Origin of the sequence: Chryseobacterium gambrini, from assembly GCF_900156825.1 — a bacterium.
Lineage (GTDB): Bacteria > Bacteroidota > Bacteroidia > Flavobacteriales > Weeksellaceae > Chryseobacterium > Chryseobacterium gambrini.
Genome location: NZ_FTOV01000002.1, coordinates 230,686 through 288,356, shown reverse-complemented (window position 1 = coordinate 288,356; position 57,671 = coordinate 230,686). Strand labels below are relative to the sequence as shown.

Below are 57,671 nucleotides of genomic sequence, written 5' to 3'. Positions count from 1 at the left end.
CTCCACTCCTTCTGCGTCTGAAATTTCAACCTTCCCCGGTTCTACTCTGAAGCTCACCGGAAGTTCAAATACAGTGTATTACAAACAGTCGGCTTCCAAACTCGAAATTACGGGGCTTGTAACCACGGATGCCACGCTTAATTTATCATCCAACAACGGAACATTTATCTCCTATCCCGCTGCTTACGGATACAGCGAGACAGATCAGGCACAGGGAACATTTACATCTACTACTGCAAACGGTCTTTGCAAAGGCACAATTACCCTTACCGCCGATGCGTGGGGAAATCTGCTTTTGGCTTCTTCTACCTTTACAAATGTTTTAAGGGTAAAATCTGTTCAGAATTTCAATCTTTACCTTCCTAACGATACCTCTTTTTTATTTCCCATAGGAACTATTGTAAACACTTCTTATTCCTATTACGGAAGCTTATATAAATTTCCGCTCCTCACCACCAATGAAACCGTGGTGAATATTCCGGTAGCAGGAATTAATAACCAGACAACGAACTCGGCACAGGCTTTAAATACTACAGTATTGGCAGCCGGAGATTGGTCTGCTCAAAAACAGAGATTGGAAATATACCCGAATCCGGCTTACGATTTGATTAATTTTAAAGGAGACACCCAAAATTACACTCAGGCAAAAATTTACAGTCTGGATGGAAAACTAATCAAAACATCAGATTTAAAATCCGGAAAAATACCGGTTTCCGAACTTCCTCCTGCATCTTACTTTATTGAGATTTCAGGAAAAGACAATAAACAGGAAACTGCAAAATTCATTAAGAAATAAAAATTTGAACATAAAAAATAAAATTTGTCCGGAAAATTTTCCGGACAAATTTTTAACGATTAAACACTGAAAATCAAACCATTGCCGAGACTTATCTCTCAATGATCAGCTTTACATCCATTATCATTCAAACAATTATAGAGAAGTTTTCTGCAAACACAGGAATTCCATCCGTTATTATTTACCATGCAACTCATATATTTTTTACAGATAAAGGTCTGAAAATATAGTATTATTTATTTTTAATCTGCTACCTTTAGAGTTAGAAATTCATTCTAGCAAATAATTATATTATCACTTTTAAATGAAGTTTTTTATTGAGGAAAAAAATTCGTAAAAAACAGGCATCTGTCAGAACAGCAAAATTGAATATTTCATTATTTAAGTTTACAGAAAAGATAAAAAAAGTATTAAATATTTTGTTTATAGATTACAAATAAAATTTTTCAGATGACAGGTAAAATCATTGGAATCGGTAACTGTATACCTTCCGAAACAGTTGATAATTTATTTTTTAACAATCATATCTTTTTAGATGATAAAGGAGTTGTCTTAAAAGATGACAATTTCTCACTTACCGAAAAATTAAAAAAAATTACCGGTATCGAGGAGAGAAGATATGCATCCAGAGATCAGGTTACCTCTGATCTTGGGTTAATTGCTGCGCAGGCTGCGATAGAAGATTCCGGTATAGATCCTGAAACGTTAGACTATATTATTTTTGCCCATAATTTTGGCGACGTCCGCTACGGAACAGTGCAGTCGGATATGGTTCCGAGTCTTGCAGCACGAGTAAAACATCTTCTGAAAATTGAAAATAATTTCTGTGTGGCTTATGATATCCTGTTTGGATGTCCGGGATGGATAGAGGGTGTCATTCAGGCAAATGCCTTCATCAGATCCGGAATAGCGAAAAGATGTCTGATCATCGGAGCAGAAACTCTGTCCAGAGTAGTTGATATTCACGACAGAGACAGCATGATCTATGCAGACGGAGCAGGAGCCGTTGTGCTGGAATATAACGATCAGGACAATTCCGGTATACAGTCTCACCTTTCAGCTTCACATACCCTGAAAGAAAAAGATTATCTATTCTTTGGTAAATCCTACAACAACGAAGCCTGTCAGGACACAAAATATATAAAAATGGAGGGCAGAAAAATCTATGAATTTGCTCTCGTACACGTTCCTGATGCTATGAAAAAGTGCCTTGACAACAGTGAATACACCATTGATCAGGTAAATAAGATCATTATTCATCAGGCGAATGAAAAAATGGACGAAGCCATTGTAGAAAGATTTTACAAATTATACGGACTAAAAATGCCCGCAGATATCATGCCTATGGTAATCCAGAAACTCGGAAACAGCAGCGTTGCGACCATCCCTTCTTTGCTTACCATGATTTTAAAAGGAGAACTGGAAAATCATAATATCCGGAAAGGTGATGTTGTTCTGTTTGCCTCAGTAGGCGCAGGAATGAATGTTAATGCGATTGTTTACAAGTTTTAAAAGAAATATCATTAATTATTCTGACGGTCGTGCTTTTTCAGCTCCCTTTCAATTTCATTAACTTCTGTAAGAGGAAGCAGATACGAGTTCTCGATATAGCTGATAAGATTTTGATGGGGTTGAGAGCCCAATTTTCTGATGAAAAGATGATTTCCCGCTTTAAGAGATTCAATAAACTGATCAGTATAAACATCTCTGCTGAAAAATGTCTTCTCAAGAACTGCCCTTTTATCGTCATTTACAATAATATCAGAAAAATCAGTGTTCATTAATACCGTCTGAAAGAAAGATTCTGCCGGAAGAAGGGTATGAAGGTAATAATCTTCAAAATCCATCACACTCTTGTTATTTGTTAAAAACACACAGGTTTCTCTGGTAAACATAAACCATTTTCCACCGATGTAAGGCACCACTCCTTTCATAAATTCTCTTCTGTAAACATAGGATGAAATTTTGTGGGTAAGCTCTGTAAAATGATTTTGTATCCGCTGAAGCGTATCTGGTCTATAAAATTTCTGGTCGTAGTAAAAAATATAATTCCTTCCTTTATTCACGGTAAGAAACTGCCGGATAATCTGCTGCGATTTCAAAGGAGAATCTTCACCGCTTAAATTGATGAAATAATCCCACTCAACACTTGCATTCAGAAGATATTCCATCGCATTCAGTTCCGTCTGGATCATACTGAATCCTCCGGAAACGATATTTACACTTTCTAAAATATACACATTGGGAAACCGTACAAGATAATTCTGTATTTCCTCTGTTAGCTCCGCCTTCGCTTTACGGTCTATATGAATAAGATAAAACTGATCTCTGGTATAAATTTTTTCAAACAGTTCTTTAAATACAGCCGGTTTGTGATGAATCATAATGAAATAAGCGATCCTTACCTGTCTTAAAGACCCGGAAACAGATTCCTTGGGTTGCGCGAGAATGGCGCCTGAGTGCTCTTGCATACGTATTGGATTAAAATTATCCGCATGATGCAAACAATTCTGTTGTGTGCGGAAGGTAAGAATAAAATTTTGATAATCAACTAATTAAATCAAAAAATATTCATTTATTTTATTGTATATTTGCCAAAGCATTAATAAAACAGGTTTCTGCCTTCGCTATTCTGTATTAGTTTAAGATCACAATTTTTCTTTCAGTTTGCCTTTTCAGCCACCCGATTATCAGAGCGATTTCAAGTAGAATTCAGACATTTTTTTATTTGAAAGATGATATGTCATTGTGTGCTGTTCACATTATTTTACGAAAATAATATCAACGCAATACAATAGAATGTTGAGATAACAGAAGTACAAACTGTTGTTTCTCAGCCATAACCTATTCAAATTCTCAAAATGAATTTGCTTACCATAACGGGAAACCGAAATTATTATGATCAGTTTTAAAAATTTAAATTTAATTAATCCTATTGTAAGAGCTGTTACAGAGGCGGGATATTCTAAACCAACCGAAATACAGGCTTCTGCAATCCCTCATATTTTAGCCGGAAATGATATTTTAGGCTGCGCACAGACGGGAACAGGAAAAACAGCCGCATTTGCGATGCCTATTCTTCAGCTATTAAAAAAATATACTCCGGAACATAACTCAATCAGAGCATTAATCCTTACTCCAACAAGAGAACTTGCGATACAGATAGAAGAAAACTTCAAAATATACAGTAAATATTTACCCCTTTCGCAACTCTCCATTTACGGAGGAGTATCTGCCGGAGCACAGCTTTCGGCCCTCAGAAAAAGAGTGGACATTCTGGTTGCAACTCCCGGAAGATTGCTGGATCTTGTGAACCAACGATATATTGATCTTTCCAAAATTGAAATATTTGTTTTAGATGAAGCAGACCGTATGCTTGATATGGGATTTGTAAATGATGTGAAAAAAGTTATTCAGATGCTTCCTAAAAAAAGACAGACTTTATTCTTTTCTGCAACCATGCCGGAAAGGATCAAAAATCTTTCGGAAACGATACTGAATAATCCTGAAAAAATAACAGTAAATCCGGTATCTTCTACAGCAAAAAGCGTTCAGCAGTCTGTATATTTCGTAGAGAAAAAAGATAAAACAGGGTTACTCATCAATATTCTGCAAGACAAAGGAAAAGAGCGTTCACTGGTTTTTACAAGAACCAAACACATCGCCAACAGACTTGTGGAGCAGCTGGAAAGTGCAGGAATCTTTGCGATGGCAATCCACGGAAACAAATCTCAGACTGCAAGACAAACGGCACTCAACGATTTTAAGAACAGCAAGATAAATGTTCTGATTGCTACCGATATTGCAGCAAGAGGAATAGATATTGATGAACTTCCTAACGTGATTAACTATGAACTTCCCAATGTCCCTGAAACCTATGTACACCGGATCGGAAGAACCGGAAGAGCGGGAGCTGAAGGAACAGCGGTTTCATTTTGTGACGATCAGGAACGTACCGATTTAAAAAACATTCAGAAACTGATAGGATTTACAATGCCTGTCGTTTCGTTTCAAAAATAAAATCTGTGAAGTCGACAGATTTATAATACCATAATTTTAATACCAATTACCATGCAACAAGGCACAGTAAAATTTTTTAACGAAGCAAAAGGCTTCGGATTTATTTCTCCTGCAGACGGGAGCAAAGACATTTTTGTACATTCTTCAGGACTAAGCACAAGAGAAATCCGTGAAAACGATAAAGTGAGTTTTGAAGTACAAAAAAGCGAGAAAGGATTAAACGCAGTTAACGTTAAGTTAGTTTAATTCAGATTACCTGATGAAAAAAAATCTCTAACATAATTTTACAAGATAATCTGTAAATTCATATAATGTTTGACCATATTAAGATTTACTTTTTATTTTTTTTATGTTCATCGACCTCTTGTGAAAACAAGAGGTTTTATTTGTGATATACTTTTGCGTGGAGATTCACAGAATTGAAATCACACATATTCAATATATGATTACCATAAATCTTTTCAAATCTGAAATTATCATCAAAAAGACATAAACCATCAACAAATCTTTAATTTTTCACACGAAAGTGTATTTTTTCATTTTTTTGCCCGTTTTTTGCTCTCTGAAAATTATCACCTACTAAATATAAGATCATGAAAAAATACTTCTTCCTTCTTTCCTCTTTTATCTTTTCAGGATTTTCTGCACAGGAAACTATTGCTCCTGAAACTCCGGCTAAAAAGGATATCATCAAAATGACAGCACCTGAAAACCCGGATAAAATGAACATTATCAAGACAAATGTTACGGCTTATGTTTTCAGAAATATCAATCTCTCTTATGAAAGAGCTTTTAACCAGTGGTTTTCTTTAAATATGGGATTCGGAACCATGCCTGAAGGGAAAGTTCCTTTCATCAATTCATTTCTGAGCGATGAAGACGAAAAAAGATTTCAGAATCTCGAAGTAAAATCGTTCAACTTTACCATCGAACCGCGATTTTATCTCGGAGCCGGTTACGGAAAAGGATTTTACGTAGCCCCTTATTACAGATATTCCAAAATTACTTCCAACACATTCGATTTTTATTATGATTATATCTTCAGCGGAACAACCTATCAGATTCCTCTGAAAGGAAACGGAAGCGCACACGGAAACAGCGGCGGCGTAATGGTGGGCGTTCAGTTTTTCCTTACGCCAAGCAAAAATTTAGTTCTGGATTTCTGGATCGCAGGAGCGCATTACGGAAAAGGACAGGGCGATTTTACCATGACGAGTGATGTGATCCTGACTCCCGATATGCAGGCTCAGCTAAAAAAAGAAATTGAAGATCTGGATATTCCTTATGTGAATTACACCGTAGAAACCAATGCAAACGGAGCCAGAGTAAATGTAGACGGACCATGGCTTGGCTTCAGAAGCGGATTATCTCTGGGATATCGATTTTAAAAATTTTTACTGCCTACTTAAAACCGTTCTTTCTGGAGAACGGTTTTATTTTTATATTAGTCTGAAATAAACACGCATGTATTCATCTCACGTTTCTGTTCACTATGCTGTTCAGTTTGTTTTAGGATACAGGTATTTCATTAAATATGATAAATTATCTGAAAGTTCTTTAAACTGTAGTGAAACGGAAGATTTTACAGACAGTTCAAACAAAAAGGCGCATTAAACTTAGCATTGATTCCAGAAAATAAAATAGCCGAGAACTTTATTGTCCGAAAATTTTCCGGCTTCAATCATAAACCATTAGTTGAGGTCATCTATTCCGGATATTCGGAATACCTTCATATTTCACCCGAAAGAATTGTTCCGATAAAAAATTACAGAAAACAATTTATCCTGAAAACTGAAAATCATCTATACGAGAAAAGTTACAACATCATTAAATATTATTATGAAAGTTCTTTAATAGAAACTAATGATCCCATGTATCAGCATTTTTATGCAAGTGCATTCTCTCATCTTACCGGCAAAACTGAGGATGATATACCTGAAATTTATCGACTGATGGATGAAAAAAACTATCATTTGATGATGGCAATGTTTAGCATCAAAGGTGTTGGAAATATGGAAATGCATAATGGATTGCAGGGAATGGAGTTTTTACCCAAAGACGAAAATTTAAGGACATATATGCTTCCTGAATGGGGAAGTCAGTTTTTGTATACAATTTTCAGATAAATTATATCTAAAATACTTTTCACAATTAAAGAAAAGAAATATCTTTCCTACATGAATTCATCACAAATCACCACCACCCAAAGAATCAAAGCAATTGTAGGCGGATCGATCGGAAATCTGGTAGAATGGTACGACTGGTATGCTTACGCTGCCTTTGCTATCTATTTTTCAAATTCTTTTTTCCCGGATTCGGATATGACCGCGCAGCTTTTAAATACAGCCGGAATTTTCGCTGTCGGTTTTCTGATGCGTCCCGTCGGAGGATGGCTTTTCGGAAGTATTGCCGACAGAGTCGGAAGAAAAAAAGCAATGACGCTTTCCGTTTTGCTGATGTCTTTCGGGTCTTTACTCATTGCTTTAACGCCCACTTATAAAACCATCGGTGTTTTAGCTCCTCTTCTTTTGCTGATCGCAAGATTGCTTCAGGGACTGAGTGTTGGCGGAGAATATGGCGTTTCGGCAACCTACCTCAGCGAAATGGCAACTTCAGACCGGAGAGGATTTTATTCCAGCTTTCAGTATGTTACTTTAATTGGCGGACAGTTAATTGCTTTGGGAATTCAGCTCATTTTACAGAAATTGCTTTTAACGGAAGTCCAACTCGAAGATTGGGGATGGAGAATTCCTTTTGTGATCGGAGCCTTGCTTTCTGTCATCGCTTTATATTTAAGGGCCAATCTTCATGAAACTGAAGCTTTTGAAAACAAAAAAGATCTGGGTGAGAAGAAAAAAGGGACTTTAAAAGAACTGCTTAAACATCCGAAAGCATTAATTACCGTTGTAGGATTAACATTGGGAGGAACATTAGCGTTCTACACCTACACAACCTATATGCAGAAATTTCTGGTGAATACCGTTCATCTTACCAAAGAAGAGTCTACGCTTATTTCTTTTATTTCTCTGTTTATTTTCGCTTGCTTACAGCCTGTTTTCGGAGCGCTGTCGGATAAGATCGGAAGAAGACCTTTATTATTGGCATTCGGAATTCTGGGAACCCTCTTCACCTATCCCCTGCTAAATGCTTTAAGCCACACTACATCCATGTGGGGCGCGTTTTTCCTGATTATGTCGGCTTTAATTATCGTGAGCGGCTACACCTCTATCAATGCCGTAGTAAAAGCCGAACTTTTCCCGTCCGAAGTAAGAGCTTTGGGAGTCGGGCTACCTTACGCTTTAACGGTTGCCGTTTTCGGAGGAACGGCAGAGTATATTGCACTTTGGTTTAAACAGGCAAATGTGGAACATTATTTCTACTGGTACATTACAGCCTGTATTTTCTTTTCCTTCGTGGTATATATCAGAATGAAGGATACCAGAAAAACCTCTACACTGGATAAGGATTAATTGATGATAAAAAAATCGCGGCTCAGGTTCCCTGAGCCGCGATTTCTATTTAATGATAAGCCTGCTTAAATTTCTCTAAAATATTGTCCAGATTATGCCTCTGAACATAAACGCTCTTCACATCTTCATACCTTGGCGATTTATAAAAAACTTCGTGGAAATCCATACTGCCGTTCCCTACTTTCACCACTTTCTGTACTTCGATATTCAACTTTCTTAATTCGTCTTTAAAAACCTGAAATTCATCTTGTATATTCTTCATCTATATTTTTGGATTTAATTAAAATTACCTCTTTACATCAAACACCCTACCAAAATAAAGGGGTCGTGTTTAAATTCTGAATAAAGTTAATAAAATATTCCTTATAAACATAAGATTCAGGCAATATTTTACTAAAATATTTACGACTATCGAATTTATTTTACAAAATGTATACATTTTTAACAGATTTAACGTTTAAATAAATAATTCAAAAACTTTATACCCACGACGCTCAAAACAGCTTTTACAGCATTCCTTTTATCACTGTTTAATTTTTTTCAGGCACAGAAATCTGAATTTAAAACTCCCGATTGTGCTTCAATTCAGTAAAATCTTCAAGATGAAAAAATCCTGATTTTATTATCCAAAAACTTCTGAAAAAATATGAATGCTGGTAAATTTCACAAAAAATGAACTTTCATTAACGTTAAAATTTTAATTTCGTGTTTTAAAAATTACTTCGTGAATCATTTACAAAGGTTGAAACGTGATACCAAAGATCTTTTACAGTTTATAAAAAAGCCAGATGACGTTCAGATTGAATTTTCTTCAAAAAGAAAATTTCGCTTCATTTCCAATCTGCTGATTATTGAGATTATTTTCTTTTTGGTTTTAGTGCTTCCTCTAAACTATCTCGCGGAAAAGGTTATCACTCTAAAACCATCCGATGCTTTTGAAAATCTAACATGGTTTCAGGCGGTCTTTTTAATGGTAATTTTTGCTCCGCTTTCAGAAGAATTTATTTTCAGATATGCCCTTCGTTACAAAAAACTTTTTTCACACCTTATCAACAGGGAAAAATGGAACAGAATTTTTCCGTTTCTGGTTTATATTTCTTCAATCATTTTCGGATTTGTACATCTGGACAATTATGTAAACGACTCGTGGAAATTCTACGCCCTTTCTCCTTTCATTGTGGCTTCTCAGTTATCGGGTGGACTTATTTTAAGCTACATTCGCGTAAGGCTGAATATTTTTCACAGTATGCTTTATCATGCGTTATGGAATCTTCTGTTCGGAATTTCTATTCCTTGCATCATGTTGCTTTTTACGTCTCCTTTTGCTGAAAAAACACAGGATTACGATATAAGAATTGAGCAGAAAGCTTTTATAAATGACAACGAACCTGTATTATCTGAAACAAAAATAGTTGATGACAGAATATACAGCATTGAAACCAGACAATATTCACTTCAGAGTTTATTGGATCATCTTTACAGAAAAGATCAGTTTACTACAGACGAAGGCTTGATGAATATTCATTTCAAATCCGAAAAAGGAATCTCCAAGGATGAATTTTTGAAAATTTTACAGAAAGAATACGAAATCAAATAAAAAAAGGTTAAAACCAATCGATTTTAACCTTCTTATATCTACAACAAATTACTTCTTAGGTTTCTTCTTCCAGTTCCACTTCAGGTCTCAACTGAGCTTTATAAAGTGTGGAGTAATATCCGTTTTTGTCCAGAAGTTCAAGATGTTTGCCTTCTTCAACAATTTTTCCGTGCTCCATCACGATAATTTTATCGGCCTTTTCAATGGTAGAAAGTCGGTGTGCAATAATGATTGACGTTCTGTTTTTTGTAATTTTTTCCGTGGCTCTCTGAATTAATTTTTCACTTTCGTGATCGATGGAAGACGTGGCTTCATCTAAAATCAGAATTTTCGGATCAGACAGATAGGCTCTTAAGAAAGAAAGCAATTGTCTCTGTCCCAGAGAAATGGACGAACCTCTCTCGCTTACCACATAATCATATCCTCCCGGAAGCTGTTCGATAAATTCATCAACCTCAATTTCTTTTGCCCCTGCTTTTATTTTATCCAGCGTAATGCTTTCATCCCCAAACGAAAGATTTTCATAAATACTTCCGTGGAACAGGAAAACATCCTGCAGAACGACTCCGATGTGGCTTCTTAAATTATAAAGCTCATAATCTTTCAGATCCACATCATCAATTAAAATATTTCCGGAATTAATATCATACAATCTTGTAATTAAACTGATGATCGTAGATTTTCCGGCTCCGGTAGCTCCTACAATGGCAACAGTTTCACCCGGATTTACTTTAAAATCAATTCCTTTTAATACTTCCTGCTTTTCGTCATACGCAAAATGTACATTTTTAAATTCAATTTTTCCGTCAAAATGATCTTTTTCCACTTTCCCGTTGTTCGGCATGGCATTGTCTTCATCCATTAATCCTAAAACTCTTTCTGCGCCTACAATTCCTCGCTGAATGTTGTTGAAACGGTCGGCAATCTGTCGTAAAGGACGGATCAGCATCGAAATATACTGGATAAATGCAATCACAACTCCCGCACTGATCGTAATATATCCTCCGTAAAAAAGGATAAACCCGATAAAAAGAGACGAAATTAATTCCACCACAGGAAAAAACAGCGAGAAGATAAAAACCGTTCTCAGCAAAGCACTTTTTAAAGTAATATTGATATCATCAAACTTTTTAAATTCAGCTTCCTGCCTGTTGAAAACCTGAATGATCGGCATTCCCGCCAGTCTTTCCTGAACGAAAGAATTCTGGTTGGAAGTCCAGTTTCTTTCATCTCCGAATGCTTTTTTCAGCCTTTTCTGGAAAAATCTTGTAATCACGACCATTAAAGGTAAAATCGCCAATGTAATATAACTGAGATGAACATTGGTACTTAACATCATAATCAATACGAAAATAATTCTCAGCACATCCCCGAAAACCATCAGAAATCCGTCGGTATACACTGTTGCAATGGTTTCCACATCACCCACAGCTCTCGTCACCAACTGCCCGATCGGAGTTTTATCGAAGAAAGACGTTTTAAAATAAATCAGCTTATTATACAACCTCTCTCTTATGTCTCGGATTACATTCTGAGAAATGAAATTGGAGAAATAAACCAGAAAAAAGTTTAAAATGGTCTCTGTGAAAACCAGACCGACCAAAAGATAAATATGCTTTAACATCAGTGCTTTATCTTTCAGCTTGGTAATGTCATTATCCACCACTTGCATGGTAAGATAAGGACGGTAAGTAGAAACTATTGCCAGAAAAATGGAAATCACTAAAGTAAGGATGAACCAAGAACGGAACTTCATTCCGATAAAGAACAGCCTCTTTACAATTCCCCAGGTATCTTGTTTTTTCATTGTACGAATTGAAGAAAAGAATTATATAAAATTCTATGCAAAAATAAGACTTTCAAATTTGTCTGCCTTTACAACTTCATTAATTCCTGATGAAAATTTCAGATTGATGTTATTTATGGTATAGATGAAAAACAATAAAAATGCTCAATTTAAAACTAAGCAGAGCAAAAAACACGGATCACCGGGGATCTCCGGCGGCAAGATTTTACAGGTTCTTATCGTCGGAAATTCCGACAGGGCAAACCAATATTCAGGAAAGCAAATGTGAATGTCCGACGAGGCAAACTACTAATGACGGCTGAAAATCATACTCCTCAAGTCCCGCGAAATGTTGTAATGCAAAGGCAAGTCTTTCGATTTCGTCCATGATTTTCGTTTTTTTTGTTTTCATTTAAACACAAATTACACCATTATTTTTTCACAAATAGCTCAAATCTATTTAAAGCAATTTTTAATTGATTAGTGAATATTCGTGGTATTATTTGTGGAATTTGTGTTTAAATATTACTCAAAATCATACCCCACATCCACCAAGTACAACCCATGCGCCGGTGCAGAAGTTCCCGCAGAGTTTCGGTGTTTGTCTTCAATAACTTTTCTTACGTCTTCAGGCTGCAATTTTCCTGAACCTACTTCTACCATTGTTCCCACAATAGCTCTCACCATATTTCTCAGAAAACGGTTCGCAGAAACGGTAAATTTCAGTTCACTTCCATTCTGTTCCCATTCTGCCTTGTACATTTTGCAGAAGTTGGTTTTATTGTCGGTATGTAATTTTGCAAAGCTGGTAAAATCCTCATATTCAAATAAAATTTTACAGGCTTCATTCATTTTTTCGACATCTAAAGGTTTTCTCCAGTGTTGCCACGCCGATTCTTCCGTGAACGGATTTTTTTCAAGCGAAATATAGTACTCGTACGTTCGGTAAGTAGCATCAAAACGCGCATGGAAATCATCTTTTACAGGAAATATTCTCTTAATGGAAATATCCGCCGGAAGAAAACTGTTCAGTCTTCTCACCAATTCCTGATCCAGAACTTTCTCCGTATCAAAATGAGCAAAAATTTTCTTCGCATGAACGCCCGTATCCGTTCTTCCCGCTCCCGTTGTCTTAATCTCTTCTCTTAAAATCGTGGAAAGTGCTTTCTCCAGTTCTTCCTGTACAGAAATAGCATTCGGCTGAATCTGGTAACCGAAATAATTCTTGCCGTTGTAGGAAAATTCTATAAAATATCTCAAGGTAAATAAAAATAACTCTACAAAAATACTTTAATTTGATGATAATCAATAACAGATTTTTTAAATAAATATCGAAAAGTAGCTCCCATATTCATCCAAATCCCTGCGAAATTTCCTATTTTTGCAAACGTATGAAAAGATGGTACCTCTATCCTTTTTCCCTCGGCTATCACATGGTAACGGGTATCCGAAACACAATGTATGATCTGGGAATTTTTAAATCTGTGAAATTCAAAACGCCGATAATCTGTGTCGGGAACCTTTCTGTGGGCGGAAGCGGAAAATCGCCGATGGTGATGTATCTTGCTCATTTCCTGTCCAAACATTACAGAACCGGCGTGCTTTCCAGAGGATACGGAAGACTTACGAAAGGATACGCTGTTACAAATTATGAAAGCAATTACAAAACTGTAGGCGATGAAGCCATGCAGTTGTTTGAACGCTTTAAAAACCGTTTCGTAATCGCAGTTTCCGAAGAAAGAGTTCCCGGAGCCAAAAAAGTAATCAGCGATATGGATCTTGATGTTCTGGTTCTGGACGATGCAATGCAGCACAGAGCGATAAAAGCAGGATTCAACATCATGATGACCGATTTTAATGATCCTTACTTCAAAGATCATCTTTTACCTGCGGGAGATTTAAGAGAATCAAGAGCCGGATCCAAAAGAGCGGATATCATCATGGTGAGCAAATGTCCCGATGAACTTACCGAGGAAACCAAACAGTATTACATTTCCAGAATAAGACCGGACCGTACACAGAAAGTATTCTTTTCATCCATCGGATACGACGAAAACGTATACGGAAGAGAAAAAATGCTTCCCGACAACAACCTGAATTATTACGACATTCTTTTAATTACAGGAATCGCCAATCCGAAACCTCTCCTCACCCATCTTGCAAAATTTTCGCAAAGGGTAAAACACTTAAAATTCAGAGATCATCATAATTTCACGGAAGCCGATATTAAAAATATTATAGCGGAATATAAAAAACTAGGGGAATATAAATTGATTTTAACCACTGAAAAAGACTATGTGCGCCTGAAAAGTTTTGATTATCTTAGAGATATTGTGTACTACTGGCCGATCAATGTAATTATTGATAAAAAGGAAGAATTCAATCAAATCATCTTAGATTATGTTAGAAAAAATTAAGCAGACCGCAGATTTCGTTAAAAACATCATTAAAGAAGCTCCCGATTTTGCCATTGTTTTAGGCTCCGGCTTAGGCAAACTGCAGGATGAAGTGGAAGCTATTCATACTTTAGAATACACTGAAATCCCCAACTTTCCGCAGACTACCGTTGCAGGACACGGCGGAAAACTGATCTACGGAATTCTGGAAGGAAAAAAAGTTCTGATGATGAGCGGTCGTTTTCATTACTACGAAGGGCATTCCATAGAAACGGTGGTCTTTCCGATCCGTGTTTTTTATCTGTTGGGAATTAAAAATCTTATTCTTTCCAATGCTTCAGGTGGAATTAATCCGGGCTATAAGATCGGTGATATTGCAATCATTCGGGATCACATCAATATGATGCCTGAACATCCGCTTCGTGGCAGAAACATCGATTCTTTCGGTCCCCGATTTGTGGATATGAGCGAACCGTACAACAGAAAAATGATCTACGTTGCACAAAATGTTGCTTCTGAACAGAATATTACCGTCCACCAAAGTGTTTATGTAGCTTTACAGGGACCCACTTTCGAAACTCCCGCAGAATACGGAATGATTAAAGCCATTGGCGGAGATCTTGTGGGAATGAGTACCGTTCCGGAAGTGATCGTTGCTAAACATATGGGAATGGATGTTTTCGGTATTTCCGTCGTGACCGATTTGGGCGGTCCCGATATTGCCCACTCCGTTTCTCACGAAGAAGTTCTGAATGCAGCCAATACAGCCATGCCGAATGTAATTGCAGTGGTAAAAGGTTTGGTGAAAAATTATTCATAAACCTAAGATTATTAACAATAAACTTGTTTAAACTAATTTCAGAATTAACCGCAAAAGGGACAAAAGATAATGTTAAAGCGAATTTCCAGAATAATCAAAGCGCTCAAAAGAATAAAAATCAAAGATTTTTAAAAACTATTGTTTTCTTTTTCATTTATAATAATCAACTTTAAATAAAAAATTTAGTAGATCTTTTGTGACTTTTGCGGTTAAATAAAGTTTAAACAGACTTAATATTTGTCGATGTTTTCAGAACGATAAAATTTGTGAATTTTTTAATTGTAAATTCAATAGAAATCTTCAATCCCATCAATTTTTATAAAGTCATCAAAAATCAGCTCAGATTGCACGGCATTGTCTAGATTTGCATACATAATTTTTTTGAACATGAAAAAACTGTTGTTACTATTAATGATGGGAATTTTCGGATTAGGCTGTTCTCAGCAGACCCCGAAAGTCCTGAAAAAGAGTTTCTCCAAACAAGCTTTGGTGCAGAAACTGGAAGATGAAGACGGAAAAATGGTTACCATTCAGCAGATTCTGGATCAGCATAAAGGTAAAGTTCTGGTTATTGATTTTTGGGCAGGATGGTGCAGAGACTGTTTAAATGCGCTTCCGAAAGCCAGAGAACTGGAAGAAAAAAATAAAAACATAGATTTTGTATTTCTTTCGTTAGACCGTTCCAAAGAAGGCTTTGAAAGAAGTCTGGAAAAATTTGAGATGAAAGACAAAGAAAACTACTGGTTCTCATCCGGCTGGAAAAACGATTTCAACAATTATATTGATCTGAACTGGATTCCGCGTTATATGGTGATCGATCAGAAGTCTGCCATTGCAAAATACTACGCTATTACTCCTGAAGATCCGGAAATTCAAGCTACCATTGATCAGCTTTTGAAATAATTAAGATTGAGGGTAAAGGATCATTGAACATGAGACATAAAACCTTAGACTTATAAATCATACAATAAAAAATACAGGAATCCATATCTTTGCGGTATGGATTCTTCTTTTCCCATGCGCAAAATAATTCACGTCGATATGGATGCATTTTATGCTTCTGTGGAGCAGCACGACAATCCTGCATTGAAAGGAAAAGCAATTGCAGTCGGAGGCGGACATCGTGGTGTCGTTTCGGCGGCAAGTTACGAAGCCAGAAAATTCGGAGTCCGGTCTGCAATGCCCAGCAAAACGGCAAAAGAAAAATGTCCGCACCTTATTTTTGTCCCTCCGCGTTTTGCGCGTTACAAAGAAATTTCTAAAAAGATCCGTGAAATATTTTACGAATACACCGATCTGGTGGAACCTCTTTCTTTGGATGAAGCCTATCTCGACGTTACAGAAAATAAAAAAGGAATGGAATCTGCCAATCAGATCGCCAAAGAGATCCGTCAGAAAATTTTTGAACAGACCGGACTTACTGCTTCCGCAGGAATTTCTGTGAATAAATTTTTAGCCAAAGTCGCTTCAGATATCAACAAACCGAACGGACAAAAAACCATTCATCCCGACAAAATCGAAGGCTTTCTGGAAGAACTTCCGGTAGAAAAATTTTATGGAGTAGGAAAAGTTACGGCTAATAAAATGTTCAGCTTAGGCATTTACAAAGGGAAAGATCTAAAGAAAAGATCCATTGAAGATTTAACAAGACTGTTCGGAAAATCCGGAGCTTATTATTACAACGTGGTTCGCGGAATTCATCATTCGGAAGTAAAACCGCACCGCATCCAGAAAAGTGTGGCAGTAGAAAGAACTTTTTTTGAAGACCTTTTTGATGAACAGCAGGTTGACGAAAAATTACAGAGCCTGAGCGAAGAACTGCAAAACAGATTGCAGAAAAATAATATTCTGGGAAGATCTTTAACTTTAAAAATTAAATACAAAGATTTCTCACTGTATACTCGAAGCATTACCAAAGAAGAATATTTTTCCTCTGCCGAACAATATTTCAATACCGGAAAAAAACTTTGGGAACTAAGACCTTTCGATAAGCCGGTGAGACTGTTGGGATTATCTCTTTCGCAGCTCAACACCGAAGAAAAAAAACAGGTTTCCGTTCAACTAAAAATCCCGTTTAAGGAATTCGAAGATCAATAATCCGTTTTTTTTCACTAAATTGTAGTAACCAAATTTTACAATTTATGAATGAAACGATGATTCAGTATTTCCATTGGTATTCTGAAGGAGACAGTAAGCTGTGGAAAGAAGCAGAACAAAATGCAAAATATTTAGCCGGACTCGGCATTACCTCAGTCTGGTTCCCGCCCGCTTACAAAGGCGCAACAGGAGGTCACTCTATTGGCTACGACGCTTACGATCTCTATGATCTCGGAGAATTTGATCAGAAAGGAACGATTCCCACCAAATACGGCACGAAAGAAGATTACCTGAAAGCGATAAAGGCGCTTAAAGAAAACAATATTAAAGTAATTGTAGATATTGTACTTGGACATAAAGGCGGAGGCGATGAACTGGAAACCTTTAAAGCATTAAAAGTAGATGAAGAAAACAGAGAAAAAATAATCTCGGATGAAATAGAAATACAGTCTTATACCAAATTTACCTTTCCCGGAAGAAATAAAAAATATTCTGAATTTGAATGGAACTTCACCTGCTTCAGCGGCGTGGATTATGCAGAAGGAATGGATTCGCAGATTTTTAAAATTAAAAATGAATACGGAACCGACTGGGAAGAAATGATCGATGATGAGAAAGGAAATTATGATTACCTGATGTACAATGATGTAGAACACAGAAATCCTTTCGTGCGCGAGGAACTGAACAACTGGGCAAAATGGTATTTTGATGAAACCGATTTCGACGGCGTGAGACTGGATGCCTTAAAGCATATTTCATTTGATTTTTATAAAGAATGGCTTACTTTGCTTCGTTCCAATACCGGAAAAAATATTTTTGCGGTTGGCGAATACTGGGCTCCCGGATATCTGAATCTCTTGCAGAAATACATCGATGTTACCGAAGGATGCATGAGTCTGTTCGACAGTTCTCTCCAAAATAATTTTCATACCGCTTCCAACGAAGGAAATTCTTACGATTTGCGGAGAATCTTTGACGAAAGCCTTACTCAGGCAGATCCGCTTCACTCGGTAAGTCTTGTGGATAATCATGACACGCAGCCTTTACAGGATCTTGAAGCTCCTGTTGAAGAATGGTTCAAACCTTTGGCGTATGCATTGATTCTGTTGAGAAAAGACGGTTATCCGTGTGTGTTTTATCCGGATCTCTACGGAGCGCATTATGTGGATAAAGATAAGGAAGGCAACGATCAGGAAATATTTTTAAATAAAGTGGACGGCATTGAGGAGCTTCTGAAAGCCAGAAAAAACAATGCTTACGGCGAACAAAGAGATTATTTTGAGGATGCCAATTGTCTCGGATGGGTTCGTGAAGGCGATGAGGAACATTCCGGATGTGCGGTAGTTTTAAGCAATAAAGATGCTTACGAAAAACCTATGGAAATGGGCGAAAGATACATCGGACAAACGTTTTATGATGCATTGGGAAGATTTGAAGATAAAATTACCATCGATGAAAACGGTTGGGGAAATTTCCCGGTTCTGGCGGGAAATGTGAGTGTCTGGCTTGCTGAATGAGTCTGAACACGAATATCACAAATGGCTTTCACAAATGACATGAATACTTTTGCAAATAGCATAATTTTAAATGAAGCTATCTAAAATTCAATTGTATTATTCATGAAAATATTTTTGACACTTGTGTTTAAAAAATGTAGAAAATTCGTAGTATTCGTGTTTAAAAATAAAACTAAACTTTTCGGATTTCAAGAATTTCCGGTCGTTCTGAATGATCGGAAATTTTTCCTGTTCTTGCAAATTCCGCCCACAATGCGCGAAGTTTTTTTCCGTTTTCCTGAATGTGCTTCCACGGAACATCTTTTAAAAGTTCTGCCGATTTCCATGCTTCCTGATTTTCGAAAATCAAAGGAAGATCTACACAGTGGGAAGCTCCGATATAATTGTTTTTCAGAACGGACTTAATTTTAAACCGGTAAATATTTCCGCCGCCAGAAGCATAATTTTCAGCAAAAATCTCTGCCGGTTTTTCATAAATGGATTCTGTTGTTTTACGAACGATTTTGTTGAGAATTTTTTCGTGGAGATACGTGTAAAGTCCTTCCTGAGCCGTTTTTACATAAAAAGCAGTTTCGTCATGACTGGAACCGATCAATACATCATATTTTTTCGCATTTTCTTTCCATTTTGGCAGACTTTCTTCTTCCGTGCATAAGGGGTCAAAACCATATTGCGTACAGAAAGGCATCGCCGTTTTTAAACCATATTTTCTGAATGACGGTAAAAATTTCACGTATTCATCCACCATTTTCAGGGGATCTTTTTCATGTTTCAGAAAATCGGTCTTCCTGAAAAATTCTAAAGACATTTTACTTCTTTTCATCCTGAAACCAAGCGGTGCGCTGTGGATAATGGCTCTTTTAAACAATCCATCAATTCCTTCGGAAATCATCAGATGCGCAATCGCATCGCCTCCGGAAGACTGCCCGAAAAGGGTAATATTTTCCGAATTTCCGCCAAAACTGTGGATATTTTTCTGAATCCACTTCAGAGATTCCATGATATCAAACAAACCTAAATTGGCAGGTCTTTCTTCGTTTCCTCCCAAAAATCCGAAAAGTCCGAGACGATATGTAATGGAAACAATAATAAGATTCTGCTCTTTTACCCAAACCGAAGGATCGGAAGTAGGCAGATCTCCACAGCCAATTTCATAGGAACCTCCGTGAATCCAGACTACCACCGGAAGTTTTTCATTTGCCTCAAAATTTTCCGGACGGGTAATTGTTAAAAACTGAGGAGATTCATCGGGTTCGAAATGCTCAACATTCGTTTTCTGGATCAATCTTTCCAGCAGCGGACTGATGTGTTGAGGACAGACCGGTGTTTTATCCGGAATTTCGTGAGTCTGAATATCTTCTACAGGAACGGGCTTTTTATATCTTTCTGATCTCGCGTACCGGATGCTTTTCGCTTTGATCACTCCATTTGTTTTTATTGCAGCAATTTTACCGATAGAAGTATGAAAAGTATGAATTCCTGTATTTTGCTGTAGCGTCATGATGAAACAAAATTTTTCTGCTTTTTAAATGTAGTAATTTTCTCAATTTAATGAAACATCAATGTCCCTGTTTTAGACAGTTTTCCACAAATAAATTCTTAAAATCACTTAAGTAAGCCAAGAAATATTGTTCTGGTTTTTGCTTCAACCAATCAGTTTAAAGATTTATATTCACTTGGAGAAACACCTACTTTGCTTTTAAAAAGCCTTGTAAAATGCTGCGGATATTTGAATCCAAGATTGTACGAAATTTCACTGATGGATTTGGCGGAATCGAAAATCTGGTCTTTTGCCACATCAATCAGTTTATTGTGGATGAATTCCTGAGCGGAAACACCCAGTTCTTTTTTAATTAAATCTCCAAAATAATTCGCTGAAAGATTAAGCTGTTCTGCAAAGTAATTTACCATAGGAAAGCCTATATTTTTAGGCTTTTCGGAGGTGAGATAATCGTTCAGAAGAGTTTCAAATTTTCCGATGACTCCCTGATTGATGTGATCTCTGGTGATAAACTGACGGTCATAAAACCGCATACAGTAATTCAGAAAAAGCTCGATATTGTTAACAATTAAAGATTTACTGTGCTTATCAATTGTCTGTTCCAGTTCATGCTTTATATTTTTAAAACATTCCAGAATAATTTCTCTTTCTTTTTCTGAAAGATGCAGTGCTTCATGAACTTCATAGGAGAAAAAATTATAGTCTTTGATATTTTTTCCGAGGTTGGTTCCTTTTAATAAATCAGGATGAAAAATAAGAGCAAAACCGGCTGGCTGAATGTAGGTACCTGCATTAGAAATTCCGTACGTCTGTCCCGGAGCAATAAAAACCAATGTTCCTTCCTGATAATCGTAGCTGTGTTTTCCGTACTGCATATCGCCACACATCACATCTTTTAAAAAGACCGTGTAAAAACCAAATTGTCTCAAATGCTGACAAATGGGATCAGATTTGGAAAAATCGATTACACTTACCAAAGGATGTAACGTCTCGTGATTCAGCATTTTATTGTATTCTGAAACCGTATTGTAGATTTCAACCTCCTTATTTTTCATGAAGTAAATTTTAATTGCCATTCAAAATTACCACTTTTAAAGAGACATTTTATTTTGTCTGTAAAATTGGTACATCTTTCTGTAATTTATATAAGATGATTTACTTTAAAAGGTTCGAATTTTGCAGCTAAGAAAATAACGAATTTCCTATTCTGAATCAAAGAATAAACTAATCAAAATAATTAATACTAAACAAAATGAGTACATTCACAGTAAAAGCTTACGGAGCAGAATCCAAGACTGCCGATTTACAGGAATTAAATATTGCAAGAAGAGAAGTAACGGCAAAAGACGTAGAAATTGAAATTCTATACTGCGGTGTTTGTCACTCCGATCTTCACACCGCAAGAAACGACTGGGGCGGATCGATGTATCCTGTAGTTCCGGGACATGAAATTGTAGGGAGAATTACAAATGTAGGAAATGAAGTTTCTAAATTTAAAGTCGGAGATCTTGCGGCAGTCGGCTGTATGGTAGATTCTTGCGGCGAGTGCGAAAGCTGCAAACACGATCTTGAGCAATATTGCCAGAATGGTTTCACAGGAACTTACAACGGGCCGGACAAACATTTGGGAGGTCATACTTTCGGCGGATATTCTCAGAAAGTAGTTGTAGATGAACATTTCGTATTAAGTGTTCCTGAAAATTTAGATTTAGCGGCTGTTGCTCCTCTTCTTTGTGCAGGAATTACAACATGGTCTCCGTTAAGACACTGGAATGTAGGTCCTGATTCTAAAGTTGCTGTTGTAGGTTTGGGAGGTTTGGGACACATGGCGATTAAACTGGCAAAAGGTTTGGGCGCTGAAGTAACATTATTCTCGCGAACTCCGGGAAAAACGGAAGATGCTAAAAAACTGGGAGCAGATCATGTGGTGATTTCTACTGAGCAGGATCAGATGGATGCTGTAAAAGGGAAATTTGATGTGATTATTGATACTGTTCCTTATGAACACGACATTAATCCTTACATGCAGACTGTTGCTTTAAACGGAACTCTGGTTATGGTAGGATTTGTAGGGGAATTCGAAAATGAAGCTCCAAGTACAAGACCGCTTATTTTCCAGCGTCGTTCGGTTGCAGGATCTTTAATCGGAGGAATTGCCGAAACTCAGGAACTTCTGGATTTCTGCGGAAAACATAATATTGTATCTGATATTGAATTAATCAAAATGCAGGATATTAATGAAGCGTATGACAGAATGCTGAAAAGCGACGTGAAATACCGTTTCGTGATTGATATGCAATCTTTGTAATTCTTTGTATATTGTTAACTAAGGCTCTCTTCGGAGGGCTTTTTTTGTTGGCGGTTTATGGTTTATGAAAATTAAGTTTTCTAATGGTTAATTTTTTACAATGTTACATTTCTTAAATGATCATATTTTCCCTCCATGTGTTTAAATGCCCATTCTGCCATGGAACTGATAACCGGAATTAAACCTTTTCCTGCCTCACTCAGTTCATAAGTAACATGGGGCGGAACAACAGGCTTTGCAGTTCTAATGATCAGTCCGTCATTTTCCAGTTGCTTTAAATGCTGAATCAGCATCTTTTCGGTTACCGCAGGAATGGCGCGTTTCAGTTCGCTGTATCTTTTGTCTCCGTTGGAAAGATGATATAAAATAATCGGTTTCCAGAATCCGCCGATTTTTTCCATGACATACGTTACGGGACAGGAATCCAGTGCGTATTTTTTATTCTGCTGAATGGTGGATGTTTCTTTTATGGCCGTCATAATAAATACATACTTTAGGGTAAGTACTTGTATAAAAGTAAGTACAAATATACCTTTGTATCAGGAAATAAAAAAATAATTATCAACAAAAAAATAAAAATTATGAAAATCATCATCACCGGTTCATTGGGAAATGTAGCAAAACCTCTTGCAGAGCAATTAATTGCAGAAGGACATGACATTACCGTTATCAGCAGCAGCGAATCTAAAAAAAGTGAAATTGAAAATCTGGGAGCCCAAGCCGCTATCGGTTCTATTACAGACCTGAACTTTTTGGTTGAAACTTTTAAAGGAAATGATGCCGCGTTTCTGATGACTCCACCCAATATGGGTTTTGAAAATCTTATTGAAAATACCACGAACGCGGGAAAAAATTATGCTGAAGCCGTTCAACAAACCGGAGTTAAAAGAATTGTAATGCTGAGCAGCATCGGAGCAGAATCTCCTGTGGAAAACGGACCGATAAAAGGTCTTCATGCTATTGAGAAATTCTATAATGAACTGGAAAATACATCCGTCACTTTTTTAAGAGCAGGATATTTCTACATTAATTTCTTTAATGATATTCCGCTGATTAAAAATGCCGGAATTCTTGGCGCGAATTATCCAGATCACACGGAAGTTCCATTGGTTCATCCCAAAGATATTGCAAAAGCTGCTGCTGAAGAACTGTTAAAAAGTGCTGAAGGTAAAAATATAAGATATATTGTAAGCGATGTTCGCAAAGCTCAGGATTTTGCAAATATTTTCGGAAATGCCATCGGAAAACCGGAACTTCCGTGGGTAGAATTTAAAGATGAAGATTCTTTACACGGAATGCTTCAGGCAGGAGTTCCGCAGGAAATGGCAGAATTGTATACAGAAATGGGAAGAGGAATCCGTACCGGAATTGTTCAGAAGGATTTTATTGAACATGGTTCTGTAGTGGAGGGAGAAATTAAATTGGAGGAGTTTGCGAAAGAGTTTGCGGATAAATTTAATGCTTAATGTTATTTTATAACTTTTTTTTGTCTTGAAACAAAAGAAACAAAAATTCAAGACTCGGAAACTTTCGCTAAAAATTAAAATTTATTCCTAAAATTCCCAAAACTTGCGCGAATTAAAGATTTGCCTTTTGATTTAATATTTGTCTCGCGCTTCAAACAGTGGGAATTTCTTAACGGATCAAATTTAAATTTTCTTAACGCTCCATTTTCATATGTCATTTAATCTTTACATTCAAATCAGTTTCGGCGAGCCTTTGGCTCGCCGAAACTTTTATCAATGGATTATTTAAATTTAATCTTTACCTCAACCTTGATTTATTCCTTTTCTTTCAAAATCCCCTTCAAAACCTTCAATTTCCCGTCAATCGGCTGATCAATTTTCAACCCTAAAATATCTGCAACCAAAGGATAAACGTTAATGTTCTGAAATTCATCGATCACCAAATTATTTTTGAATTCCGGTCCCCACGCAAAGAATGTGGCTTTCATTTCAGTAACTATCTGCGGATTATAGCCGTGCTTTCCAACCGATGATTTTTTTCCTTTTTCCAAAAATATTTTGGGAGCATTGGGAATCAATAAAATCTGTCCGATTCTTTTATACCGGTCATCTTTTGTTGAAAAATGAAGATATTTGGGGAGTTTTTTATCCAGATAGACTTCATAATCTTCTGTTTTGTTAGCTTTTAATTCTTTATAAACCCTTTTAACCTCATCTGGATTTTTAACGTAAACCCTCAATAAAGTCTGCGAATTGTAAAAATCAAATCTTTCTTTATTAAAAAGCATTGCGGGAATTTCTAACGGACTTCCTCCATCCACTTTTATCATTCCGTGATCCGAAACAAAGACAAAGTTTACATTTTGTAATCCTAAATCATGAACTTTCTGAACAAGTTCGCCAATAGCTCCATCCACCAGATGAACAGCATCTTCCGTCTCTCTGGAATCCGGACCGAAATGATGTCCGCTTGCATCAACTTCAGGAAAATACAATGAAATGAAATGTGGTCTTTTTTCCATTGGCAGCTTTAGCCATTCGATTACTTTGTCCACTTTTTCAGATGGTGAGAATTTTTCGTGGTAATGATAATAATAAGTGGGTCTGTTTCCTCCTGCATTGCTTGCAGAACCTACCCACATTAACGAAGCGGAAAGCATTCCCTGTTTTTCAGCGAGTCCCCAAAGCGGCGTTCCGCCGTACCAATTTCCGTCTTCAGCATTTTTTTTATCGCTCATGGCGTAACTTTCCTTCTTTTGGTAATCGTAGAAATAATTATCGATCAGTCCGTGATGAGAGGGATACAATCCGGTAATCAATGTCCAGTGATTGGGAAATGTAATGCTTGGATAACTGGGAATCATCGCTTTCGCCTGAATTCCTTCATTGGAATATTTTAAAAGATTTTCTGCGTTGTATTTTTTAGCATAATCATAACGAAACCCATCTGTAGAAATCATGATGACATAAGGTTTCGTCTGAGCTTCAGCCGTATTGTAACGATCAGGAGCTACAACTTCTTCTGTATCAGCATTATCTTTTTGGGCAAAAACTGTCAGTGAAAAAATTAACAGTAAGAATTGAAGGCTTTTCTTCATGATTTATATTTTCTGCAAAATTAGGATCTAGAATCCTGAAAGAAAAGATTCTCCGGTTAAAAAAAGATTAAAAGCATTTTTTAGAATGAGTGTAAATAAAGAATATTTATATTTGGTTAAAATATCAAATATTGGAATTTTTAGTGGATATTTTAGGAAATTTTGTTCGCTGGATTTTTATTTACCACTGCGATTCTGAAAGAATGAACGAGAAATACAGTTCCCATCCTAAATCTGAGGGATTAAAAAATACTTTAGCAGGAATTATATTAATCGTTTCTGTCACAATTATCATTTTATATTTTTCATAAAAAAAGACCACCTTTCAGTGGTCTCCGTTTATTCTTTGATTAACTGTTCAAAAGATGTTGAACCGTCTTTTAACGTAATTTCCAGATAATAATTTCCGGATTTCAAGTCGGAAATATTCACTTCTTTTCCATCAGCTTTTATGGTTTTTACCTTTCTTCCGGTAGATTCGAAAACATCAATATTTTTTATTTTATCGGCATCTTTGAAATTAATGGTTTCTTTTGCAGGATTTGGATAAAGAACTACTTTTTTGCTTTGTGCAGCGACTTCTCCGGTTGCTAAAACAGCTCCCATCGTAAGAGAAGCGTAGCCTCTGTTTGAAGAATGATAAGCTATTCCCGTTCCTCCTGCAGTTCTTGCATAGAAAATATTAATGGTTCCCGCAGAATTAGGAATGGCAAAGTCTCCAGTTCCTCCGGCAAGGGATCTTGTAGCCACTACTGTTCTTGTACTTCCCGAAACGGTGTTTGAAACCTGAGTCCAATCCTGCGTAGCATCTGCAGAAGGTGAGGAAAATCCTACAAATGTATAATCTCTGTTTGAAGATGAATTGTAAATAAATCCATCTGATCCGTTTGCCATTCCGCTTGATCCGAAACCGATTCCGAGCATTGAATTGCTGTCTCCGGTTAAAGTAAGCGTAGCGGTAGTTGCATTCGTGTCTAATTTCACCGTCATTGCAGCAGCCGATAAATTTACTGTACCCGACGAAAACTGCGCTCCTACAGAAATTGCAAGAGCCATTGATAATGTGAGTAAAACTTTTTTCATATTTTAATTTTTAAGTAGATTAATTATTTCTTTATTGTTCGTCTGTAAAGCATATTCGAAGGGAGTCATTCCCTGCGCATCTTTCATGGTTTTGTCGGCTTTGTATTTCAGCAATAATTCCGTCAATTCTTTATTTCCGAATTTTACTGCCCAAAATAGCGGGGTAGATCCTGTAGCATCCGCAATATTCGGATCTGCCTTTTTCTCTAAAATATAGGTTACCAGATCTTTGTTATATTTTACGGAAAGCCCCGACAATGCAGTTCCTTCACGGCTTTTATAATTTACATCTTTCACATTGTCCATCAAAAATTTGGCAACGTCTACATTCCCTCTGTAGCAAGCCAGAATTAAAGGAGAAAAACCGCTTTCATTAGTTTGGTTAATGATGTCCGGATTATGTTTCATCATGTCCTTCACTTCAGCAACTGTACCGCTTCTTGCCACATCAAAAATAGATTTTGCTTTTTCCTGAGCAGTTGCCAAAGTAAAACTGAGAAACATTCCTAACAATAAAATTAATTTTCTCATTGTTTTGTAAGAACATAATTGTATTGAACATTCACGTTTTCAGCAATCTTTTTAGATACCATTTTCGGAATGGTTACTTTATGATCTGCGGTCTTGGCAACAAATCCTCCCGACATATAAATTTTCCCGTCTTTGGCATAAATGGTTGCCGCAGAATTGTACGCCTTATCTACTCCATGAAAATTTAATTTTCCCTGAACGGTATATTTTTGTGGCGTTGCGGATAATTTGGATTTATCAAAATTCAGAATTTTTCCGGTGAAGGTTGCTTTTGGATATTTTGCGGTTTCGGCATAGCTTTCATTGAAGTGCTCTTCCATTAATTTTGTTTTGAAATGGAAGTTTTTCACGACAGAAACTGATGCAAAATCTCCTGTATCAGCATTGATTACCGCGACATTATTGTCGTCCTGTGCAAAAACATCTTCAAATAGAGGTACAGATGCTTCAAACGTTACTTTCCCTGTTTTAGCCATATACTTTTGCGCAAAAGCAAAATTGGTAAAGAATAACGCTGTAATAAGTAAAACTAGCTTTTTCATTTTAAATTTTTAGTTTTCGAGAAGCCCGTCGGCTTTCCATTTCGTGATGATAGTAATTTGTGAAGGCGATAAACTTCCGCCTTGAGGCATTTTCAGAGGGTCTCCGTTGGCGCGGCTTATTCTGTTGATGACATTATCGATATTTGCTTTCACCTGAGAATAGTTTGAAAGAGCCTGAACTCCCGGTGAATGACAACTGACACAATTGGCATCAATAATGGGCTTTACGTCTTTATTGTAAGTTACCACTTCCGCAATCGGAGTATTATCCGAGATTTCCTCATATGTTCTGCTTTCACAAGCCGTTAATACCACTGCTGATGAAATGATGTACATAAACTTTTTCATACTTTAAAATACTCTGTAAAGATTAAACCCAAAGAAAACCTGCCCTTTTTCCCATTTTCCGGCTGCATTGGTTAAATAACCGATGTCCGAATTCAGCTGGGAATTGGTGAACAAAAGCTGGAACACGTGTCCCCCGGTTTCTATATCCATTCCTAAAGAAAGCGGATTTTTATAGAAACTGTGATTGTCGAAATTCACAAAATATTCTGCATTAATGGAAACTCTTTTGGAGATTTTATAACGTCCTCCCAAACCTGCAAGAAACTGGTTTTTGTCTTCAATAGTAGGTTCGTAAAGATTTTTGTGAACGTATGACGGCGTTAACTGAAGAGAAAATTTATCGCTGAATCTTCTGGAAATTAAAGCCTGCGTAAGATAGGAAAGTCTGTCCCCAAACTGAAGATGCGGATAATTATCTTTGCTGAGATCTGTATTTACAGCCAGAACATTGTAACCTACAATGTCTACAGGAAAGTTTTCGTTCTGTTTTATGAGCTTATATTTTACTCCGCCTTCGAAAGTTTTAAGGTTGGTTTCTCTGGAAAGGCTTACTGAGATTCCGTCTGTAACGCCATAGATTACACCGAGTTTTGTAGAAGCGTCATCCAGTCCGAAGAAGTCTTTAAATCCTTTGCTTACATCGCCGAAACGGTGTGCCACAACAATATACCATTCATTCTTTGCGGGAAGTTTGGTAGATTGCCCGGTCACAATTTGTAATGCTTTAAAAGCGGGCTGGGAAACGTCGGTGTTTTTGGTCTGAATGGTATCAATATCTTTCAGCAGATCTTCCTGTGCAAAGGAAAAAACTGAAGCAAACATTGACAAAAATAAGAGAGTTTTTGTCATACACATTTATTTAAATTAGTATAACAAACTTATCGACTTATCGACTTACAATTGTGTGATAAAAGTCACCGACTGAATTGTTTTTATCAATGAAAAAGTTAAAATAATTAAATATCATTTATTAGCCTTGACTAACATTTTCATTTACAGGTATTTTTATACCTTCTTTGGTCTGAATAATTTCGCCTTCATTTTCAATTTTTTTTAGGACACGGCTTACTACTTCTCTTGAAGTTCCCAAACTGTTTGCAATTTCTCTGTGAGTTAGTTTGATGGGATTGTTTCCGGTTGCTGAAATCTGCTGTTTTACATAGTTTAAAACTCTTTTATCCAATCTGTGAAAAACCGCATCATTTACCATATTCATGACGTCTATAAATCTTTTATCATATTCAGAATAGAAAAGTCTGTTGATTTCAGGGAATTTAATGAGCCACTCATGGACAACGGATACAGGGAACAGCAATACTTCGGAATCTTCTTCCGTAACGGCATAAATGCGGCTTGTGTAATCTGTAAAAATTGAAGAAAATGTCATGAGACAGCTGTCATTAGAACGGATATAGTAATAAATCAGTTCACGACCGTCATTCAGGCTGAAAACCCTGATGGAACCTTTAATAAGAAACGGGACAAATTTATTTTTCTGTCCTTCTCTTACGATCTCGGTTTTTGCTTTAATTTCAGTAACAACAGCATGCTTATCCAGCTCTTTTAAAAAATCATTTCCTAAAAAGCCAAATTTGTTAATAATAAACTGATTATTGATCATATTCTTTATATCCTTTCTAAAAACAAATTTAAAAAAATATCAATACAATAATGAAGATAATTATTGAATTATTATGTCTTCCTCATTTATAAAAAATGCCCCAATAAAAATTGAGGCATTCATTTATTTTTTTAGAGTAAATCTTAAGCGTTTACGTTGTTTCCTCCTAATACGAAAGGTTCAACTTCTTTGATTTCTCCGAATTGCTGCTCGTAGTTAGCAATGTTTTGCTGAAGAGCAGAAAGTACTCTCTTAGCGTGAAGTGGAGCAAGAATAACTCTTGATCTTACTTTTGCTTGCTGTACTCCCGGCATTAACTGGATGAAATCTACTACAAACTCAGATGGAGAGTGGTTTACCAAAGCTAAATTAGCATAGATACCAGCTGCTACCATTTCGTTTAATTCGATGTTGATGTTTCCGTCTTGTGGATTTTGATTGTTGTCCATTGTTATAAAATATTTTTTTATTCGAAATTTTGAGGTTGTGAAAATATAAAAATAAATTCAAACCTCAAATTTCCGAATCATTATTTTTAGTTAAGATCTTCGAATTCTTTTTTAGAACCTACGATCACATTTTGGTATTCTTTAAGACCTGTACCTGCAGGAATTCTGTGTCCTACAATTACATTTTCTTTAAGACCGTTAAGATCATCTACCTTACCTGCAACTGCTGCTTCGTTAAGAACCTTAGTTGTTTCCTGGAACGATGCTGCAGACATGAAGGATTTCGTCTGAAGAGCTGCTCTTGTAATACCCTGCAATACAGGCGTTGCTGTAGCCGGTAAAGCTTCTCTTACCTGAACTAAAGCCTGATCTTCACGCTTCAGCTTAGAATTCTCATCTCTTAATTCTCTTGCAGTTATCATCTGACCCGGCTGGAATACTTTAGAATCTCCGGCATCTACTACTACTTTAAGACCGAATACTCTGTTGTTTTCTTCCAAGAAGTCATATTTATGCTCAAGAGCACCTTCAAGGAACTGAGTATCACCTCCATCAACGATAGATACTTTTGTCATCATCTGTCTTACAATGATTTCGAAGTGCTTGTCGTCGATTTTTACCCCCTGTAGACGGTAAACTTCCTGAATTTCATTTACTAAATATTCCTGAACCGCAGTTGGACCTTTGATTCTTAAGATATCGTCCGGAGTAATGGAACCGTCAGAAAGTGGCGAACCAGCTCTTACGAAGTCATTCTCCTGTACCAAAATCTGGTTGGATAATTTAACTAAATAAATTTTTCTTTCTCCAGTTTTAGCTTCAACGATCAATTCTCGGTTACCTCTCTTGATTTTTCCGTAAGAAACTACCCCATCGATTTCTGTAACCACCGCCGGGTTTGAAGGGTTTCTTGCTTCGAATAATTCGGTAACTCTCGGAAGACCTCCGGTGATATCCCCTGCTTTTGCAGATTTTCTCGGGATTTTGATTAAGACTTTACCGGCCTTAATTTTTTCACCATCGTTTACCATTAAGTGGGCTCCTACTGGTAAGTTGTACGCTTTCTGTTCAACTCCTTTAGAATCTACCACCTTCAATGTAGGTACGGCTTTCTTATTTCTGGATTCGGAAATTACTTTCTCTTCAAATCCTGTCTGTTCGTCAATCTCCAGTTGGAATGAAACCCCTTGGATGATGTCTTCATATTCTACCTTACCGGCAGTTTCTGCAATGATAACCGCGTTATACGGATCCCACTTACAGATTACATCGCCTTTCTTCACTTTATCACCTGGTTTTACAGATAATATGGAACCATAAGGTACGTTAGCTACCATTAACGGAGTTCTAGACTCGTTATCAGCAACTAATCTGAATTCTGTTGAACGGGAAACTACAACTTCAGCAGTGTTACCGTTTTCATCTTCAGAAGTAATTGTTCTTACTTCATCCATTTCAACGATACCATCTCTTCTTGCAACGATTGATGGGTTTTCTGATACGTTTCCTGCAGTACCCCCTTGGTGGAAGGTTCTCAACGTAAGCTGAGTTCCCGGTTCCCCGATGGATTGTGCTGCAATTACACCTACTGCTTCACCCATATGGATCATCTTCCCTGTTGCTAAGTTTCTACCGTAGCATTTTGCACAGATTCCTTTTTTAGCTTCACAAGTAAGTGGCGAACGAACTTCAACTGCTTCTAATCCTGCTTCTTCGATTCTCTTCGCTAACGCCTCACTGATTACCTGATCTGCTTCAGCAATTAATTCATCACTTTCAGGATCATAAATATTATGTAAAGAAACTCTTCCTAAGATTCTTTCAGAGATTCTTTCAACGATCTCATCATTTTTCTTAAGTGCAGTAACTTCTGTTCCTCTTAAAGTTCCACAGTCGTCTTCTGTAACGATAACGTCCTGTGCAACGTCTACCAATCTTCTCGTTAAGTAACCTGCATCGGCAGTCTTAAGAGCGGTATCCGCAAGACCTTTACGGGCACCGTGGGTAGAGATAAAGTATTCTAGGATGGAAAGACCTTCTTTAAAGTTGGCAAGAATCGGGTTTTCGATGATCTCCGCACCGGTAGAACCGGCTTTCTGCGGTTTCGCCATCAAACCTCTCATCCCTGATAACTGACGGATCTGTTCCTTAGAACCCCTCGCTCCGGAGTCAAGCATCATATATACAGAGTTGAAACCTCCCTGATCGGTTTTCATTCTGCCCATAATCATCTCCGTAAGGTTTGCGTTGGTTGTAGTCCAAACGTCGATTACCTGGTTATAACGTTCTGTATCTGTAATAAGACCCATGTTATAGTTGGCTCTAATTTCATCTACTGTTCCGATAGAATCTGCAATCATCTGCTTTTTCTCAACAGGAACCACAATATCTCCTAATGAGAAGGAAAGACCTCCTTTGAATGCGTTTGAATATCCTAAGTCTTTCATTGCATCCAGGAACTTCACAGTTGTAGGGAAATCTGTATCTGCAAGAATTTTACCGATAACGTTTCTCAATGATTTCTTCGTTAAAAGCTCATTGATATATCCTACCTGCTTTGGTACAATCTGGTTGAATAAGATTCTACCTACCGTAGTTTCGATTAATCTTGTTACGATTTCTCCGTTTTCTTTAACCGGAAGTCTACATCTTACTTTAGCATTTAAAGATACTCTTCCTTCCGCATAAGCGATTTCCGCTTCTTCAGGAGAATAGAATGCCAAACCTTCACCTTTTACTTTCATATCTTCTGTAGAACTCAATTCTTTGGTCATGAAATAAAGACCAAGAACCATGTCCTGAGAAGGTACTGTAATTGGAGAACCGTTTGCAGGGTTTAAGATATTTTGAGAACCTAACATCAATAACTGAGCTTCAAGGATCGCTTCAGGACCTAACGGTAAGTGTACCGCCATCTGGTCACCGTCGAAATCGGCGTTGAATGCTGTTGTTACCAACGGGTGAAGCTGGATTGCCTTACCTTCGATCATCTTAGGCTGGAAAGCCTGAATACCCAGTCTGTGAAGCGTAGGTGCTCTGTTCAGTAGAACAGGGTGACCTTTCATCACGTTTTCAAGGATATCATACACTACCGGCTCTTTTCTGTCGATGATTCTCTTAGCAGATTTTACTGTTTTTACAATTCCTCTTTCAATCAGTTTTCTGATGATGAACGGTTTGTACAATTCCGCAGCCATATCTTTAGGAATACCACACTCGTGAAGCTGTAAGTTCGGACCTACAACAATTACGGAACGCGCAGAGTAATCTACCCTTTTTCCTAATAAGTTCTGACGGAAACGCCCCTGCTTCCCTTTCAATGAATCTGAAAGTGATTTCAATGGTCTGTTTGATTCAGACTTTACGGCTGAAGATTTTCTTGTATTATCGAATAGTGAATCTACAGATTCCTGAAGCATACGCTTCTCGTTTCTCAAGATTACTTCAGGAGCTTTGATCTCCAATAATCTCTTCAAACGGTTGTTTCTGATGATTACTCTTCTGTAAAGGTCATTTAAATCGGAAGTAGCGAAACGTCCACCATCCAACGGAACCAATGGTCTTAGTTCTGGCGGAATAACCGGAAGTACACGCATGATCATCCACTCAGGCTTATTGATCATTCTTGTATTGGCACCTCTTAATGCTTCTACAACGTTCAATCTTTTTAAAGCCTCAGTTCTTCTTTGTTTTGAACCTTCGTTGTGTGCTTTGTGTCTCAGATCGAAAGACAATGCATCAAGATCGATTCTTTTTAATAATTCCTCAACCGCTTCCGCACCCATCTTAGCGATGAATTTGTTCGGATCAGAATCATCAAGATACTGGTTCTCGATCGGAAGAGTTTCCATGATATCTAGGTACTCTTCTTCAGTTAAGAACTCCATGTTTTCGAAATCAGAACCGTCTAATTTTTTAGCAATACCCTGCTGAATCACTACATATCTTTCGTAGTAGATGATCATATCCAATTTCTTGGAAGGAATTCCTAAAAGGTAACCGATTTTGTTCGGTAAAGAACGGAAATACCAGATGTGAGCAATTGGAACTACCAGATTGATATGTCCGATTCTCTCTCTACGTACTTTTTTCTCTGTAACTTCTACTCCACAACGGTCACAAACGATCCCTTTGTAACGAATTCTCTTGTATTTACCACAAGCACATTCGTAATCCTTTACAGGACCAAAGATTTTTTCACAGAACAAACCGTCTCTTTCAGGCTTATGCGTTCTGTAGTTAATGGTTTCCGGCTTAAGAACCTCCCCTCTCGATTCCTGAAGAATCGATTCCGGTGAAGCTAAACCGATGGTTATTTTATTAAATCTACTTGATTTATTTTTATTTGACATTTGTTAGATTTTAAATTTTAGATTTTAGATTTTAGATTAATTTCCGAATGTTTCCATTCAGCATTTATAATTTAAAATTTAAAATTATTCCTCTAGTCTTACGTCTAATCCAAGACCTTGTAACTCGTGAAGTAGTACATTGAAGGATTCCGGAATACCTGGTTCAGGCATCGATTCACCTTTTGCAATGGCTTCGTAAGTTTTCGCTCTACCAATTACGTCATCCGACTTCACAGTAAGGATCTCTCTCAAGATATTTGATGCTCCGAATGCTTCAAGAGCCCAAACCTCCATCTCCCCGAATCTCTGACCTCCGAACTGAGCTTTACCTCCTAATGGCTGCTGAGTAATCAATGAGTAAGGACCGATAGAACGTGCATGCATTTTATCATCAACCATGTGACCTAGTTTCAACATATAGATTACCCCCACTGTTGCAGCCTGAGTAAATCTTTCCCCGGTACCACCATCGTAAAGGTGAGTGTGACCGAATTTAGGAAGACCTGCTTTCTCAGTGTATTCAGTAATCTGGTCTAAGCTAGCTCCGTCGAAGATTGGCGTCGCGAACTTCAATCCTAATTTCTGACCAGCCCATCCAAGAACTGTTTCATAGATCTGACCGATGTTCATACGCGAAGGTACCCCAAGTGGATTCAATACGATATCTACCGGTGTTCCGTCTTCAAGGAATGGCATATCTTCTTCACGAACGATTCTCGAAACGATACCTTTGTTACCGTGACGACCCGCCATTTTATCTCCTACATTCAGTTTACGTTTCTTAGCGATGTACACTTTAGCCAACTTCATGATACCTGCAGGTAATTCGTCTCCGATTGAAATTGCAAATTTCTCACGGTTTTTAACCCCTTGAATATCGTTGTACTTGATTTTGTAATTGTGAATTAACTGTTTGATTAATTCGTTTTTATCGTTATCAACTGTCCAGTCTGAACCGCTAACGTTTACATAATCTTCGACTGAAGTTAATAATTTATGAGTGAATTTCACGCCTTTACCGATGATTTCCTCATCAAGGTCGTTTTTCACACCCTGAGAAGTTTTACCGCTTACAAGCGTGTTTAATTTTTCAATTAAAGTGTTTCTCAAATCATCAAACTTAGCCTTGTAAGTGTTTTCAATTTCTTCAAGCTTAAGTTTTTCTTCAGTTCTTTTCTTTTTATCTTTAATGTTTCTAGAGAACAATTTCTTGTCGATCACAACACCTCTTAATGAAGAATCTGCTTTTAATGAAGCATCTTTTACATCACCAGCTTTGTCACCGAAGATTGCTCTAAGAAGTTTTTCTTCAGGAGTCGGGTCAGATTCACCTTTTGGAGTAATTTTACCAATCATGATATCTCCAGGCTTCACTTCAGCACCGATTCTGATCATACCGTTCTCGTCAAGATCTTTAGTAGCTTCTTCAGAAACGTTCGGAATATCTGCTGTCAATTCTTCCATACCTAATTTGGTATCACGAACTTCCAAAGAATATTCATCTACGTGGATTGAAGTAAACCAGTCTTCACGAACTACTTTTTCGTTAATTACGATCGCATCCTCGAAGTTGTATCCTTTCCAAGGCATGAACGCAACCACTAAGTTTCTACCAAGAGCCAATTCTCCTTTTTCAGTAGCATAACCGTCGCAAAGTACCTGTCCTTTTTCCACTACATCACCTACTCTTACGTTTGGTCTCAGGGTAATGGTAGTACTTTGGTTAGTTTTTCTGAACTTAGTTAAGTTATATGTTTTAGTAGCAGACTCGAATTGTACTAAATCTTCGTCTTCGCTTCTTTCATATTTAATAACGATTCTGTCGGCATCTACATACTCTACAGTACCTGTACCTTCAGCGTTAATTAAGATTCTTGAATCTCTTGCAACCTGCTGCTCAAGCCCTGTACCTACAATCGGAGCCTGTGGCTTCAATAGAGGAACTGCCTGACGCATCATGTTCGATCCCATCAACGCACGGTTCGCATCATCATGCTCCAAGAAAGGAATTAATGAAGCAGAAATACCAGAGATCTGGTTTGGTGCAACGTCGATAAGGTCTACCTGAGATGGCTCAACTACCGGATAGTCACCATCTAATCTTGCAATAATTCTGTCTGTTTCGAATTCACCGTTGTCGCTCAATTCAACGTTTGCCTGAGCAATTACTTTAGATTCTTCGTCTTCAGCATTTAAGTAGATAGGATCTGCATTAAGATCAATCTTGCTGTCTGCTACTTTTCTGTACGGAGTTTCGATGAAACCTAATCTGTTGATTTTCGCATAAATACCTAAAGATGAAATCAAACCGATGTTTGGTCCTTCCGGAGTTTCAATCGGACAAATTCTTCCGTAGTGGGTATGGTGAACGTCTCGAACCTCGAAACCTGCTCTTTCTCTTGATAAACCTCCAGGTCCCAGTGCAGAAAGTCTACGCTTGTGCGTGATTTCTGATAGCGGGTTGGTTTGGTCCATGAACTGAGAAAGCTGGTTGGTCCCAAAGAACGAGTTAATTACTGATGTTAAAGTTTTAGCGTTAACAAGATCAAGCGGAGTAAAGATTTCGTTATCTCTAACGTTCATTCTTTCCTTGATTGTTCTCGCAATTCTTGAAAGACCTACCCCGAACTGTCCTGCTAATTGCTCACCAACCGTTTTAATTCTTCTGTTGGATAAGTGGTCGATATCATCAACCTCAGCTTTAGAGTTTACAAGCTCGATTAAGTGTCTTACAATAGCAATGATATCCTCTTTCGTAAGAACTTCAGTTGTCGTAGGAATGTTCAGCCCTAATTTTTTGTTTAGTCTGTAACGTCCTACTTCACCTAATGAATATCTTTGCTCAGAGAAGAATAATTTTTCAATGATTCCTCTTGCGGTTTCCTCATCTGGCGGATCTGCATTTCTTAACTGACGATAGATGTACTCTACTGCTTCTTTTTCAGAGTTTGTAGGGTCTTTCTGTAATGTATTCTGGATGATAGAGAACTCGTTGCTGTTTTCTTTGTGAATCAAAATAGATTTCACACCCGCATCAAGAATAAGATCTAAATGTTCTTTTTCAAGAATTGTTTCTCTGTCTAAGATGATTTCGTTTCTTTCGATAGAAACAACTTCCCCTGTATCTTCGTCTACGAAATCTTCGAACCAAGTGTTCAATACTCTCGCAGCCAATGTTCTTCCTTCTACTTTTTTAAGGGCAGCTTTAGAAACTTTCACTTCTTCAGCAAGATCGAAGATCTGAAGGATGTCCTTATCAGACTCATAACCGATCGCTCTTAATAAAGTTGTTAATGGTAATTTTTTCTTACGGTCGATATACGCGTACATTACGCTGTTGATATCGGTCGTAAATTCCATCCAAGATCCTTTGAAAGGGATAATTCTTGAATAGTACAGTTTGGTTCCGTTTGCGTGGTACGTCTGTCCGAAGAATACACCCGGTGAACGGTGTAACTGGGTAACGATAACCCTTTCAGCACCATTGATGATGAAAGATCCACTAGGCGTCATATAAGGAACCGGACCTAAGTATACATCCTGAACCACAGTCTGGAAATCCTCGTGTTCAGGGTCTGTACAATACAATTTAAGTCTTGCTTTAAGAGGAACGGAATACGTTAAACCTCTTTCCACACACTCATCGATTGAATAACGTGGAGAATCTACCAGATAATCCAAAAATTCCAATACGAATTGGTTTCTAGAATCGGTAATCGGGAAATTTTCCTGAAAAGTCTTGTAAAGACCTTCATTTTTTCTGTCTTCAGGAAGCGTATCAAGCTGAAAAAACTCACTGAAAGACTCGATCTGGATATCCAGGAAGTCCGGAGTGATGATTTTTCCTTTCGCTGAAGAGAAATTTACTCTCTGATTTCCCCTAATTGTAGGTGTTGTTTTACTCATAAAACTTTTAAGAAAGGTTAAAAAATATTTTGATTCATTAAAAAATATCAGAAAAAAGAATTTGAGAGGAGAAAGCTGTAAAAGACCTTATAATGTTGGCGCTATTAGAAACAGTCTTATATTTTTTTCTCTTGATTCTCAGAATCTTATTCCTAACTGCAACACTGGTATATCTTTTCACAGCGTAATGCAAAATATTTTTATTACTTTTGAGGCAGATACTGCCGTAATATCTATACACACGAAATCCCTTTCATTATAATGAAAGAGGTGATATTCAATATTTTATAGATTTACAAACAATTATTCGCGCCAAAAGAGACTGCAAATTTACAACATTTTATTTTTATATACAAATAAAACAACTTCATTCTGAAGATGTTAATTATTTTATTCTGCATCCAGAAGATCATATTCATTCCATAATATTTTTCTTTTTATAGATTTTTCAAACAAAAAGGTCATCCAAAAATATGGATGACCCGCCCTTAATAAAAAAAACTCAATCTTAAAATTAATTACAATAACCTAAGATTTAGCTGTATTTTGATGCTGAACAGATATCATTGAAAGTGACTTTAAAGCCTATAAAATTCAAAAATACTGTTATAATCTATATTTACTGATAGAAACCGAAAATAATCTGATGTTTTTTAATAGCAATACTTATTATATAAAGTTAGTTAAAAAATATCAATAAAACATTTATTTTCAGATATTTAAAAACATAAGTCATTCTTGCGAATGACTTATGTGCAGAAACGATTTATTTATTGAAATTACCTCACAATAACTTTGTATGATTTTACAGTCGTTTTTGTTTCTACTTTTATGATATACATTCCCGCAGGTAAAGAAGAAGTACCGATTTCGGCATTTCCTGAAAATTTACCTGAGCTGATTAATTGTCCCTGAGCTGAAAACAATGTGTATGTTCCTTCTTCATCAGATTTCACATTTAAATTTTCACCCGCCTTTACAGGATTAGGATACACTTTAACATCATTGGCAACCGTTTTTACTTCTCCTGCCGAAGCTTTAGCTATTATACCACTGTTTTTAGCGAAAGAAGAATATGGTGAAAGAGGAGAATTAGGAGAACCTTTCGCAACAAGATCCGTATCTACAACCGCCTGAATTCCATCTGCATCCGCATCATTTATTCTCGAAATAAATCCTTCTCCAAGATCATCCAGATTATCTTTTCCGATGGTATAAAGATCGAAGTCTACATTATTGGATTTAAGATCTACAAAATCCGGTTTATCGTCTCCATCTGTATTTTTTAAAGGATATTTCATGATTCCTGAATCCGGAGATGTTTCCAGAATATCCGCAATTCCGTTATTTCCTGTTGCAACGCCGCTGTCGATAATTCCGTTGTGATCTGCATCGATCTGATCAATCACCGAAGTTGGAATTCCAGATTCAAATAAATCTAAAATACCGTCGTTATCAGAATCAAGATCAAGGTAACTTGAAATTCCGTCTCCCAGTTCTGCAATCACCAGTTTGTTTCCGTCTACGTCATCATCTTCAAATTTTCCGTTTGCGTTAAGATCTTCCCATGCATCAGGAATACCGTCATTGTCAGAATCATTATCGCAAGCATCTGCAACGCCATCTCCATCGCTGTCTATAGCAGAAGATTTATCATTTACCACAGAACATCCTTCTGCACAATCCGGAATACCGTTTCCGTTGTTATCAATACTGTCGTTTCCGTTCGGACATTTATCGTTACAGTTCGGAACACCATCCTGATCGTCATCAAGCTGAACAAATGCATTATAAATGTAGTATTGCTGCGCCAGAGTGATTCCTATTCCCGGATTGATCTCAATTTTCATCCTGTCAAACGCTTTTGTTGCCGTAAAACCTACATAAAACTGATTGGAAGCCGAAGTAATAAACTGTCCGCTGAATAATCCACCCGAAGTTCTGGATTCTGTTACCGTTGTCCCTTTATAGAAAGTAATGGTGATATAATCTAATGCATTTATCGTGAATAAATTGGCACTTTTCGTTAAGGTAAAACCTCCGAAAGTTCCGGCAGGATATTCTCCTGTATTGCTTTTAACCGTTAACCTAACTGTGGGAATTAGTAAATTGATCGGAGATAAATTTACCGTTGCAAAGTTATTGGTGTTGTTATCTACTACGTTTCCTGTGTTGGTAATATTGGTTAATCCTAAAATTGTTCCCGAAGCTCCCGTCCATGAAGCTCCTTGTACAATTTCTCCCAGTCTTGAAGTTCCTGAAGTCTGGATATATTCATTACAATCGCAGCCTTGAGGCTCTTCAAAGGCATAAAACACTTTTAAAGCTCCGAAATTCACTCCTACAGTCTGAGTGATTTTTAGTCTTACTTCATTAAAAGGCTTGGTTGTATTTAAGGAAATTTTCTGTTTATTAGAACCGAATCTTAATACTTTGATATTAATCAGTCCGCCTCCATCAAATAAGTTTTTAGAATCCTGCAGCTGCCCGAATAAATAGGTCTCAATTGTTATATTTTTCAAGAATTCAGCGCTTAGCAATTTACCCTGATCATCCGGTTCAATAACGAACCCTGCTTTATTTCCTGCTGGATAAACCTGGTTTTTATCTAAAACACCTACAGAGTATGAACCTAACAAACCAGCCGGTAAAACGATGGAGCCGTAAGAACTTTTATCTCCGTCACCAATCTTTGCTCTGTCATTTACATAAGAAAGCGGTGCTAAAAAGCTGCTGCTTCCGGAAACATTTCCGTCTACACCGTTTCCTGCAATAATATCATCACAGATGCCATTATTATCTACAGGAACTTTAGTCGGATCAAAAGCAAATGCATAATAAATATTCAGGGCACTGAATAGAGAAAGAGCATTAACCTGATACAGTCTTACTTCATCAAAATTTTTAGTAGTTTTAAAATGAAGGAAAATTCTTGTTTTTGTTCCTCCGAATGCCGGAACAGACAATAAAGTAGTATTATTTGAAGATTCCTGAAGAACTCCTGCTTTATAGGTACTGATTCTTAAATTGCTTAAAAGACTTGCCGTAAAAACGCTGGTTCCTAAATCTACATTAAAACCTGTAATGTATCCTGCAGGATAGGTTGTATTTGTATTTTTAACAGAAACTCCGTTTCCGCTTACCAAAGTGGTAAAGCTTCCCATACTGACGCTGTTATCCAAATTGGCATCAATAAGAGGATTTATGCTTCCGCTGTAACAAGCCAGACATATTCCGTTTGCATTCAGCGGTTTTGCTTCCACCCCCATTCCCCGAATCGGAGTGTAACCCTGTCCGAAAATCTTCACAGACAGCAGAAACAGCATGAGAAAAGCTGTAATTTTCGCAAATAATTTTTTTGTCATTTTTAATTGATTTTAAGTTTGTGTATTTTTTTTAAAATTGTTGCCATGCATAAACTCCTGCGGAAATTCTGCATCCGTAAAAGTTTCCTGTATTTCCTGATTTGCCATAAACAATGGTTCCTTCATTACTTGCATTACAGTCTGAAGTTACAGGAACACCGGTTGCTTTAATTAAAATTCCTTTACTGATTTCAAGATCAGGAATATTGGTTCCGTTTGGAGTCATATTCACTCCGACGTCTGTAATTGCGGTTCCAATCGAGCCCTGTCCGGAAAAAGCATGGCTAGTATTTGCATAAACGGTCTGGTTGGCTATGGTTGCACTGGCACTATTCCCGAAGGCAATTGCACCGGCTGCTCCACTTGCAACATTGGCATTTCCAAATGCGTAATTATTGCTCGTTACATTATTTCCTGTCCCAAAAGCAAAACCTCCGGAATTCACATTGGAATTTCCAATATTAATTCCACTGACATTAGTTCCTGATGTTCCGTTATTATTTCCCAAAACAATGGCATTGGCTCCTGTTGCAAAATTGTTGTTTCCTATTATTTTTGCTCCACTTAACGCACTGTTCGTAGCTCCGATTGCCACTCCCGGAAAATTAGCAGCCTGTGCAGCAACGGTATTTTCTCTTCCTAAAGCGATGTTTGATGATGTATTGTTTGATAATGTATTGTTTGATCCCCATGAAACCGATGCATAAGGCGAGGAAGCATTAGAATTTCCGCCTCTTAGATTTCCATTAACATCGAGAATTGCTTTTACCGTATTGTTTGTTGCTAAAACTAAGCTCTGACTATCTGTCGTTCCTAAAAAGTTACCGGAAGAGACAGCGGTTCCCAAACTTGCCGCAGTAGCTGTTGTTCCTGAATTTCCGGTAATTTTCCAGCCGGAAGGCTGTGGCTGATTTACCTGAATCCAAACAGATCCATCAAAATAATAATATCCTGCATTAACCACATTAACCGTCTGAGACGCCGGAGCAGTATCGGCAGCGGTCACATACACCAAAGCGCCTGTCTGAGACGCCGTATAACTTTTTGAACGAAGCTGATCTCCTGTAAGCCTCGGCGCAATAATTCCATCAAGCTTACTTGAAACCGAAGGCGAACCGACTACATCCAGAGTTGCCTGTCCCAGATTAGTATTAATACCTACCTGCGCGTTTACCATGCATCCAAAAATTGCCAGTGCTGACAATCCGAATAATTTGTTTTTCATTTTAGAATATTTGTAGTTTTTTTTAAGAATAAACGAAATGAATCTTCAGGTACAAAGATGAACCTGACAATATAATAGCTAATCAATAATGTATTGGCTAATTTATTGTTTGTTTTTCCTGAAAAATTTAGAATTGTTAAAAGGAGCCGGACTTAAAGATAAAAACTTAGCTTTTTTATTAATCCGAATGAGTATAATGCCGTAAAGCATAATCGGGACGTAAATCCCTAAAAGAAAATAATTTGTATCCAAAGTTGTGTGTGTTTTTGAGATTACAAATATACTACATTTTCAATTAAAATATTATTTATCGTTAAATAATTTAAATAAAATTACAATTTAACAAATAATATTTATTTAAAATATCTTAAAATTATAAATTAATCAACAATATAAATTTATAAATAAATAAATTGATCACATAATTGATTATGAATAATAACAAGCAAAGCAGATAAACAATAAAAAAGCCTGAACAAAATGTTCAGGCTTAATATTTTTTAAAGTAAACTGGAATTATTTCAATTCTACTTCAGCACCAGCTTCTTCTAATTGCTTCTTAAGAGCTTCAGCTTCGTCTTTAGACACACCTTGCTTCAATGGAGCCGGAGCACCGTCTACGATGTCTTTAGCTTCTTTAAGACCAGCACCAGTTAAATCTTTTACTAATTTAACGATCGCTAATTTAGAAGCACCTGCAGACTTAAGAATTACGTCGAATTCAGTCTTTTCTTCAGCAGCTTCACCTGCACCTCCTGCAGCAACTACTACTGCAGCAGCAGCTGGTTCAATTCCGTACTCATCCTTAAGGATAGCAGCTAATTCGTTTACGTCTTTTACTGTTAAGTTTACTAGCGTTTCAGCTAAATTTTTTAAATCTGACATTGTTGTAATGTTTTTGTTGATTATTGATTATTTTTTGAGTGTAAATTATTCAGCAGCTGGAGCTTCTCCTTCAGCAGCTGGAGTTTCCAGAGTTTCAGCAGCCGGAGCTTCTTCTACTGCAGGTGCAGCTTCTTCAGCTTTAGCTTCTACTGTCTCAGGTTTGTTTTGAAGAGCAGAAACAACTCTCTGGATTGGAGACTGAAGTAATCCGATGATTTCACCGATCATTTCTTCTCTAGACTTGATGTTAGCTAACATCTCTAGGTTATTGTCACCAACATAGAAAGTTTCCTGAACGAAAGCAGACTTCAACGCCGGCTTTTCTTCTTTCTTTCTAAAGTCTCTGATTAATTTCGCTGGAGCACTCGCAGTCTCAGAAATCATAATTGCTGAATTTCCTTTGAAAGACTGGAACATCTCGGAGTAATCTACTCCTTCGATTTGCTCCATTGCTTTTTGTAAAAGTGTATTTTTAACTACTTTTACTTTGATATTTTGCTTGAAAGCCTGTCTTCTGAAGTCAGAAGATTTACCTGCGTTCAAACCTTGTAGATCTGCAACGTAAACTACTTTAGCATCCTGAAGCAAATCTTTGATCTCTTGTATTGCTACAACTTTTTGGTCTTTTGTCATTGTCTTAGGATTTATAATTAGTTAACAGATTTAGTATCGATTGCAATACCAGGACTCATTGTAGAAGAAAGATAGATCGACTTCACATAAGTACCTTTCGCAGCAGTTGGCTTCATTTTGATCAAAGTAGAGATCAATTCCTGAGCATTTTCCTTGATTTTAGCAGCATCGAAAGATACTTTACCAATACCAGCGTGGATAATACCGTATTTATCAACTTTGAAATCAATTTTACCAGCTTTCACTTCAGTTACTGCTTTACCAATTTCCATAGTTACAGTACCTGATTTAGGGTTTGGCATTAAACCTCTTGGTCCTAATACTCTACCCAATGGTCCTAATTTACCCATTACAGCCGGCATTGTTACGATAACGTCAACATCAGTCCAACCATCTTTGATTTTTTGTAGATATTCATCAAGACCTACATAGTCAGCACCCGCTTCTTTAGCTTCTGCTTCTTTATCTGGAGTTACTAAAGCCAAAACTTTAACATCTTTACCAGTTCCGTGAGGAAGAGATACAACACCTCTTACCATTTGGTTTGCTTTTCTTGGATCTACCCCTAATCTTACAGCGATGTCTACAGAAGCATCAAACTTTGCAGTGTTTACTTCTTTTACAAGAGCTGAACCTTCTTCAAGGTTATAGATTCTTCCTTTTTCTACTTTGCTTAAAGCTTCTTTTTGCTTCTTAGTTAATTTTGCCATTTCTTTAAGTTTTAAGCGTTAAAAGTTGGTTTAGTTCCTGTTACTCTTAATCCCATAGATCTTGCAGTACCTGCAACCATAGAAACAGCTGAATCCATTGTAAAGCAGTTAAGGTCTGCCATTTTATCTTCAGCAATCTTTTGAACCTGAGCCCAAGTTACAGCACCTACTTTGTTTCTGTTCGGTTCTCCGGAACCACCCTTGATCTTAGCCGCATCCATTAACTGGATTGCTGCAGGAGGAGTTTTAATAACGAATTCAAAAGATTTGTCTTCGTATACTGTAATTACTACAGGTAAAACTTGTCCTGGCTTATCTTGAGTTCTTCCGTTAAATTGCTTACAAAACTCCATGATGTTCACACCTGCAGAACCCAATGCTGGACCTACTGGTGGAGAAGGGTTAGCTGCGCCACCTTTCACCTGAAGTTTTACCATTTTAAAGACTTTTTTAGCCATTGTTTGTTTTTTAAATTTGAATAATTAATGAGTTTGGAAGCATTATTATTCAGCAGGTTACCCATTCTCACCTTAGATAATCCTACTTTTCGGACTGCAAAATTATGAAATATTTTTGAAATAGCAAACGGAATAGATTGATTTTTAGAAAGATTTAATAAATTATTTTTCACATCACAATTTAACACTACCGCAAAATATAAGGAGTATAGGATAACCCATACTCCTTATAGAAAAAAATTTTAACTTTAATTGAATTAATAATCATTATACATTGCATGCGCCTGAAAAGAAGTTCCGGAAAAATTACCTCCCTGAACGCAGTTAGCCGCTGCTGCAAAGTCAAAGCATGTACCCAAAATCTCAATACTGTGTGTTCCCGCACCCAGTAAAGTTATATAACTTCCGGTATTATAAAAAATTCCGGTGAGGTTAGTCCCAGTAGATGTACTATTGGTATATGCATTGGAAGATCTAACAACATTGGTTCCATCAACGTTCAGATGTGTTCTTAATAATTTCATTCTGCCGTCTGAAGCAGCAGCTGATAACGTAACAGGTACAGAATAATTGATGATTACAAATGCCGGTTTAGTTAACGTAACAGATTGGTTACTGATACTTACAGGACTAACTGTACCACTGCCCCCAACATTAACACTGGGTAAAGTAGTTAGGCTGAATAATTGTGTCATCTGCTGATTAAGAAGATTCTTTTTTACATAGTCTACGTTTCCATTCGCATCGGAAATCATCACATTATCATAAGAACTATTTGAAGACTGATCGGTTTGGGTTCTTACTCTTAAGGTACCGTTAACATCTAAGGTTCTGGAAGGAGATGTTGTATTAACCCCTACTTGTGCATTTGCAAAAAAACTGCAAAGCGAAAAAATAATGATGTTTCTCATATATTTGTTTTAAACCAAAGTTAACACAATATTTAACAAAAAACAAAGCAAAAATGACCAAAATCAAATAAATATTCAATTTTCAATTAAAATATTAATGAAATACACAATACAAAATCTTTTATATTAAAAAATACTCAATATTAAAAATATACATTAAAATTATACTGTAAAAACAATTAATCCCTAAAAAAGATATAGATTAAATTTTACTGATCAGAATCAGCTTATGGTAGTAGAACGAAAAAAGACCGCTTGAAGCGGTCTTAATTTTTATATTTTTAAGTAAATATTATACTTTTTCTACCTGCATATAGCTAAGCTCCATTGGAGTTTTTCTACCAAAGATTAAAACAGAAACTTCAATTTTCTTTTTATCTTCCAGAATTTTTTCTACGGTTCCGTTGAATCCGTTGAATGGTCCGTCTATTACTTTAACGTTTTCGCCCACTACATAAGGAATTTCAACATCGCTTGCAAATTCGGAAAGCTCATCCATTCTTCCAAGCATTCTGTTTACCTCCGATTTTCTCATCGGAACAGGATCTCCTCCTTTTGTTAAACTCAGGAATGAAATAACTCCCGGAATATTTTTAATAACGTGAGGAATCTCTCCCATCAAATCAGCTTCAATCATTAAGTATCCAGGATAGTAAGGTCTTTCTTTAGGAACTTTTTTACCGTTTCTGATCTGAATAACCTTTTCCATAGGAATAACTACCTGAGTAACGTACTGTTCAAACCCTAAACGTTTGATTTCCGTCTCAATGTAGTTTTTCACTTTATTTTCCTGTCCGCTGATCGCTTTCAGCACATACCATTTCAATTCGCTCATTATTGGGAAAATACTTTTATTATTAATTGAACAAGTTGATTAGCATTCCAATGATGTTGCTGATTGCTTTAGAAAACAATTCATCAACTCCAAAAGTAAATAACGCCAAGATTACTGTTGCAACAGTTACTACAATTGTAGAAGATTGCAGATCAGACCACTTCGGCCATTCAACTTTATGTCTGAATTCGTTATAAGAACCTTTTAAAAAATCGACAAATGAACTCATAATTGTTATTTGCACGGGCACAAGGATTCGAACCCTGATCAACGGTTTTGGAGACCGGTATCCTACCATTGGACGATGCCCGTAGTTAAAAAAAAGCTTCCGTAAAGAAGTTCCCTGCGGAAGCTTTTATATTGTGTTAGATGATTAGTCTAAAATTTCAGTTACCTGACCTGAACCAACTGTTCTACCACCTTCTCTGATCGCGAATCTAAGACCCTCGTTAAGAGCGATTGGCTGTAACAATTCTACAGTGATCTCTAAGTTATCACCAGGCATTACCATTTCTACACCTTCTGGTAAGAAGATCTCACCTGTAACGTCAGTAGTTCTTACGTAGAACTGAGGACGGTATTTGTTGTGGAATGGAGTGTGACGTCCACCTTCTTCTTTAGAAAGAATATAAACAGATGCTTTGAATTTTTTGTGTGGCTTCACAGAGTCTTTCTTAGCGATAACCATACCTCTCTTGATGTCAGTTTTTTCAATACCTCTCAACAATAGACCTACGTTATCTCCAGCTTCACCTCTGTCTAGGATTTTTCTGAACATCTCAACCCCTGTAATTGTAGAAGTTAATTTTTCATCACCCATACCTACGATATCTACAGGATCACCAGTGTTGATGATACCAGCCTCGATTCTACCAGTTGCTACAGTACCTCTACCTGTAATAGAGAATACGTCTTCGATTGGCATCAAGAATGGCTTATCTGTATCTCTTGTTGGCTCTTCGATCCACTCGTCAACAGCATCCATCAATTGCTCTACAGACTTAAACCACTTATCATCAGAATTACCTTCTGTAGCAGCAGTAAGTGCACCAAGAGCAGAACCTTGGATTACTGGAGAGTTATCTCCGTCGAATTCATAAGTAGATAATAAGTCTCTAAGCTCCATTTCAACAAGCTCTAATAACTCAGCATCATCTACCATGTCAACTTTATTCATGAAAACAACGATTCTTGGTACGTTTACCTGACGGCAAAGTAGAATGTGTTCTCTTGTCTGAGGCATTGGTCCGTCAGTCGCAGCACATACCACGATAGCTCCGTCCATCTGAGCAGCACCTGTTACCATGTTCTTTACGTAATCCGCGTGACCTGGACAGTCAACGTGAGCATAGTGTCTTTTTTCAGTTTCGTATTCGATGTGAGCTGTATTGATAGTAATACCTCTTTCTTTTTCTTCTGGAGCAGAGTCAATTGCAGAGAAGTCTTTTTTCTCAGCAAGACCTTTGCTAGCTAATACAGCAGAAATAGCAGCTGTAAGAGTAGTTTTACCATGGTCAACGTGACCAATAGTACCAATGTTCAAGTGTGGTTTGTTACGATTAAACGTTTCCTTTGCCATGATTTAAAATTATTTATTTATTGTTTTTCAAATTTTCGGTGTGCAAATATAATGAATTTTTAAATACCAAAACCTTTTTATTAAAAAAAGTTTCAATATTCAAATCCAATGAAGTACAAACCTTATATTTCAATGTATTGAGATTGCAAATTTACACATTTTTCTCAATTTAGAAAATCAGCAGTACACCTTTTGGCCAAATAATAAACTATCTCTTTAATTATGAATACAATAAAATTGACTAAAGAATAATATTCAGAAAAAATTACAGTACGCCAAGACCATAATTTATCTTTTATCGTAGATAGAATTACGAACCATTAAAAATAATATATTATGAGAAAATTATTACATTTATGTACCGTATTGTTCAGCACCATTATCCTTTTTTCATGTGACGATTCCGATGATATGATGTCTACAGACATGAATATGCCGGTACAGGGACCTGATCTTATGGCTTACGGACTTACGGCGAACAACGAACTTGTTGCCTTCAATGCCAACAATCCTAAAATGTTTACTTCTAAAACCGCTGTTACAGGAGTAGTTTCAGGAGAAAAACTGATGAGCATCGATTTCAGACCAGCAACAGGAGAGCTTTACGCTTTATCTAATGCAAGTAAGCTTTACATCATCAACACTTCCAATGCTTCTGCAAGAGCAGTAAGTACAACCGCATTTTCACCTGCTGTCTCAGGAACTATTGCTTCGATTGATTTTAATCCTACCGTTGACAGAATTCGTCTGGTGAGCAATACAGGACAGAATTTAAGACTTCATCCGGAAACGGGAGCGGTTGCAGCAACCGATATGAACATTAACGGAGGTGGAACTCCTGCTGTAACAGGAGTTGCTTATACCAACAGCAAATCCGGAGCTTCAAGTACAGTGTTGTATGATATTGATATGACTTCCGGAAAGTTATTTAAGCAGGATCCGCCTAACAACGGAACATTGGTAGAAGTCGGAAGTCTGGGAACTACTTTTACAGGACAGGCTGCTTTTGATATTAAATATGATAACGGTGCAGCGTTATTAGCTTTAAATAACAACCTGCATTTATTGGATCTGAGTACAGGTAAAGCAACCAACATCGGTATGCTTCAGCAGCAGATCATTGATCTAGCGATTCCTACAGAACCGGTTGCCTACGCGGTAGATAATTCAAACAACCTTCAGATTTTCAATCCGAACAGTCCGATGCCGGTTTCAAAAGCGATTACAGGACTTCAGACAGGTGAAAGTATTTTAGGAATAGATTTCAGACCTTTGAACGGACAGCTTTATGCTTTGGGAAGTTCAAGCAGACTATATACTATTAACTTAGGAACAGGAGCTGCAACCGCAGTGGGAACTTCTCCTTTTGCAACACTACTTGCGGGAACAGATTTCGGGTTTGATTTTAATCCGACTGTTGACAAGATCAGAGTCGTGAGCAACACGGGACAAAATCTTCGTCTTGATCCTGTAACAGGCGGAATAACGGCAGCAGACGGAATGCTGAATCCGGGAACTCCGATGATCGGAGCGGCTGCTTATACCAATAATTTTGCAGGAGCTACTTCAACAACTTTATTCGTTATCGATCATAATACAGACAAATTGTATCAACAAAATCCGCCGAACAACGGAACTCTGGTAGAGACAGGTTCTTTAGGAATCAATATTACCAGCGCAAACGGTTTTGATATCGGAAGCATGAGCCAAAAAGCTTATTTACTGGCAACAGTGGGAACTGCCACAAAAGTATACAGTATTAATACTTCAACAGGGGCTGCGACTGCAGTTTCAGATTTCCCAAATGCAGTAAGAGGTTTTGCTGTGGGATTAGGATTCTAAACTCATAATAATTATTTCAATAGCGAGAATCGCGGAAAACAAAGTTTTCCGCGATTCTTTTTTAACCGAATGTTTATTAGCCGCAAAGGCAAAAGATTTCGAAAATATATTGATAGTTTATTATTAAGGTAAAGAAAAGAAAACATAAACTCTTTCTTTAAAGTTTTAGTTATCTTATTTAAATATCTTTTGCCACCTGTGGTTAAATAAAAGGTTAAAGTAAAACTTGTCTAAATTTTTTTTACCGCAAAAGATGCAAAAGATTGTAACCATTTAGTTGTTTAAGTTTACTACTTAAATGGAAAAAAGAGCACATAAGTTTAAAAAAAAATCAAAGATTTTTTCTCTTTGCAGACTTTTGAAATACTTTAAATAATCCAATAAAGTCTTTTGTCTCTTTTGCGGTTAAATTTAAAATGAGTTTAAAATATAATTGAAAGAAATGATCAGATCTGTTGAGATTTTTTAGTTCGGTTGAAAATCCAGAAAATAATCGGGAAAATCAGCAGGGTTAAAACAGTTGCCGTAATTAATCCTCCGATAATGACGATTGCCAAAGGTTTTTGGGATTCTGATCCGATTCCTGTGGATAAAGCAGCAGGCATTAATCCGATGGATGCCATTAAAGCCGTCATAATCACAGGACGTGTTCTGGATTTCACCCCATTCAGCAGTGAGCTGTCCAGATCCATTCCGTTTTTAACATTCTGATGAAATTCTGTAATAAGGATGACTCCGTTCTGAATACAGATTCCCAAAAGGGCAATCATTCCTACTCCGGCTGAAATTCCAAAATTAATTCCGGTAATGTGCAATGCGATAATTCCGCCAATTAAAGCAAAAGGAACATTTGCCAGAACCAGTAAAGAATCTTTTATGTTTCCGAAAAGGATAAATAAAAGGAAGAAAATTCCTAAAATACTGATCGGAACAACCTGCGTCAATCGTTTTGAAGCTCTCTGCTGATTTTCAAACTGACCGGTCCATCCTACAGAATATCCGTCCGGAAGATCAATTTTAGCAACCGCTTTCTGCGCATCGGCAATCGTACTTCCCAAATCACGGTCGCGAATGGAAAATTTAATCCCAATGTATCTTTTAATATCATCTCTGTAAATAAATGCAGCTCCGTTGTCTTTTTCAATCGTGCTGATTTCTTTTAACGGAATTTTAGCACCGTCCTGTGTAGGAACCATTAAGGCTGCAATATCATTTTCATCCTTCCTGTACTCCTGCGAATAACGGAGACGGATCGGGAATTTTCTTTCGCCGTCAAACATTTCCGAAGCGGTCTTACCTCCGAAAGCCATCTCCAGAACAGACTGCGCATCATCGGGCATTACTCCGTAAGCCGCCATTTTATCCCTGTCGAGGACTACGCTTACTTCCGGCTGACCGATATTTTTAATAATTCCGGCATCTTTTACGCCTTTAATATCCTTTACCTCTTTTAAAACTTTTTCGGCAAGTATATCCAAAGTCTGAAGATTATCTCCGTAGATTTTAATTCCGTTTTCTGCCTTGAAACCGGCAACTGCTTCAGCTACATTGTCTGAAATCGGCTGGGAATAATTGAATGTAATTCCCTGATAATTTCTTAATTTTTTATCGATTTCTTCAATCAGTTCTTCATAGGTGATGTTCCGTTTCCATTCTTCTTTGGGTTTAAGATTCACGGCAAACTGTACAAAACCAAAACCATTCGGGTCGGTTCCGTCATTACTTCTTCCAGTCTGCGCGAGAACATCTGTGACTTCCGGAAAACTCATAATGTCTTTCTTGAGAAGATCGGCTGTATTCAGAGATTCTTTTAATGAAGAACTCATCGGCATTTCGGCGGTAATCCACAATGAACCTTCATTTAACTGCGGTAAAAATTCGGTTCCTAAAAATTTTCCTGAAAATAAAGTCACGGCTAAAAATGAAAGAGAAACAATTAAGCTGAGTTTTTTATGTTTAAAGGTAAAATTGAATCCTTTTAAAACAATTCTATCCCAGAAATTCACGAATGGATTATTTTTTTCCTTTACATTTTTATTTAAAAGGATGTGCGAAAGCACCGGAACGAGCGTTAAAGTGAAAATTAAAGCGCCCATTAAAGCAAAACCTAATGTAAATGCCAATGGCGAAAACATTTTTCCTTCCACTTTCTGGAATGAGAAAATCGGGATCAGGGAAGTAATAATGATGAGTTTTGAAAAGAAGATTGCTTTTCCAAGACCTGTTCCCGTCTGTTTGATCCAGCCTGCTTTTGCCAGTTTATTGAATTTTTCATCACCGTATTTGTGGGCTTTATGGTCGAGCATCACAAAGAGTCCCTCCACCATGACAACCGCTCCGTCAATGATAATTCCGAAATCTACCGCTCCGAGTGAAAGTAAATTTGCGCTCATTCCCGCGAGTTTCAGACATAAAAAGGCAAATAATAAGGATAAAGGAATGATGATGGAAACGATAAGCGTTGTTCTCCAGTCTGCCATGAAAATCAAAACAATTACCGTAACCAGAACAATTCCTTCAATAAGGTTGTGCATTACGGTGTGCGTGGTGAAATCCATCAGATTATCACGATCGTAAAAAGTGACCATTTTTACATCTTTCGGCAGCACTTTTTCGTTGAGTTCTTTAATTTTTGCTTTTACGCCGACCAAAACTGCACGCGGATTTTCTCCTTTCCGCATCACGACAATTCCTTCAACAGTGTCTTCCTGATGATTGAGTCCCGCCTGTCCTACTCTCGGCATCGAGCTTTCGTGTACTTCTGCAACATTTTTAACGAGAACAGGGTTTCCGCTGTCGTTCTGGATGGTAATATTTCCGATATCGGCAACAGATTTCACCAAACCGATTCCACGCACCACATAAGCCTGTCCGTTTTTCTCAATAACATCACCGCCAACATTCAAATTACTTTTTGTAACGGCATCATATACCTGAAGCGGCGTTAAATTGTATTTATCTAATGCTCTCGGATCGATGCTTAATTCGAACACTTTGTCCTGACCTCCGAAAACATTGATGTCTGCAACACCGGGAACTCCTCTCAAAGCACGGTCGATTACCCAGTTTTGTAAGGTTAACAGTTCTCTGGAATCTTTGGTTTTGCTCTGTAAAGTATACCTGAAAATTTCTCCGGTGGGTCCGTAAGGCGGCTGAACTTCGGGATCCACTTCATCAGGAAGACTCACCGTCCGAAGCTGATTATTCACCTGATTTCTGGCAAAAATATCGTCTACTCCATCGTCAAAAAGAATCTTAACAATGGAAAGTCCGAACATTGTGGTACTTCTTACACTGGTTTTCTTCTGAACCGGACTCATTGCCAATTCAATAGGTGTGGTAACGAAACGTTCTACTTCTTCGGCACTTCGCCCGTTCCATTGGGTAATGATGACAATTTGGGTATTGGTAACATCGGGAAAGGCTTCAATGGGCATATTTTTGAAGCTGATGAATCCTGCCACCGCCAGAATCGCTACCCAAATAAAGGTGAATGCTTTATTTTTTAACGAAAAAGCAATGATATTTTTAATGAATTTGTTCATGATGGATTTTTTTTGACCTAAAAAAGTCGTTGAATTCTTTTAACGCAAAGAGCGCAATGATTTTTGTAACTATTGTTCTGCGTATTCTCTTTCACTCAGCGAAGATCTTTTGATTTTAACCATTAAGGATATGTAAGGAGTTAAGAATTGTTAAGTGGCTCATAAACGAGTTTAAAATATCATTAGATATTTTCTTCATTCAACTTAATTTCTTAATTAAAATCTTAATGGTTTAAATACAATCAGCTATTCAAAGAGCGGTAAATCAACAACTGATTGTTTGTGATTACCTGTTCTCCTTCGGATAGACCTTCGGAAATGTAAGTAACGTCTCCTACCTGTTTCAGAACTTTTATTTCTTTCACTTTTACATCGGTTCTGGATTTATAAATCACCACAAAACTTCTGTTATCATCAAAAATTACAGCTTTGGAAGGGACAGTAAGTGCTGTGGTATTTTCCGAACTGGTTACTTTGATGGTTGCCTTACTTTCGGGGATCAGCAATCCGTTTTGGTTATCGAGTACTACTCTTGCCTGCATCGCGTTGGTTTCCGGATCTATGATTTTAAAAATTTTATCAATTTTTCCATCAAACACTTTATTCGGATACGATAATGTGGAAACCTGCGCTTTCATTCCGAGGCTGATTTTATCAATATCAGATTCGTTAACGTTCATGATTGCCCAAACGTTGGTGGTATTGGCAACATCAAAAATATTATCGCTTCGGTCACTTCTCAACTGCATATCTTTATTGATGTTTTTCTGAACAATATATCCGCTGATTGGCGCAACAACGCTGTAGATATTTCCTTTTTTTACATTATACACTGTACTCACTGCACTTGCCCGCTGCAACTGATCCTGTGCTTTCTGAAGCTGGCTTTTGGCTTCCAGAACGTCTCTTTCGGTATTCAGTTTTCCTTCGTACATTTCTTTGGCAATGCGAAGATTATTTTTGGCAACAACCAAATCTGTTTTTGCATCGCTCACATCTTTCTGCACTTCCGCCAATTCTGTACTTCGTATAGTGGCGAGAACCTGACCTTTGGTTACATGATCGCCCAGTTCAACATTAACGCTTAAAACATTTCCGCCGACCAAAGGATAGACATCGATGTAGCTGTTTTTGTCTGCCGAAATCTTTCCGTAGAAATTATAATCATCTTCTATATATTTTTTTTCAACTTTTGCTAAATCGATTGAATTCAGCATCGTGTTGCTCAGTTCAAATCCTTTTTTTGCCTGCGGTTTTGTTCCTTCCTCTTTTTTGGAGCAAGATAAAACAGACAGGGCAATCATTACCGGAATTATATAATTTTTCATGTTTAATAGAAGATTTTCGTTTGTACTAGTTGATTCAATTGTTCTGCAGACTGCATGATCCCGTTTTTCATATCATAAATCTGAAGTGCGGTTTCGCGGTAACTGTCCATAAAGTCTGTAAATTCAATAAGACTGATGTTGCCTTTCCTGAAATTATTCAGCATCCCGTTGTAGACCAGTTCCATATTATTAAGATCGGTAGATTTAACCTGGCTGAGCTGATCGTATTGTGTTTTCCATATTTTGTAAGCCGACTGTACTTTTGTTTGGAGGTTCAGCTTTTGAAATTCTGCATTTTTCTGATTCTGCTGAATGGCAAAATTGGCTTTATCCACATTTCCTTTATTGGATTTCCAAAGCGGAAGAGGAATTCCGACCATCAGATTGACTTCATTTTTGAAGGTTCCGCCATTCTGATCCCACCCTGCTCCGAGATTAAGATCAGGAACGTTTAAAGATTTCTGCCATTGCGCATAAAGCTTACTGTTGTCGATTAATTTTAAATTATATTGATAATCGGCATTGTTTTCGAGTGCTTTTTTCTGAAGTTCCGCTTCGTCGCCAAAAGGCTGAGCGGCAAAAATTTCTTTCGCTTCAGAATCGGAAAGCTGTGGTTCTATATCTTCGGTGGTTCCAGTAAGAAGTTTCAGAGTCTGTTCAAATTCAAGAATATTTTTATTGATTCCTACTTTATCGTTATTCAACTGAATGACAATACTTTGCAGTCTAACTTCGTCTTTCAGCGAAACATTTCCTTTGGCAGACTGTATTTTGTAGGCAGCCAGAAGATCGTTCATGTAACCAAGCTGTTTATTGGTATTGTCGAGTTTTAGCTTTTCGTAGTAAAGTTCAAAGTAAGTGGAACGAAGCTGGGATTTGAGATCAACCAAAAGCTGTGCAAACTGAAGCTGCGCCAGTTCCTTATTGGATTTTGCGAAGGCAATTTCATTCTTTTTTTTGCCCCCCATGTAAATTAATTGGGTTACCTGCGCTCCTTTTGCGTGTCCCGCATCGAAAACTTTTCTGTCTTCGGGGTTGTATGCATTAATTTGTCCGCTCAACTGCGGAAGTTCCCAGATTTTAGCCTGCAAAATATCTGCATCAGCTATGTTGATGTTGTACTGTTCGGCAAGCAGTTGTAAATTGTTCTTCTGGAAAGCTTCTTCGCAATCCCGAAGCGACATTTGCTGTTGTGCCGTCATGAATGAGGAAATGACGATGAACAGCCCTGCAAATTTGTTCATTTTATTGATTTTATGATACAAAAATGCCTTTCTGCTATTAAAATGCTCTTAAAGAATGCTTAAAAAAAAATTAAATTTGTTAAGCAACAATCCATAATTCTCTCATTTAAATTAAGTTATGAGTTCATTATAGTATTAATTCAATTCATGTAAACGCTAAGTTTGCAAAGATTTATTTAAAATTTTTGGGAATATTTTCGTTCGCAAGAGCCGAATTACGTAAATATTTTTAGATTAATTTAAAAAATTATTTCACAAAAATCACACTGAACTTATTGAGGAGATCTGCCGGTGAAGTATAGATAATTTGTGCGCCGTGATATTCGAGAATTCGTTTAACGATTCTTAAACCCAATCCGGAACCTGAAATATTCTGAGAATTTTTTCCTCTTTTAAAGGCTTCAAAAAGTTTTGCCTGTTCTTCTTTCGGAATGGTGTTTCCATGGGAAATGACATCAACAATCAGATGTTCGTCATTTTCTTTAATCAATACATCCACTTCCACATCATCGGAATAGATGGCTGCATTTTTAAATAAGTTGATGAAAACAATATCGAGTAAAGACTGAATTCCTTTAATGGTTAAAAGTGCATCTTCAGAAGTATCTTCGGAAATCAGAAAATCCAGTTTTAATTTGGGGTAGCTTTTTTCAACCGCTTCAAAGGATTCAAAAATGACTTCATCAATTCTCACTTCTTCGTAAATACTCTGGATATTTTCCCTGTCGAATTTGGTAAGCAGCAAAAGTGAATTGGTAAGATCCGAAAGCTGATACACATCTCTTTGAATCTGTCTTAAAGATGATAAAGTTTCAGGAGAATGTTCTCCGAATTTTATTAAATTTTCAAGCTGAAAAGCCATTCTTGTAATAGGAGTCCGTATTTCGTGAGAAGCACTTGCGGTAAA

Annotated in this window: 50 protein-coding genes and 1 tRNA gene (2 of these 51 only partly in view); 18 read left to right on the top strand and 33 right to left on the bottom strand. The window is 37.1% G+C overall.

All coding sequences use genetic code 11. The features are described from left to right. Both BW951_RS04845 and BW951_RS04840 read left to right on the top strand, forming a co-directional pair. Positions 1–796: the 3' portion of a T9SS type A sorting domain-containing protein gene (locus tag BW951_RS04845; RefSeq protein ID WP_076390741.1), read on the top strand. It extends 206 nt beyond the left edge of the window; the window shows 796 of its 1,002 coding nt (coding positions 207–1,002); its start codon lies off the left edge, out of view; the stop codon is at positions 794–796. A gap of 450 nt (positions 797–1,246) precedes the next feature. Beyond that, on the top strand, positions 1,247–2,308 hold the full coding sequence (locus BW951_RS04840) for a 3-oxoacyl-ACP synthase III family protein (RefSeq protein ID WP_076390740.1): 1,062 nt from the start codon (positions 1,247–1,249) through the stop codon (positions 2,306–2,308). A gap of 11 nt (positions 2,309–2,319) precedes the next feature. On the opposite strand, the gene BW951_RS04835 is transcribed toward BW951_RS04840, so the two are convergent. After that, positions 2,320–3,267, bottom strand: a complete 948-nt coding sequence (locus BW951_RS04835; RefSeq protein ID WP_076390739.1) for a beta-1,6-N-acetylglucosaminyltransferase — start codon at positions 3,265–3,267, stop codon at positions 2,320–2,322. A 430-nt stretch (positions 3,268–3,697) separates the two neighbouring features. Between BW951_RS04835 and BW951_RS04830 the strand changes: the two genes are divergently transcribed. The 6 genes from BW951_RS04830 (at position 3,698) to BW951_RS04810 (ending at position 8,286) form a co-directional block, all read left to right on the top strand. Continuing rightward, on the top strand, positions 3,698–4,816 hold the full coding sequence (locus tag BW951_RS04830) for a DEAD/DEAH box helicase (RefSeq protein ID WP_076390999.1): 1,119 nt from the start codon (positions 3,698–3,700) through the stop codon (positions 4,814–4,816). Between the two features lie 51 nt (positions 4,817–4,867). Continuing rightward, positions 4,868–5,062: a cold-shock protein gene (locus BW951_RS04825; protein WP_076390738.1), complete on the top strand. Its 195-nt coding sequence runs from the start codon at positions 4,868–4,870 to the stop codon at positions 5,060–5,062. A gap of 347 nt (positions 5,063–5,409) precedes the next feature. Continuing rightward, complete coding sequence (locus BW951_RS04820) at positions 5,410–6,204, top strand: DUF3575 domain-containing protein (protein WP_076390737.1); 795 nt, start codon at positions 5,410–5,412, stop codon at positions 6,202–6,204. Positions 6,205–6,280: 76 nt separating this feature from the next. Beyond that, the gene (locus tag BW951_RS22655) at positions 6,281–6,430 is read left to right on the top strand and encodes a hypothetical protein (protein ID WP_175608786.1); all 150 of its coding nucleotides are present in this window, start codon (positions 6,281–6,283) and stop codon (positions 6,428–6,430) included. An 8-nt stretch (positions 6,431–6,438) separates the two neighbouring features. Then, on the top strand, positions 6,439–6,942 hold the full coding sequence (locus BW951_RS04815; protein WP_076390736.1) for a hypothetical protein: 504 nt from the start codon (positions 6,439–6,441) through the stop codon (positions 6,940–6,942). Between the two features lie 51 nt (positions 6,943–6,993). Then, complete coding sequence (locus BW951_RS04810) at positions 6,994–8,286, top strand: MFS transporter (protein WP_076390735.1); 1,293 nt, start codon at positions 6,994–6,996, stop codon at positions 8,284–8,286. 49 nt (positions 8,287–8,335) lie between these two features. Here the strand turns inward: BW951_RS04810 and BW951_RS04805 are convergent, their stop codons facing one another. Further along, entirely contained in the window at positions 8,336–8,548 is a 213-nt protein-coding gene (locus BW951_RS04805; protein ID WP_029295611.1) for a hypothetical protein, read from the bottom strand. A gap of 462 nt (positions 8,549–9,010) precedes the next feature. Here BW951_RS04805 and BW951_RS04800 point away from each other — a divergent pair, with 462 nt between their 5' ends. Next, on the top strand, positions 9,011–9,883 hold the full coding sequence (locus BW951_RS04800; RefSeq protein ID WP_139326101.1) for a CPBP family intramembrane glutamic endopeptidase: 873 nt from the start codon (positions 9,011–9,013) through the stop codon (positions 9,881–9,883). Between the two features lie 55 nt (positions 9,884–9,938). Here BW951_RS04800 and BW951_RS04795 read toward each other — a convergent pair whose 3' ends face one another. Then, positions 9,939–11,690, bottom strand: coding sequence for an ABC transporter ATP-binding protein (locus BW951_RS04795; protein WP_076390733.1), 1,752 nt, complete (start codon positions 11,688–11,690; stop codon positions 9,939–9,941). 140 nt (positions 11,691–11,830) lie between these two features. Here BW951_RS04795 and BW951_RS22650 point away from each other — a divergent pair, with 140 nt between their 5' ends. Beyond that, positions 11,831–11,992 carry a hypothetical protein gene (locus tag BW951_RS22650; protein WP_175608785.1) on the top strand — a complete coding sequence of 54 codons (162 nt, stop codon included), beginning with the start codon at positions 11,831–11,833 and terminating at the stop codon, positions 11,990–11,992. Positions 11,993–12,194: 202 nt separating this feature from the next. Here BW951_RS22650 and truA read toward each other — a convergent pair whose 3' ends face one another. Further along, positions 12,195–12,929 carry a tRNA pseudouridine(38-40) synthase TruA gene (gene truA, locus BW951_RS04790; protein WP_076390732.1) on the bottom strand — a complete coding sequence of 245 codons (735 nt, stop codon included), beginning with the start codon at positions 12,927–12,929 and terminating at the stop codon, positions 12,195–12,197. A 131-nt stretch (positions 12,930–13,060) separates the two neighbouring features. Between truA and lpxK the strand changes: the two genes are divergently transcribed. The 5 genes from lpxK (at position 13,061) to BW951_RS04765 (ending at position 18,499) form a co-directional block, all read left to right on the top strand. Next, entirely contained in the window at positions 13,061–14,086 is a 1,026-nt protein-coding gene (lpxK, locus tag BW951_RS04785; protein ID WP_076390731.1) for a tetraacyldisaccharide 4'-kinase, read from the top strand. Next, positions 14,070–14,885, top strand: a complete 816-nt coding sequence (locus BW951_RS04780) for a purine-nucleoside phosphorylase (RefSeq protein ID WP_076390730.1) — start codon at positions 14,070–14,072, stop codon at positions 14,883–14,885. The genes lpxK and BW951_RS04780 overlap by 17 nt, the downstream gene beginning before the upstream one ends. A gap of 387 nt (positions 14,886–15,272) precedes the next feature. After that, a complete protein-coding gene (locus tag BW951_RS04775) occupies positions 15,273–15,788 on the top strand; it encodes a TlpA family protein disulfide reductase (RefSeq protein ID WP_076390729.1) in 516 nt (171 codons plus the stop codon). Positions 15,789–15,884: 96 nt separating this feature from the next. After that, a complete protein-coding gene (gene dinB, locus BW951_RS04770) occupies positions 15,885–16,982 on the top strand; it encodes a DNA polymerase IV (RefSeq protein WP_076390728.1) in 1,098 nt (365 codons plus the stop codon). Between the two features lie 44 nt (positions 16,983–17,026). After that, positions 17,027–18,499 (top strand): alpha-amylase, encoded by a 1,473-nt coding sequence (locus BW951_RS04765; protein ID WP_076390727.1) that lies wholly within the window; start codon positions 17,027–17,029, stop codon positions 18,497–18,499. A 172-nt stretch (positions 18,500–18,671) separates the two neighbouring features. On the opposite strand, the gene BW951_RS04760 is transcribed toward BW951_RS04765, so the two are convergent. Together BW951_RS04760 and BW951_RS04755 are read right to left on the bottom strand one after the other, a co-directional pair. Further along, positions 18,672–20,000, bottom strand: coding sequence for a carboxylesterase family protein (locus BW951_RS04760; RefSeq protein WP_076390726.1), 1,329 nt, complete (start codon positions 19,998–20,000; stop codon positions 18,672–18,674). 152 nt (positions 20,001–20,152) lie between these two features. Next, positions 20,153–21,055 (bottom strand): helix-turn-helix domain-containing protein, encoded by a 903-nt coding sequence (locus tag BW951_RS04755; RefSeq protein WP_076390725.1) that lies wholly within the window; start codon positions 21,053–21,055, stop codon positions 20,153–20,155. Between the two features lie 197 nt (positions 21,056–21,252). On the opposite strand from BW951_RS04755, the gene BW951_RS04750 reads away from it, so the two are divergent. After that, positions 21,253–22,308: an NAD(P)-dependent alcohol dehydrogenase gene (locus BW951_RS04750; protein WP_076390724.1), complete on the top strand. Its 1,056-nt coding sequence runs from the start codon at positions 21,253–21,255 to the stop codon at positions 22,306–22,308. A gap of 95 nt (positions 22,309–22,403) precedes the next feature. Here BW951_RS04750 and BW951_RS04745 read toward each other — a convergent pair whose 3' ends face one another. After that, positions 22,404–22,787 carry a winged helix-turn-helix transcriptional regulator gene (locus BW951_RS04745; RefSeq protein ID WP_076390723.1) on the bottom strand — a complete coding sequence of 128 codons (384 nt, stop codon included), beginning with the start codon at positions 22,785–22,787 and terminating at the stop codon, positions 22,404–22,406. A gap of 102 nt (positions 22,788–22,889) precedes the next feature. On the opposite strand from BW951_RS04745, the gene BW951_RS04740 reads away from it, so the two are divergent. Then, positions 22,890–23,774 (top strand): NAD(P)H-binding protein, encoded by an 885-nt coding sequence (locus BW951_RS04740; RefSeq protein ID WP_076390998.1) that lies wholly within the window; start codon positions 22,890–22,892, stop codon positions 23,772–23,774. A gap of 314 nt (positions 23,775–24,088) precedes the next feature. Here BW951_RS04740 and BW951_RS04735 read toward each other — a convergent pair whose 3' ends face one another. The 22 genes from BW951_RS04735 to tuf all read right to left on the bottom strand — a co-directional run bounded on the left by BW951_RS04735 (position 24,089) and on the right by tuf (position 48,805). Continuing rightward, the gene (locus BW951_RS04735) at positions 24,089–25,372 is read right to left on the bottom strand and encodes an alkaline phosphatase family protein (RefSeq protein WP_076390722.1); all 1,284 of its coding nucleotides are present in this window, start codon (positions 25,370–25,372) and stop codon (positions 24,089–24,091) included. Positions 25,373–25,711: 339 nt separating this feature from the next. Continuing rightward, on the bottom strand, positions 25,712–26,455 hold the full coding sequence (locus BW951_RS04725; RefSeq protein WP_076390720.1) for a T9SS type A sorting domain-containing protein: 744 nt from the start codon (positions 26,453–26,455) through the stop codon (positions 25,712–25,714). 3 nt (positions 26,456–26,458) lie between these two features. After that, positions 26,459–26,986 (bottom strand): ankyrin repeat domain-containing protein, encoded by a 528-nt coding sequence (locus tag BW951_RS04720; protein WP_076390719.1) that lies wholly within the window; start codon positions 26,984–26,986, stop codon positions 26,459–26,461. Next, positions 26,983–27,528, bottom strand: a complete 546-nt coding sequence (locus BW951_RS04715) for a YceI family protein (RefSeq protein ID WP_076390718.1) — start codon at positions 27,526–27,528, stop codon at positions 26,983–26,985. The genes BW951_RS04720 and BW951_RS04715 overlap by 4 nt, the downstream gene beginning before the upstream one ends. A gap of 9 nt (positions 27,529–27,537) precedes the next feature. After that, positions 27,538–27,876, bottom strand: a complete 339-nt coding sequence (locus BW951_RS04710) for a cytochrome c (RefSeq protein WP_076390717.1) — start codon at positions 27,874–27,876, stop codon at positions 27,538–27,540. 3 nt (positions 27,877–27,879) lie between these two features. Further along, the gene (locus BW951_RS04705) at positions 27,880–28,725 is read right to left on the bottom strand and encodes a DUF5777 family beta-barrel protein (RefSeq protein WP_076390716.1); all 846 of its coding nucleotides are present in this window, start codon (positions 28,723–28,725) and stop codon (positions 27,880–27,882) included. A 121-nt stretch (positions 28,726–28,846) separates the two neighbouring features. Further along, positions 28,847–29,497: a Crp/Fnr family transcriptional regulator gene (locus BW951_RS04700; protein ID WP_076390715.1), complete on the bottom strand. Its 651-nt coding sequence runs from the start codon at positions 29,495–29,497 to the stop codon at positions 28,847–28,849. 143 nt (positions 29,498–29,640) lie between these two features. Further along, positions 29,641–29,946, bottom strand: a complete 306-nt coding sequence (locus BW951_RS04695; protein ID WP_029295596.1) for a DUF3467 domain-containing protein — start codon at positions 29,944–29,946, stop codon at positions 29,641–29,643. Positions 29,947–30,032: 86 nt separating this feature from the next. Further along, complete coding sequence (rpoC, locus tag BW951_RS04690) at positions 30,033–34,298, bottom strand: DNA-directed RNA polymerase subunit beta' (protein ID WP_076390714.1); 4,266 nt, start codon at positions 34,296–34,298, stop codon at positions 30,033–30,035. Positions 34,299–34,382: 84 nt separating this feature from the next. Beyond that, positions 34,383–38,204 carry a DNA-directed RNA polymerase subunit beta gene (gene rpoB, locus BW951_RS04685; protein WP_076390713.1) on the bottom strand — a complete coding sequence of 1,274 codons (3,822 nt, stop codon included), beginning with the start codon at positions 38,202–38,204 and terminating at the stop codon, positions 34,383–34,385. Between the two features lie 779 nt (positions 38,205–38,983). Next, on the bottom strand, positions 38,984–41,569 hold the full coding sequence (locus BW951_RS04680; RefSeq protein ID WP_076390712.1) for a T9SS type A sorting domain-containing protein: 2,586 nt from the start codon (positions 41,567–41,569) through the stop codon (positions 38,984–38,986). Positions 41,570–41,600: 31 nt separating this feature from the next. Continuing rightward, on the bottom strand, positions 41,601–42,794 hold the full coding sequence (locus BW951_RS04675; protein WP_076390711.1) for a hypothetical protein: 1,194 nt from the start codon (positions 42,792–42,794) through the stop codon (positions 41,601–41,603). Positions 42,795–43,310: 516 nt separating this feature from the next. Beyond that, on the bottom strand, positions 43,311–43,679 hold the full coding sequence (rplL, locus tag BW951_RS04670; RefSeq protein ID WP_076390710.1) for a 50S ribosomal protein L7/L12: 369 nt from the start codon (positions 43,677–43,679) through the stop codon (positions 43,311–43,313). A 45-nt stretch (positions 43,680–43,724) separates the two neighbouring features. Beyond that, the gene (rplJ, locus tag BW951_RS04665; RefSeq protein ID WP_076390709.1) at positions 43,725–44,312 is read right to left on the bottom strand and encodes a 50S ribosomal protein L10; all 588 of its coding nucleotides are present in this window, start codon (positions 44,310–44,312) and stop codon (positions 43,725–43,727) included. A gap of 17 nt (positions 44,313–44,329) precedes the next feature. Continuing rightward, positions 44,330–45,022, bottom strand: a complete 693-nt coding sequence (gene rplA, locus BW951_RS04660; RefSeq protein WP_027380917.1) for a 50S ribosomal protein L1 — start codon at positions 45,020–45,022, stop codon at positions 44,330–44,332. An 11-nt stretch (positions 45,023–45,033) separates the two neighbouring features. Next, the gene (gene rplK / locus BW951_RS04655; protein WP_076390708.1) at positions 45,034–45,480 is read right to left on the bottom strand and encodes a 50S ribosomal protein L11; all 447 of its coding nucleotides are present in this window, start codon (positions 45,478–45,480) and stop codon (positions 45,034–45,036) included. Then, positions 45,453–45,653: a hypothetical protein gene (locus BW951_RS04650; protein ID WP_076390707.1), complete on the bottom strand. Its 201-nt coding sequence runs from the start codon at positions 45,651–45,653 to the stop codon at positions 45,453–45,455. The genes rplK and BW951_RS04650 overlap by 28 nt, the downstream gene beginning before the upstream one ends. An 84-nt stretch (positions 45,654–45,737) precedes the next feature. Continuing rightward, positions 45,738–46,391, bottom strand: a complete 654-nt coding sequence (locus tag BW951_RS04645; RefSeq protein ID WP_076390706.1) for a hypothetical protein — start codon at positions 46,389–46,391, stop codon at positions 45,738–45,740. 292 nt (positions 46,392–46,683) lie between these two features. Continuing rightward, the gene (nusG, locus tag BW951_RS04640) at positions 46,684–47,226 is read right to left on the bottom strand and encodes a transcription termination/antitermination protein NusG (protein WP_002976412.1); all 543 of its coding nucleotides are present in this window, start codon (positions 47,224–47,226) and stop codon (positions 46,684–46,686) included. 22 nt (positions 47,227–47,248) lie between these two features. After that, complete coding sequence (secE, locus tag BW951_RS04635) at positions 47,249–47,455, bottom strand: preprotein translocase subunit SecE (RefSeq protein ID WP_076390705.1); 207 nt, start codon at positions 47,453–47,455, stop codon at positions 47,249–47,251. 12 nt (positions 47,456–47,467) lie between these two features. After that, a tRNA-Trp gene (locus BW951_RS04630) sits at positions 47,468–47,538 on the bottom strand. Between the two features lie 61 nt (positions 47,539–47,599). Then, the gene (gene tuf, locus BW951_RS04625) at positions 47,600–48,805 is read right to left on the bottom strand and encodes an elongation factor Tu (RefSeq protein WP_076390704.1); all 1,206 of its coding nucleotides are present in this window, start codon (positions 48,803–48,805) and stop codon (positions 47,600–47,602) included. A 336-nt stretch (positions 48,806–49,141) separates the two neighbouring features. On the opposite strand from tuf, the gene BW951_RS04620 reads away from it, so the two are divergent. After that, entirely contained in the window at positions 49,142–50,647 is a 1,506-nt protein-coding gene (locus BW951_RS04620) for a DUF4394 domain-containing protein (protein WP_076390703.1), read from the top strand. A gap of 446 nt (positions 50,648–51,093) precedes the next feature. Here the strand turns inward: BW951_RS04620 and BW951_RS04615 are convergent, their stop codons facing one another. From BW951_RS04615 to BW951_RS04600, 4 genes are all read right to left on the bottom strand, one after another. Then, positions 51,094–54,192 (bottom strand): efflux RND transporter permease subunit, encoded by a 3,099-nt coding sequence (locus BW951_RS04615; protein ID WP_076390702.1) that lies wholly within the window; start codon positions 54,190–54,192, stop codon positions 51,094–51,096. Between the two features lie 242 nt (positions 54,193–54,434). Next, entirely contained in the window at positions 54,435–55,520 is a 1,086-nt protein-coding gene (locus BW951_RS04610; RefSeq protein WP_076390701.1) for an efflux RND transporter periplasmic adaptor subunit, read from the bottom strand. 2 nt (positions 55,521–55,522) lie between these two features. Then, a complete protein-coding gene (locus BW951_RS04605) occupies positions 55,523–56,764 on the bottom strand; it encodes a TolC family protein (RefSeq protein WP_084196358.1) in 1,242 nt (413 codons plus the stop codon). 247 nt (positions 56,765–57,011) lie between these two features. Then, on the bottom strand, positions 57,012–57,671 hold the end of the coding sequence (locus tag BW951_RS04600) for an ATP-binding protein (protein ID WP_076390700.1). It continues 705 nt past the right edge of the window; 660 of the gene's 1,365 nt are visible here — the last part of the coding sequence; its start codon lies off the right edge, out of view; it ends in the stop codon at positions 57,012–57,014.

Coding starts and splice junctions, on each gene's coding strand:
- rpoC (WP_076390714.1), bottom strand. CDS start 34,298: ATGTCAAATAAAAATAAATCAAGTAGATTTAATAAAATAACCATCGGT.
- BW951_RS04675 (WP_076390711.1), bottom strand. CDS start 42,794: ATGAAAAACAAATTATTCGGATTGTCAGCACTGGCAATTTTTGGATGC.
- BW951_RS04700 (WP_076390715.1), bottom strand. CDS start 29,497: ATGATCAATAATCAGTTTATTATTAACAAATTTGGCTTTTTAGGAAAT.
- lpxK (WP_076390731.1), top strand. CDS start 13,061: ATGAAAAGATGGTACCTCTATCCTTTTTCCCTCGGCTATCACATGGTA.
- BW951_RS04740 (WP_076390998.1), top strand. CDS start 22,890: ATGAAAATCATCATCACCGGTTCATTGGGAAATGTAGCAAAACCTCTT.
- secE (WP_076390705.1), bottom strand. CDS start 47,455: ATGAGTTCATTTGTCGATTTTTTAAAAGGTTCTTATAACGAATTCAGA.
- BW951_RS04810 (WP_076390735.1), top strand. CDS start 6,994: ATGAATTCATCACAAATCACCACCACCCAAAGAATCAAAGCAATTGTA.
- BW951_RS04615 (WP_076390702.1), bottom strand. CDS start 54,192: ATGAACAAATTCATTAAAAATATCATTGCTTTTTCGTTAAAAAATAAA.
- BW951_RS04710 (WP_076390717.1), bottom strand. CDS start 27,876: ATGAAAAAGTTTATGTACATCATTTCATCAGCAGTGGTATTAACGGCT.
- BW951_RS04780 (WP_076390730.1), top strand. CDS start 14,070: ATGTTAGAAAAAATTAAGCAGACCGCAGATTTCGTTAAAAACATCATT.
- rplJ (WP_076390709.1), bottom strand. CDS start 44,312: ATGACAAAAGACCAAAAAGTTGTAGCAATACAAGAGATCAAAGATTTG.
- dinB (WP_076390728.1), top strand. CDS start 15,885: ATGGATTCTTCTTTTCCCATGCGCAAAATAATTCACGTCGATATGGAT.
- BW951_RS04695 (WP_029295596.1), bottom strand. CDS start 29,946: ATGGACAACAATCAAAATCCACAAGACGGAAACATCAACATCGAATTA.
- BW951_RS04705 (WP_076390716.1), bottom strand. CDS start 28,725: ATGACAAAAACTCTCTTATTTTTGTCAATGTTTGCTTCAGTTTTTTCC.
- BW951_RS04805 (WP_029295611.1), bottom strand. CDS start 8,548: ATGAAGAATATACAAGATGAATTTCAGGTTTTTAAAGACGAATTAAGA.
- BW951_RS04735 (WP_076390722.1), bottom strand. CDS start 25,372: ATGAAGAAAAGCCTTCAATTCTTACTGTTAATTTTTTCACTGACAGTT.
- BW951_RS04750 (WP_076390724.1), top strand. CDS start 21,253: ATGAGTACATTCACAGTAAAAGCTTACGGAGCAGAATCCAAGACTGCC.
- BW951_RS04610 (WP_076390701.1), bottom strand. CDS start 55,520: ATGAAAAATTATATAATTCCGGTAATGATTGCCCTGTCTGTTTTATCT.
- tuf (WP_076390704.1), bottom strand. CDS start 48,805: ATGGCAAAGGAAACGTTTAATCGTAACAAACCACACTTGAACATTGGT.
- BW951_RS22650 (WP_175608785.1), top strand. CDS start 11,831: ATGCTCAATTTAAAACTAAGCAGAGCAAAAAACACGGATCACCGGGGA.
- rplK (WP_076390708.1), bottom strand. CDS start 45,480: ATGGCTAAAAAAGTCTTTAAAATGGTAAAACTTCAGGTGAAAGGTGGC.
- BW951_RS04835 (WP_076390739.1), bottom strand. CDS start 3,267: ATGCAAGAGCACTCAGGCGCCATTCTCGCGCAACCCAAGGAATCTGTT.
- BW951_RS04825 (WP_076390738.1), top strand. CDS start 4,868: ATGCAACAAGGCACAGTAAAATTTTTTAACGAAGCAAAAGGCTTCGGA.
- BW951_RS04720 (WP_076390719.1), bottom strand. CDS start 26,986: ATGAGAAAATTAATTTTATTGTTAGGAATGTTTCTCAGTTTTACTTTG.
- BW951_RS04840 (WP_076390740.1), top strand. CDS start 1,247: ATGACAGGTAAAATCATTGGAATCGGTAACTGTATACCTTCCGAAACA.
- nusG (WP_002976412.1), bottom strand. CDS start 47,226: ATGAGCGAATTGAAATGGTATGTGCTGAAAGCGATCAGCGGACAGGAA.
- rplL (WP_076390710.1), bottom strand. CDS start 43,679: ATGTCAGATTTAAAAAATTTAGCTGAAACGCTAGTAAACTTAACAGTA.
- BW951_RS04645 (WP_076390706.1), bottom strand. CDS start 46,391: ATGAGAAACATCATTATTTTTTCGCTTTGCAGTTTTTTTGCAAATGCA.
- rplA (WP_027380917.1), bottom strand. CDS start 45,022: ATGGCAAAATTAACTAAGAAGCAAAAAGAAGCTTTAAGCAAAGTAGAA.
- BW951_RS04795 (WP_076390733.1), bottom strand. CDS start 11,690: ATGAAAAAACAAGATACCTGGGGAATTGTAAAGAGGCTGTTCTTTATC.
- BW951_RS04760 (WP_076390726.1), bottom strand. CDS start 20,000: ATGACGCTACAGCAAAATACAGGAATTCATACTTTTCATACTTCTATC.
- BW951_RS04745 (WP_076390723.1), bottom strand. CDS start 22,787: ATGACGGCCATAAAAGAAACATCCACCATTCAGCAGAATAAAAAATAC.
- BW951_RS04680 (WP_076390712.1), bottom strand. CDS start 41,569: ATGACAAAAAAATTATTTGCGAAAATTACAGCTTTTCTCATGCTGTTT.
- BW951_RS04620 (WP_076390703.1), top strand. CDS start 49,142: ATGAGAAAATTATTACATTTATGTACCGTATTGTTCAGCACCATTATC.
- BW951_RS04755 (WP_076390725.1), bottom strand. CDS start 21,055: ATGAAAAATAAGGAGGTTGAAATCTACAATACGGTTTCAGAATACAAT.
- BW951_RS04765 (WP_076390727.1), top strand. CDS start 17,027: ATGAATGAAACGATGATTCAGTATTTCCATTGGTATTCTGAAGGAGAC.
- BW951_RS04715 (WP_076390718.1), bottom strand. CDS start 27,528: ATGAAAAAGCTAGTTTTACTTATTACAGCGTTATTCTTTACCAATTTT.
- rpoB (WP_076390713.1), bottom strand. CDS start 38,204: ATGAGTAAAACAACACCTACAATTAGGGGAAATCAGAGAGTAAATTTC.
- BW951_RS04725 (WP_076390720.1), bottom strand. CDS start 26,455: ATGAAAAAAGTTTTACTCACATTATCAATGGCTCTTGCAATTTCTGTA.
- BW951_RS22655 (WP_175608786.1), top strand. CDS start 6,281: ATGTATTCATCTCACGTTTCTGTTCACTATGCTGTTCAGTTTGTTTTA.
- BW951_RS04775 (WP_076390729.1), top strand. CDS start 15,273: ATGAAAAAACTGTTGTTACTATTAATGATGGGAATTTTCGGATTAGGC.
- BW951_RS04605 (WP_084196358.1), bottom strand. CDS start 56,764: ATGAACAAATTTGCAGGGCTGTTCATCGTCATTTCCTCATTCATGACG.
- BW951_RS04820 (WP_076390737.1), top strand. CDS start 5,410: ATGAAAAAATACTTCTTCCTTCTTTCCTCTTTTATCTTTTCAGGATTT.